Origin of the sequence: Nocardia sp. AB354 (assembly GCF_049538315.1) — a bacterium.
Lineage (GTDB): Bacteria > Actinomycetota > Actinomycetes > Mycobacteriales > Mycobacteriaceae > Nocardia > Nocardia nova.
In genome coordinates, this window is sequence record NZ_JBMVFU010000011.1 from 55,124 (window position 1) to 112,794 (window position 57,671).

55 protein-coding genes (2 of these 55 running past the window's edge) are annotated in these 57,671 nt (G+C 68.7%); 25 read left to right on the forward strand and 30 right to left on the reverse strand.

Annotated features, from left to right (window positions below; all coding sequences use genetic code 11):
* The 5 genes from ACPCUW_RS17700 to ACPCUW_RS17720 all read right to left on the reverse strand — a co-directional run.
* Positions 1-264: the 5' portion of a hypothetical protein gene (locus ACPCUW_RS17700; protein WP_423425982.1), read on the reverse strand. The gene continues 225 nt to the left of window position 1, outside the view; only the first 264 of its 489 coding nucleotides appear in the window; its start codon is at positions 262-264; its stop codon lies off the left edge, out of view.
* Entirely contained in the window at positions 261-1,016 is a 756-nt protein-coding gene (dapB, locus tag ACPCUW_RS17705) for a 4-hydroxy-tetrahydrodipicolinate reductase (RefSeq protein ID WP_423425984.1), read from the reverse strand. Before dapB ends, ACPCUW_RS17700 begins: the two co-directional genes overlap by 4 nt.
* 147 nt (positions 1,017-1,163) lie before the next feature.
* Entirely contained in the window at positions 1,164-2,279 is a 1,116-nt protein-coding gene (locus ACPCUW_RS17710; RefSeq protein WP_063019226.1) for an alcohol dehydrogenase catalytic domain-containing protein, read from the reverse strand.
* A gap of 50 nt (positions 2,280-2,329) precedes the next feature.
* On the reverse strand, positions 2,330-3,646 hold the full coding sequence (locus ACPCUW_RS17715) for a pentapeptide repeat-containing protein (RefSeq protein ID WP_423425985.1): 1,317 nt from the start codon (positions 3,644-3,646) through the stop codon (positions 2,330-2,332).
* 130 nt (positions 3,647-3,776) lie between these two features.
* The gene (locus ACPCUW_RS17720; RefSeq protein WP_423425987.1) at positions 3,777-4,982 is read right to left on the reverse strand and encodes an MFS transporter; all 1,206 of its coding nucleotides are present in this window, start codon (positions 4,980-4,982) and stop codon (positions 3,777-3,779) included.
* 96 nt (positions 4,983-5,078) lie between these two features.
* On the opposite strand from ACPCUW_RS17720, the gene ACPCUW_RS17725 reads away from it, so the two are divergent.
* Positions 5,079-5,423 carry an ArsR/SmtB family transcription factor gene (locus ACPCUW_RS17725; protein WP_063019229.1) on the forward strand — a complete coding sequence of 115 codons (345 nt, stop codon included), beginning with the start codon at positions 5,079-5,081 and terminating at the stop codon, positions 5,421-5,423.
* 1 nt (position 5,424) lies between these two features.
* On the opposite strand, the gene ACPCUW_RS17730 is transcribed toward ACPCUW_RS17725, so the two are convergent.
* The 4 genes from ACPCUW_RS17730 to ACPCUW_RS17745 form a co-directional block, all read right to left on the reverse strand.
* Entirely contained in the window at positions 5,425-6,741 is a 1,317-nt protein-coding gene (locus tag ACPCUW_RS17730) for a M16 family metallopeptidase (RefSeq protein WP_423426130.1), read from the reverse strand.
* Positions 6,742-6,919: 178 nt separating this feature from the next.
* Positions 6,920-9,205: a polyribonucleotide nucleotidyltransferase gene (locus tag ACPCUW_RS17735; protein ID WP_063019231.1), complete on the reverse strand. Its 2,286-nt coding sequence runs from the start codon at positions 9,203-9,205 to the stop codon at positions 6,920-6,922.
* A gap of 404 nt (positions 9,206-9,609) precedes the next feature.
* Entirely contained in the window at positions 9,610-9,879 is a 270-nt protein-coding gene (rpsO, locus tag ACPCUW_RS17740) for a 30S ribosomal protein S15 (RefSeq protein WP_040720363.1), read from the reverse strand.
* 177 nt (positions 9,880-10,056) lie between these two features.
* Complete coding sequence (locus ACPCUW_RS17745; protein WP_030513180.1) at positions 10,057-11,040, reverse strand: bifunctional riboflavin kinase/FAD synthetase; 984 nt, start codon at positions 11,038-11,040, stop codon at positions 10,057-10,059.
* A gap of 506 nt (positions 11,041-11,546) precedes the next feature.
* Here ACPCUW_RS17745 and ACPCUW_RS17750 point away from each other — a divergent pair.
* A complete protein-coding gene (locus ACPCUW_RS17750) occupies positions 11,547-12,209 on the forward strand; it encodes a metal-dependent transcriptional regulator (RefSeq protein ID WP_051755147.1) in 663 nt (220 codons plus the stop codon).
* Positions 12,210-12,258: 49 nt separating this feature from the next.
* Here the strand turns inward: ACPCUW_RS17750 and ACPCUW_RS17755 are convergent, their stop codons facing one another.
* Entirely contained in the window at positions 12,259-13,320 is a 1,062-nt protein-coding gene (locus ACPCUW_RS17755) for a tartrate dehydrogenase (protein WP_423425990.1), read from the reverse strand.
* Entirely contained in the window at positions 13,320-14,795 is a 1,476-nt protein-coding gene (locus ACPCUW_RS17760; protein ID WP_423425992.1) for an NAD-dependent succinate-semialdehyde dehydrogenase, read from the reverse strand. Before ACPCUW_RS17760 ends, ACPCUW_RS17755 begins: the two co-directional genes overlap by 1 nt.
* Before the next feature lie 150 nt (positions 14,796-14,945).
* On the opposite strand from ACPCUW_RS17760, the gene ACPCUW_RS17765 reads away from it, so the two are divergent.
* Both ACPCUW_RS17765 and ACPCUW_RS17770 read left to right on the forward strand, forming a co-directional pair.
* The gene (locus ACPCUW_RS17765; RefSeq protein WP_064904181.1) at positions 14,946-16,187 is read left to right on the forward strand and encodes an aspartate aminotransferase family protein; all 1,242 of its coding nucleotides are present in this window, start codon (positions 14,946-14,948) and stop codon (positions 16,185-16,187) included.
* Between the two features lie 35 nt (positions 16,188-16,222).
* Positions 16,223-16,723: a DUF3830 family protein gene (locus ACPCUW_RS17770; protein WP_423425993.1), complete on the forward strand. Its 501-nt coding sequence runs from the start codon at positions 16,223-16,225 to the stop codon at positions 16,721-16,723.
* A gap of 60 nt (positions 16,724-16,783) precedes the next feature.
* Here ACPCUW_RS17770 and ACPCUW_RS17775 read toward each other — a convergent pair whose 3' ends face one another.
* Together ACPCUW_RS17775 and ACPCUW_RS17780 are read right to left on the reverse strand one after the other, a co-directional pair.
* Positions 16,784-18,175 (reverse strand): amidase, encoded by a 1,392-nt coding sequence (locus tag ACPCUW_RS17775; RefSeq protein ID WP_227463065.1) that lies wholly within the window; start codon positions 18,173-18,175, stop codon positions 16,784-16,786.
* 11 nt (positions 18,176-18,186) lie between these two features.
* The gene (locus ACPCUW_RS17780) at positions 18,187-19,152 is read right to left on the reverse strand and encodes a D-2-hydroxyacid dehydrogenase (RefSeq protein ID WP_104391427.1); all 966 of its coding nucleotides are present in this window, start codon (positions 19,150-19,152) and stop codon (positions 18,187-18,189) included.
* A gap of 85 nt (positions 19,153-19,237) precedes the next feature.
* Here ACPCUW_RS17780 and ACPCUW_RS17785 point away from each other — a divergent pair, with 85 nt between their 5' ends.
* From ACPCUW_RS17785 to ACPCUW_RS17795, 3 genes are read left to right on the forward strand one after another with little or no spacing between them, the layout of a single operon-like run.
* On the forward strand, positions 19,238-19,978 hold the full coding sequence (locus ACPCUW_RS17785) for a maleate cis-trans isomerase family protein (RefSeq protein WP_063019077.1): 741 nt from the start codon (positions 19,238-19,240) through the stop codon (positions 19,976-19,978).
* Between the two features lie 8 nt (positions 19,979-19,986).
* Complete coding sequence (locus tag ACPCUW_RS17790; RefSeq protein WP_030513171.1) at positions 19,987-20,733, forward strand: maleate cis-trans isomerase family protein; 747 nt, start codon at positions 19,987-19,989, stop codon at positions 20,731-20,733.
* Positions 20,720-21,388, forward strand: a complete 669-nt coding sequence (locus tag ACPCUW_RS17795) for a GntR family transcriptional regulator (RefSeq protein WP_030513170.1) — start codon at positions 20,720-20,722, stop codon at positions 21,386-21,388. The genes ACPCUW_RS17790 and ACPCUW_RS17795 overlap by 14 nt, the downstream gene beginning before the upstream one ends.
* Positions 21,389-21,396: 8 nt before the next feature.
* Here ACPCUW_RS17795 and truB read toward each other — a convergent pair whose 3' ends face one another.
* Positions 21,397-22,320 (reverse strand): tRNA pseudouridine(55) synthase TruB, encoded by a 924-nt coding sequence (gene truB, locus ACPCUW_RS17800; protein ID WP_423425996.1) that lies wholly within the window; start codon positions 22,318-22,320, stop codon positions 21,397-21,399.
* Positions 22,320-22,958 carry a 4'-phosphopantetheinyl transferase Npt gene (gene npt / locus ACPCUW_RS17805; RefSeq protein WP_281210275.1) on the reverse strand — a complete coding sequence of 213 codons (639 nt, stop codon included), beginning with the start codon at positions 22,956-22,958 and terminating at the stop codon, positions 22,320-22,322. Before npt ends, truB begins: the two co-directional genes overlap by 1 nt.
* A 203-nt stretch (positions 22,959-23,161) precedes the next feature.
* Here npt and ACPCUW_RS17810 point away from each other — a divergent pair, with 203 nt between their 5' ends.
* The 10 genes from ACPCUW_RS17810 (at position 23,162) to ACPCUW_RS17855 (ending at position 32,319) form a co-directional block, all read left to right on the forward strand.
* Entirely contained in the window at positions 23,162-23,659 is a 498-nt protein-coding gene (locus ACPCUW_RS17810) for a GNAT family N-acetyltransferase (RefSeq protein WP_423425997.1), read from the forward strand.
* Between the two features lie 292 nt (positions 23,660-23,951).
* Positions 23,952-24,227, forward strand: a complete 276-nt coding sequence (locus ACPCUW_RS17815) for an acyl carrier protein (protein WP_197516554.1) — start codon at positions 23,952-23,954, stop codon at positions 24,225-24,227.
* Positions 24,224-25,729 (forward strand): AMP-binding protein, encoded by a 1,506-nt coding sequence (locus ACPCUW_RS17820; RefSeq protein WP_423425998.1) that lies wholly within the window; start codon positions 24,224-24,226, stop codon positions 25,727-25,729. Before ACPCUW_RS17815 ends, ACPCUW_RS17820 begins: the two co-directional genes overlap by 4 nt.
* Positions 25,729-26,874 (forward strand): beta-ketoacyl-[acyl-carrier-protein] synthase family protein, encoded by a 1,146-nt coding sequence (locus tag ACPCUW_RS17825; RefSeq protein ID WP_423426000.1) that lies wholly within the window; start codon positions 25,729-25,731, stop codon positions 26,872-26,874. The genes ACPCUW_RS17820 and ACPCUW_RS17825 overlap by 1 nt, the downstream gene beginning before the upstream one ends.
* On the forward strand, positions 26,871-27,863 hold the full coding sequence (locus tag ACPCUW_RS17830) for a beta-ketoacyl synthase N-terminal-like domain-containing protein (protein WP_423426001.1): 993 nt from the start codon (positions 26,871-26,873) through the stop codon (positions 27,861-27,863). The genes ACPCUW_RS17825 and ACPCUW_RS17830 overlap by 4 nt, the downstream gene beginning before the upstream one ends.
* Entirely contained in the window at positions 27,860-28,129 is a 270-nt protein-coding gene (locus ACPCUW_RS17835; protein WP_423426003.1) for an acyl carrier protein, read from the forward strand. Before ACPCUW_RS17830 ends, ACPCUW_RS17835 begins: the two co-directional genes overlap by 4 nt.
* 14 nt (positions 28,130-28,143) lie before the next feature.
* A complete protein-coding gene (locus ACPCUW_RS17840) occupies positions 28,144-29,529 on the forward strand; it encodes a salicylate synthase (protein WP_423426004.1) in 1,386 nt (461 codons plus the stop codon).
* A 206-nt stretch (positions 29,530-29,735) separates the two neighbouring features.
* Positions 29,736-31,238, forward strand: a complete 1,503-nt coding sequence (locus ACPCUW_RS17845) for a PLP-dependent aminotransferase family protein (RefSeq protein WP_423426005.1) — start codon at positions 29,736-29,738, stop codon at positions 31,236-31,238.
* Positions 31,239-31,393: 155 nt separating this feature from the next.
* Positions 31,394-31,933: a hypothetical protein gene (locus tag ACPCUW_RS17850; protein ID WP_064904159.1), complete on the forward strand. Its 540-nt coding sequence runs from the start codon at positions 31,394-31,396 to the stop codon at positions 31,931-31,933.
* The gene (locus ACPCUW_RS17855) at positions 31,933-32,319 is read left to right on the forward strand and encodes an S-adenosylmethionine decarboxylase family protein (RefSeq protein WP_104363039.1); all 387 of its coding nucleotides are present in this window, start codon (positions 31,933-31,935) and stop codon (positions 32,317-32,319) included. Before ACPCUW_RS17850 ends, ACPCUW_RS17855 begins: the two co-directional genes overlap by 1 nt.
* A 171-nt stretch (positions 32,320-32,490) precedes the next feature.
* Here ACPCUW_RS17855 and ACPCUW_RS17860 read toward each other — a convergent pair whose 3' ends face one another.
* From ACPCUW_RS17860 to rimP, 9 genes are all read right to left on the reverse strand, one after another.
* Positions 32,491-33,450, reverse strand: coding sequence for a metallophosphoesterase family protein (locus ACPCUW_RS17860; RefSeq protein ID WP_104363038.1), 960 nt, complete (start codon positions 33,448-33,450; stop codon positions 32,491-32,493).
* Between the two features lie 151 nt (positions 33,451-33,601).
* Positions 33,602-34,975, reverse strand: coding sequence for an MATE family efflux transporter (locus tag ACPCUW_RS17865; protein ID WP_423426007.1), 1,374 nt, complete (start codon positions 34,973-34,975; stop codon positions 33,602-33,604).
* Positions 34,976-35,050: 75 nt separating this feature from the next.
* Complete coding sequence (locus ACPCUW_RS17870) at positions 35,051-36,067, reverse strand: DHH family phosphoesterase (protein WP_423426009.1); 1,017 nt, start codon at positions 36,065-36,067, stop codon at positions 35,051-35,053.
* Positions 36,068-36,163: 96 nt separating this feature from the next.
* A complete protein-coding gene (gene rbfA, locus ACPCUW_RS17875) occupies positions 36,164-36,607 on the reverse strand; it encodes a 30S ribosome-binding factor RbfA (protein WP_030513162.1) in 444 nt (147 codons plus the stop codon).
* A 23-nt stretch (positions 36,608-36,630) separates the two neighbouring features.
* On the reverse strand, positions 36,631-36,921 hold the full coding sequence (locus ACPCUW_RS17880; RefSeq protein WP_039779566.1) for a DUF503 domain-containing protein: 291 nt from the start codon (positions 36,919-36,921) through the stop codon (positions 36,631-36,633).
* Between the two features lie 101 nt (positions 36,922-37,022).
* On the reverse strand, positions 37,023-39,986 hold the full coding sequence (infB, locus tag ACPCUW_RS17885; protein WP_064904151.1) for a translation initiation factor IF-2: 2,964 nt from the start codon (positions 39,984-39,986) through the stop codon (positions 37,023-37,025).
* Between the two features lie 120 nt (positions 39,987-40,106).
* Positions 40,107-40,487: a YlxR family protein gene (locus ACPCUW_RS17890; RefSeq protein ID WP_423426011.1), complete on the reverse strand. Its 381-nt coding sequence runs from the start codon at positions 40,485-40,487 to the stop codon at positions 40,107-40,109.
* Positions 40,488-40,550: 63 nt separating this feature from the next.
* On the reverse strand, positions 40,551-41,579 hold the full coding sequence (gene nusA / locus ACPCUW_RS17895; protein WP_063014867.1) for a transcription termination factor NusA: 1,029 nt from the start codon (positions 41,577-41,579) through the stop codon (positions 40,551-40,553).
* Positions 41,576-42,229, reverse strand: a complete 654-nt coding sequence (gene rimP, locus ACPCUW_RS17900; protein WP_305778846.1) for a ribosome maturation factor RimP — start codon at positions 42,227-42,229, stop codon at positions 41,576-41,578. Before rimP ends, nusA begins: the two co-directional genes overlap by 4 nt.
* Positions 42,230-42,633: 404 nt before the next feature.
* Here rimP and ACPCUW_RS17905 point away from each other — a divergent pair, with 404 nt between their 5' ends.
* Together ACPCUW_RS17905 and ACPCUW_RS17910 are read left to right on the forward strand one after the other, a co-directional pair.
* On the forward strand, positions 42,634-43,173 hold the full coding sequence (locus tag ACPCUW_RS17905; protein ID WP_227463062.1) for a hypothetical protein: 540 nt from the start codon (positions 42,634-42,636) through the stop codon (positions 43,171-43,173).
* Positions 43,174-43,243: 70 nt separating this feature from the next.
* A complete protein-coding gene (locus ACPCUW_RS17910; protein ID WP_064903989.1) occupies positions 43,244-43,675 on the forward strand; it encodes a ferritin-like domain-containing protein in 432 nt (143 codons plus the stop codon).
* Positions 43,676-43,779: 104 nt separating this feature from the next.
* Here ACPCUW_RS17910 and ACPCUW_RS17915 read toward each other — a convergent pair whose 3' ends face one another.
* Positions 43,780-45,537, reverse strand: coding sequence for a proline--tRNA ligase (locus tag ACPCUW_RS17915; RefSeq protein ID WP_063014876.1), 1,758 nt, complete (start codon positions 45,535-45,537; stop codon positions 43,780-43,782).
* A gap of 58 nt (positions 45,538-45,595) precedes the next feature.
* On the opposite strand from ACPCUW_RS17915, the gene yaaA reads away from it, so the two are divergent.
* The 3 genes from yaaA to ACPCUW_RS17930 all read left to right on the forward strand — a co-directional run bounded on the left by yaaA (position 45,596) and on the right by ACPCUW_RS17930 (position 49,110).
* Positions 45,596-46,360 (forward strand): peroxide stress protein YaaA, encoded by a 765-nt coding sequence (gene yaaA / locus ACPCUW_RS17920; protein WP_305778849.1) that lies wholly within the window; start codon positions 45,596-45,598, stop codon positions 46,358-46,360.
* Positions 46,361-46,573: 213 nt separating this feature from the next.
* A complete protein-coding gene (locus ACPCUW_RS17925; RefSeq protein WP_423426014.1) occupies positions 46,574-48,634 on the forward strand; it encodes a three-helix bundle dimerization domain-containing protein in 2,061 nt (686 codons plus the stop codon).
* Positions 48,635-48,714: 80 nt separating this feature from the next.
* The gene (locus ACPCUW_RS17930; RefSeq protein ID WP_063014881.1) at positions 48,715-49,110 is read left to right on the forward strand and encodes an ankyrin repeat domain-containing protein; all 396 of its coding nucleotides are present in this window, start codon (positions 48,715-48,717) and stop codon (positions 49,108-49,110) included.
* 25 nt (positions 49,111-49,135) lie between these two features.
* On the opposite strand, the gene ACPCUW_RS17935 is transcribed toward ACPCUW_RS17930, so the two are convergent.
* The 4 genes from ACPCUW_RS17935 to ACPCUW_RS17950 all read right to left on the reverse strand — a co-directional run bounded on the left by ACPCUW_RS17935 (position 49,136) and on the right by ACPCUW_RS17950 (position 53,215).
* Entirely contained in the window at positions 49,136-50,596 is a 1,461-nt protein-coding gene (locus tag ACPCUW_RS17935; protein WP_423426133.1) for an MFS transporter, read from the reverse strand.
* A gap of 132 nt (positions 50,597-50,728) precedes the next feature.
* The gene (gene cobA / locus ACPCUW_RS17940; protein ID WP_063014885.1) at positions 50,729-51,988 is read right to left on the reverse strand and encodes a uroporphyrinogen-III C-methyltransferase; all 1,260 of its coding nucleotides are present in this window, start codon (positions 51,986-51,988) and stop codon (positions 50,729-50,731) included.
* Between the two features lie 70 nt (positions 51,989-52,058).
* Positions 52,059-52,613, reverse strand: coding sequence for an LGFP repeat-containing protein (locus ACPCUW_RS17945; RefSeq protein WP_030513149.1), 555 nt, complete (start codon positions 52,611-52,613; stop codon positions 52,059-52,061).
* A 194-nt stretch (positions 52,614-52,807) separates the two neighbouring features.
* Positions 52,808-53,215 (reverse strand): PPOX class F420-dependent oxidoreductase, encoded by a 408-nt coding sequence (locus ACPCUW_RS17950; protein ID WP_063014887.1) that lies wholly within the window; start codon positions 53,213-53,215, stop codon positions 52,808-52,810.
* Between the two features lie 88 nt (positions 53,216-53,303).
* On the opposite strand from ACPCUW_RS17950, the gene ACPCUW_RS17955 reads away from it, so the two are divergent.
* Positions 53,304-54,272, forward strand: coding sequence for a hypothetical protein (locus ACPCUW_RS17955; protein ID WP_423426017.1), 969 nt, complete (start codon positions 53,304-53,306; stop codon positions 54,270-54,272).
* Positions 54,273-54,274: 2 nt separating this feature from the next.
* Here the strand turns inward: ACPCUW_RS17955 and ACPCUW_RS17960 are convergent, their stop codons facing one another.
* Positions 54,275-55,615: a DoxX family protein gene (locus ACPCUW_RS17960; RefSeq protein ID WP_423426135.1), complete on the reverse strand. Its 1,341-nt coding sequence runs from the start codon at positions 55,613-55,615 to the stop codon at positions 54,275-54,277.
* 391 nt (positions 55,616-56,006) lie between these two features.
* On the opposite strand from ACPCUW_RS17960, the gene ACPCUW_RS17965 reads away from it, so the two are divergent.
* On the forward strand, positions 56,007-57,155 hold the full coding sequence (locus ACPCUW_RS17965; RefSeq protein WP_423426018.1) for a phosphotransferase family protein: 1,149 nt from the start codon (positions 56,007-56,009) through the stop codon (positions 57,153-57,155).
* On the forward strand, positions 57,152-57,671 hold the beginning of the coding sequence (locus tag ACPCUW_RS17970; RefSeq protein ID WP_423426020.1) for a hypothetical protein. The gene runs 611 nt beyond the window's last position; only the first 520 of its 1,131 coding nucleotides appear in the window; the start codon lies at positions 57,152-57,154; its stop codon lies beyond the right edge, outside the window. Before ACPCUW_RS17965 ends, ACPCUW_RS17970 begins: the two co-directional genes overlap by 4 nt.

Genomic DNA, 57,671 nt, shown 5'->3' on the forward strand with positions numbered 1-57,671 from the left:
GAGTTCGAGGCCCTCGTCGTGGATGCGCCGGGCCAGATGCTGGTGGGCGAGGGCGGCGCGAATGCTGGTGGCCACCACCCACACTCCGAGGATCGGCAGGATCAGCACGCCCACGCCCATCGCGACGGCGGCGGGTTTGCCCGAGGTCATCAGTTCGATCGCGATGCGACCCAGCAGCAGGAAGTAGAAGGCCAGCGCGACGACCAGGAAGGCAATGAAGGCGACGATGCGCAGCACCTGTCGCCCGCTGTCGCGCTCGTTCACAGGTCCAGCAGCGGATCGAGCCCGACGGTGAGGCCCGGGCGGGTGCCGATCCGGCGCACACCCAGCAGTACACCAGGCGCGAAGGAGGTGCGGTCGATCGAATCGTGGCGGATCGTGAGCGTTTCGCCCTGGGTGCCGAACAGCACCTCCTGATGCGCGACCAGCCCGGCCAGCCGCACCGAATGCACCCGCACCCCGTCGACGCTCGCCCCACGCGCGCCGTCGAGTTCGGTGGTGGTGGCATCGGGGCTCGGGCCCACGCCGGACTGCTTGCGGGCCTCGGCGATGATGCCGGCGGTGCGATAGGCGGTGCCGGAGGGTGCGTCGGCCTTGTTCGGGTGGTGCAGTTCGATGACCTCGACCGAATCGAACCACCGGGCGGCCTGTTCGGCGAACCGCATCGACAGCACCGCGCCGATGGCGAAATTGGGGGCGATCAGCACGCCCACCTCGGAATTGTCCGCCAGCCAGGAGCGCACCTGCGCGAGCCGGGATTCGTCGAAACCGGTGGTGCCGACCACGGCGTGAATACCGTGTTCCACCAACCACTTCAGATTCGGCATCACCACGTCGGGGTGGGTGAAGTCGACCACGACCTGGGCGCCGGCCTCGGTGAAGGCCTCGAGCGCGTCGTCCTTGTCGACCCCGGCGACCAGCTCCAGGTCGTCGGCGGCCTCGACCGCCGCGCAGATCGCCTGCCCGACCTTGCCCTGCGCGCCGAGTACGCCCACCCGGATCCGGTTCGTCGCCACCGTGAACTCCTCACATACCGTTCGATGCCCGTTGCGGTCAGAGCCTATCGGCAGGGGTGCCGGGCGCCACCACACCGGTCACCCGGAAGTCGCGTGCGTCACCCGGTGCGACCACCGAGAGCCGACGGCAGAGGCGAAGCCGACGCCTCAGTCGAAGACGATCACCTGACGCAAGGCGTGCCCGGCGGCCAGCTCGTCCATGGCGTGGTTGATCTCGTCCAGCCGGATACGCGAGGAGACCAGTCGTTCGACGGGCAGCCGGCCCTCCCGCCACATCCGCACGTACTCCGGGATGTCGCGCGCCGGAACCGCCGAGCCGAGGTAGCTGCCTACGATGGAACGTCCCTGCGCGACCAGACCGAGCGGTGAAATACTCGCGCGCGCTTCGGGATGGGGTAGCCCGACGGTCACCGTGGTGCCGCCGGGCGCGGTGGCCGTCACCGCGGTTTCGAAGGCCCGCACATTCCCCGCGGCCTCCACCACGACCTCCGCCGCGATGCCGCGCTCGGCCACCTCCACCGGCGTATAAACCTGCGTGGCGCCCAATTCCTTTGCCAGCGTGAGCTTTTCGGGCACGGTGTCGACGGCGATGACCTCGGCGCCGAGGCTGTCCCGCAGCGAGGCGGCCGCCAGCACGGCGGCCATACCCACGCCGCCGAGACCGACGACCATGATGCGGTCCCCCGCGCCGGGGCGGGCCGAATTCAGCAAGGCCCCGCCGCCGGTGAGGACCGCGCAGCCGAGTACGGCGGCGACCTCCGGCGGGACATCGTCGTCGACCGGTACCACCGACCGCCGATCGACCACGGCGTGGGTGGCGAATCCGGAGACGCCGAGATGGTGGTGGACGGGTCCGTTCGCGCGGCGCAGTCGGCGACCGCCGCCCAGCAACTCGCCCTCGTTGTTGGCGACGCTGCCCGGCACACACGGGGTGCGGCCGTCGGTGGCGCAGCCCTCGCACTGTCCGCAGCGCGGCAGGAAGGTCATCACGACCCGCTGGCCGACCCGCAGATCGCTGTCGCCGGGACCCACCTGCTCGACCCGTCCGGCCGCCTCGTGGCCGAGCAGCATCGGCACCGGCCGCACCCGGTTTCCGTCCACCACCGACAGGTCCGAATGACACAGTCCGGCCGCCTCGATCCGGACCAGCAGCTCCCCCGGTCCCGGCTCCGCCAACTCCAGATCCTCGATCACGATCGGGGTCGAATCGGCATAGGGAGTCGGGTCGCCGATCCGCTCCAGCACAGCACCACGAATCTTCATGGCACCGACGGTACCGGGCGAGCGCCGCGCCGAGTATCGGCGCCGACTACTCAGTCTTCCGGCGGTCCGGCGACCGAAGCGGTGCCGGCGGGAAGACCCGCCTCCTCCGCGTCCGACTCCACCGGCGCCCGGTCCGGTGCGCTCGGGCCGCACGGCCACCCCGGGATGAGGGCGTGCTCCGCCGACACCGTGCCACGACAGGTGACTCCCCGGAGATCGACATCGGGCACATCCCGTTCGACGCCGATGCGAGCGTTGTCGAACACCGTGTCGCCGGAGTCGAAACGTGTGTCGGCACAGGTGATTCGCGAGCTGCCGACCACGATGCCGTCGAAACGCGCACTGTCCCCCGCCACCTCGACGCCGTCGAAGAAGGTGCTGTCGGCGGTGAAACGTGCCCGGGTGAACGACGTCGTCGGGCCGGTGAACCGGGCGCCGGTGAATCGTGTTCGGGGCCCGCCGAATTCGGCCTCGGTGAAGTCGGCCTTCCCGCGGAAGACCGCATCCACGAAGCTGGTGCCGGCGCGCCCGGTGTAGACGTCACCCGAGGTCGGGGTGAATTTCGTGCCCCGGAACAGCGCGTCGCTCTCGAAGTGCGCGCTGTGGAACGTCACGTGCGTGCCGACGAATTCCACGTTCTCGAAGTTGGCGGACCGCTCACCGATGAAGCGGGTACCGCGCAGATGCGTATGCCCGCCGGCGAAGACCGCCCAGCGGAAGTCGACATCCTCGAGCACCGCGTCGTCGAAGTTGAAATCGCAGTGCGACCACGATGTTTCGGCCTGCGGGCGCAGATGGGTCACGATCACCGCGATGATGGTGCGCCGCACCTCGCGATCGTTCTGCCGCAGCTGGTAGGCGCGCTCCACCTGCGGCCCGCCCGCTCCGTCGGTGATCTTGCGAGAGCTCAGGTGGGTGGCCCCTTCGTCGGGGTCGTAGGGCAGTCGCAGATAGCCGCACAGCACGTCGATGCACTGCTGGCGCATGCCGCGCGCGGCGAATTCGTCGGCCACCCCCGCCATCGCGTAGACGCCCGCCATGCGCACCGCGACATCGGCATTACCCAGTTGCGCCGCGGCGGCCCCGAACAGCTGCGCGAAGCGGCCGCGTTCGTTGTCGCGCTGTTTGCGATAGGCCACGACCAGCGCCACCGCACCGCCCACACCGGCCGAGACCGACAACGCGATCTTCGTCAGATCCAGCTGGTTCGGCGTATCGGCCTTCGCGCCGAGCGCGAGCCACAGCACCCACCAGGCGATACCCGCGATCGCCAAACCGCCGAGCACCACCGAGACGACCGATACCAGCAATGCCGAACGCTGTATCCGCTGAGCCTGCCGCTGCGCAAATGTCCCCCGCCGAGCCATGGGCGCATAGTAACGACAATTCCGGATCCGCCACAGCCGGTGGAGGATTCGGCCCGGCCGAGCGACGACGCGGCGCCCGCCTTTCGGGCGGACGCCGCATCATCTTGTCCGGCAGACTGTTTCGCGCCGATCAGTTCGCCGCGCGACTCCCGCGCACCCCGATTGCGGCCGCGGTCAGGCAGGCCGCGGCGACCACCACCACGAACCACGGGAAGATCGTGCCCATCCCCCACTGCGTGGCCGCCCAACCGGCCAGCACGGTCGGCAGGGCCATCGCCGTATAGGCCAGAAGGTAGTAGGCGGACATGGTCTCGCCGCGCTTGTGCTGCGGCACCACATTCGACAGATGCCGCAGCGATCCGCCGAAGCCCAGGCCGAAGGTCGCGCCGAGCAGAACACCGGCCAGCAGCACCACGACCCAGTTGTGGGTCGCCAGCGCCGGAATGGTCAGCAGCAGCGCGATCGCCATCCCGGTATCACCGCCGACGGCCGCGCGACGCGCCGGAATCGCGGTCGCGAAGAGCTGAGCCAGCGCCCCGGCCGTCGCGGTCGAGGCGACCACGGCACCGCCGAAGACCAGATTGTGCACGCCGGTCTTCTCGGCGGCCAGCGAGGGATACAGCGACAGCAGCACACCCAGTACCGACCACGCCGCCATGACGCCCAGCGCCGAGAACCAGAAATCGGCCCGGATCTCCTGCGGTACCGCCGGTTTCGCGATCCGGATGGGACCCGACATCCGCGCGGTGTGCGTTTCGGTCATCACCACCACGCCCACGCCGATCAGCAGGCAGAACACCGTGATCACTACATACGGCGTGCGCAGCGGATGCGGAACGTACTGGGCGAGCAGTGCCGACCCCAGAATGGCCACGGCCATACCGACATTGAAGGCCACACCCGTCAGCTGCCCCGACCGCGCGCCGTGCTCGGGACGCAGATCCAGCAGCGCCGCCGCCCCGGCGACGACGGTGGCACCGACGGCCACGCCGTGCAGCGCCCGCGCCACCAGCAGCATCGCGACATTGTCGGCGAACAGGAAGACGACCAGTCCGATCACCATCGTGGCGAGTGCGCCCAGCAGCACCGGCTTGCGGCCGACCACATCGGAAATCTTGCCCGACACCAGAACCGCGGCCAGCGCGGCGATGGCGTAGACGGCGAAAACGATGGTGGTGGTCAGCGGCGAGAAATGCCATTCCTTCTGGTACAGGCCGTAGAGCGGGGCGGGAACACCGGATACTCCGAGCGCGACTCCGCTGGCGACCAGAATCAGTGCATAGGCCCAGGACTGTGTGGTCCGCGGAGCCGGTGCAACCGTGACAGTTGCGGCCATCGATTCTCTCCATCAGGTAAGTTTGATTGCGATCGAACTCAACCACCGTAGCGATGGTTTGATTCCCATCAAACCGAATTTCCCGTGAGAAAGATCATGAGCGATAGCAACAAGACCGTGGAAGCTCATCCGGTCGCCACCGTGCAGGAGGTGCTCGGCGCCCTGCACGACCCGGTCCGGCTCGAGATGGTGCGCAGGCTCAGCAATGCCGGCGGCCCGGTGCGCTGCGGCATGCTCTACGACACCATCAACAAATCCACCGCGACCCACCACCTGAAGATTCTGCGCGAGGCCGGGGTCACCGAACGCATCGTCGCCGACGGCCAGACCTACGCGCGGCTGCGCACCGAGGAAGTCGAGCACGCCCTGCCGGGACTGCTCGCGGCGGTGGTGGGCGCCGCCAATCGCGCGGGCGAATCCGGCGCCGCACCGCGCGACTGACTCACTCCGCCAAGCGTTTCACCGCACCGGGCAGGTCGCGCATTCTCCGATACGGTCCCGCCACCGAGGCCGCGTACGGCCGCGCCAGCAGGGTGCGGGCGATCGCGGACACCTCCGCGGTGGTGACGGCGTCGATGCGCGCCAGCGTCTCCGAGACGCTGCGGTGATTGCCGTAGCTGAGTTCACTGCGGCCGATGCGGTTCATCCGGGAGCCGGAATCCTCGAGGCCCAGCACCAGTCCACCGCGCAGCGATCCCTTGGCCCGGGCACATTCGGCGTCGGTGATCCCGTTGGCGGCAACATCTTCCAGGATCTCGCGCGCCAATGTCGTGACCTCGCCGAGATTTTCGGGCTGACATCCCAGATAGACCGAGAAGGCGCCGGTGTCGGCGAAGGTGTCGACGCTGGAATACACCGAGTACGCCAGGCCGCGTTCCTCCCGGATCCGTTGGAAGAGACGGGAACTGAGCCCGCCGCCGAGCACGGTGTTCAGCACCGACAGCGGCCAGCGCTTATGCCCTTCGTGTCGGCCGAACGCGCGCACCCCGAACACCAGATGCGCCTGTTCGCTGTCGCGGTAGGTCCAGTGCAGCTGCGGTGACGTGCGCTTGCGGAAATGCCCTTCGCGGCGCGGCGCCGGTTCCCGCAACGGATCGAGCCGGTCGCCGAACGCGCGATGCACCAGCTCCACGGTGTGTTCGTGCTCGATATTGCCGGCCACCGCCACCACCATCCGGTCCGGACGGTAGCGGCGCAGATGGAACCCGCGCAGCTGCGCGGCGGTCATCTGCTCGACTGAGTCGACGGTGCCGATCACCGGCCGCCCGATCGGATGATCGCCGAACAGCGCGGTCAAGAACGAGTCGCCGACCAGGTCCTCGGGATCGTCGTCGCGCATCGAGATCTCCTCGAGCACCACCTGACGTTCCACGTCGACATCGATCGGACGGCACAACCCGTTCAGCACCACGTCGGAGACGACATCGACCGCGAGCGGCAGATCGTCGTCCAGCACATGGGCGTAGTAACAGGTCTGCTCCTTGGCGGTGAACGCGTTGAGTTCCCCGCCGACCGCGTCCACGGCCTCGGCGATGTCCAGCGCGGTACGAGTCGGGGTCGCCTTGAACAGCAGGTGTTCCAGGAAGTGCGCGGCGCCGGCCACCGAGGGCCCCTCGTCGCGTGAGCCAACGCCGACCCAGACACCGATCGACGCCGATCGCACCCCGGGCACATGTTCGGTGACCACCCGCAGTCCACCCGGCAGTACCGTACGCCGCACCCCGCTGTCGGAGAACGACCCGTCCTCGGCGAGGACCAGCGAAGAGCCCCCCTGCTCGAGAGCGAGCAAGGGGGCGTCGGCGCCGGCTTTCGCCGGAGTTCCCGCGCGCGAGGCTTGCTTCGTCTTCGGCGCGCGAGCTGTGCTGCCCGGCGCGCGCGTCGAAACCGAGGGCTTCGGGGCGCGCGCCGAGGACTTCTTCTTCGTCACATCCAACTATTTACTCGGCCGCGGCCTCGGCTGCAGCCGGAGCCTCGTCGGCGGCCGGAGCAGCGGTCTCCGCGCTCTCCTCCTCCGACACCGGGACCAGCGAGATCTTGCCGCGGTTGTCGATATCGGCGATCTCGACGCGGATCTTGTCGCCGACGTTCACCACGTCCTCGACCTTGCCGACCCGCTTGCCGTTGCCCAGCTTCGAGATGTGCACCAGACCGTCGCGGCCCGGCAGCAGCGAGACGAACGCGCCGAAGGCGGTGGTCTTGACGACCGTGCCCAGGAAGCGCTCGCCGACCTTCGGCAGCTGCGGGTTGGCGATGGCGTTGATCGCGTCGATCGCGGCCTGCGCCGACGGGCCGTCGGTCGCGCCGACGAACACGGTGCCGTCGTCCTCGATGGAGATGTTGGCGCCGGTGTCCTCGGTGATCTGGTTGATGACCTTGCCCTTGGGCCCGATCACCTCGCCGATCTTGTCGACCGGGATCTTGATCGCGGTGACGCGCGGCGCATAGGGGCTCATCTCGTCCGGGGTGGCGATGGCCTCGGCCATCACGTCCAGGATGGTCAGGCGCGCGTCGCGAGCCTGGTTGAGCGCACCGGCCAGCACCTTCGACGGAATGCCGTCGAGCTTGGTGTCGAGCTGCAGCGCGGTGACGAAGTCGCGGGTACCGGCGACCTTGAAGTCCATGTCGCCGAAGGCGTCCTCGGCGCCGAGAATGTCGGTCAGCGCGACGTAGCGGGTCTCCGACTCACCGTTGTCGCCGGTGACCTCGTCGGACACCAGACCCATGGCGATACCGGCGACCGGGGACTTCAGCGGCACACCCGCGTTCAGCAGCGACAGCGTGGAGGCACACACCGAACCCATCGAGGTGGATCCGTTGGAGCTCAGCGCTTCCGACACCTGGCGGATCGCGTAGGGAAACTCCTCCTGGCTCGGCAGCACCGGCACCAGCGCCCGCTCGGCGAGCGCGCCGTGGCCGATCTCGCGCCGCTTGGGCGAGCCGACGCGGCCCGTCTCACCGGTGGAGAACGGCGGGAAGTTGTAGTGGTGCATGTAGCGCTTGCTGGTCTCCGGGCCGAGCGAGTCGACCTGCTGGGCCATCTTCACCATGTCGAGGGTGGTGACGCCCAGGATCTGGGTCTCACCGCGCTCGAACAGCGCCGAACCGTGCGCCCGCGGCACCACGGCGACCTCGGCGGACAGCGCCCGGATGTCGGCCAGGCCACGACCGTCGATGCGGAAGCCGTCGGACAGGATGCGCTGGCGCACAAGCTTCTTGGTGACCGAGCGGAACGCCGCGCCGATCTCCTTCTCGCGGCCCTCGAAGTCCTCGGTCAGCGCCGAGAGCACCTCGAGCTTGATCTCGTCGATGCGCTCCTCGCGCTCCTGCTTGCCGGCGATCGACAGCGCCTCACCCAGCGGGTTCTTCGCGGTGCCCTCGACGGCGGTGTAGACGTCGGCCTCGTACGGCGGGAAGAGCGGGAACTCCTCGGTGGGCTTGGAGGCCAGCGCCGCCAGGTCGGCCTGCGCCTTGCACAGCCGCGCGATGAACGGCTTGGCGGCCTCGAGACCTTCGGCCACAACGGTTTCCGTCGGCGCCTGGGCGCCGTCTTCGACCAGCGCGATGACCTTGTCGGTCGCCTCGGCCTCGACCATCATGATCGCGACGTCACCGGATTCGACCACGCGGCCGGCGACGACCATGTCGAACACGGCCTCTTCCAGCTGCTCGACGGTCGGGAACGCGACCCACTGGCCCTGGATGAGCGCCACGCGCACGCCACCGACCGGACCCGAGAACGGAAGTCCCGCAATCTGAGTCGAGGCCGACGCCGCGTTGATCGCGACCACGTCGTAGAGATCGTTGGGATCCAGGCTCATCACCGTGACTACGACCTGGATCTCGTTGCGCAGGCCGTCGACGAACGACGGGCGCAGCGGACGGTCGATCAGGCGGCAAGTCAGGATCGCGTCGGTGGAGGGGCGGCCCTCGCGGCGGAAGAACGAGCCGGGGATGCGGCCCGCGGCGTACATCCGCTCCTCGACGTCGACCGTCAGCGGGAAGAAGTCGAACTGGTCCTTGGGGTGCTTACCGGCCGTGGTGGCCGACAGCAGCATGGTCTCGTCGTCCAGGTAGGCGACGACGGAGCCGGCGGCCTGCTTGGCCAGGCGCCCGGTCTCGAACCGGACGGTGCGGGTGCCGTAGCTCCCGTTGTCGATCAGGGCCACCGATTCGAACACACCGGGTTCGACCTCGATGGCGGAGCTCGTCTGGGATTCGGTCATATTTCTGTCTCAACCTCTCGTCTCGCCGGATCGAACGCCGTCGAGGCGCGATCCGGCTGGGTGTCCCCGCGCAGTTTCATCCCTGCCCGGAGGCAGCGGCTTGTCTGCGCGAGGCAGCCGTACCCGGGCTCGGGCGCGCGACAGCCCTCCTGGCTGTGGCGCGACACCCGGCCGATCCCCCATGGAACCGGCGACGCGGAGGCGGTCATCGATCGAAGCCCGCCGGCAACTCTCGCCGAAAGGCCACTACCGAAGACCGACGCCACGCGTGCGGGTGCATACGGCTGGTGCGGTGCCGATATACGACTAGCCGACGGGGAGATTCTATGCCTCCCCGTCGGCTGCGCGTTAACTACCTGTGATTGTCAGCGCGTCTGTCTCGCGTCCGTGCGGGCGCGAACAGATCAACGCCGCAGTCCGAGCCGCTCGATCAGCGAACGGTAGCGCTCGATGTCCTTGTCCTGCAGGTACTTCGACAGCCGCCGACGGCGACCGATCAGGCCCAGCAGGCCGTGGCGGGTGTGGTGATCGTGCTTGTGCACCTTCAGGTGCTCGGTCAGGTCGGAGATCCGCTTGGACAGCAGCGCGATCTGGGCCTCCGGCGAACCGGTGTCCTTCTCGTGCAGGCCGTACTCCTTGAGGATGGCCGCCTTCTGCTCGGTGGTCAGAGCCACGAATTCACTCCTTGTTTTCTCAGTCCGCGCTCGAGGAAACCGGGAAACCCCGGGCGGGCGCCACCGCGGACCGCAGCAGACCCGACGAGCCAGCCTACCGGATCACCGCACGTCGGACCGAATCGGCCCGATCCGGCCGGCCCCCACACCGGGAATCTGTCCGGCCGGCGGATTCGCTCAGCGCTGGGCGTCGCTCGCCTCGGCGGCGGCCAGCACCTGTCGCGTCTGCTCGACGTCGTCGCCCATGGCCCGGACCAGATCGTCGATCGAGTCGAAGCGGCGCATACCGCGCAGATGCTGCACGAAGTCCACGGCGACGTGCTGGCCGTACAGATCCGCCTCGGTGTCGAGGACGAAGGCCTCGACCGTGCGGGTGCGGCCGGAGAAGGTCGGGTTGGTGCCCACCGAGATCGCGGCCATGGCCCGCTTGCCCGGCCGGGTGACGCCGACCGTCTCTCCGGCGGCCAGCACAGTGAACCAGCCCGCGTATACGCCGTCGGCCGGGATCGCCGCATGCATCGGCGGAGCCACGTTGGCGGTCGGAAAACCGAGTTCGCGACCGCGGCCGTCGCCGTGGACGACGACACCCTCCACCCGGTGCGGGCGGCCGAGCGCGTCGGCGGCCGCGGCCATGTCACCGGCGTCGACACAGGCCCGGATGTAGGTGGAGGAGAACGTGACCGCGTGTTCGCCGACCAGCTTCACACCGTCGACCTCGAAGCCGAACCGGCCGCCCAGCTCGCGCATGGTCTCGACGGTGCCCGCCGCCTTCTTGCCGAAGGTGAAGTTGTCGCCGACCACGACCTCGGCGACATGCAGCTTCTCGACCAGCAGGTCGTGCACGTAGCGGCCGGGAGTGAGCTTCATGAAGTCCTGGGTGAACGGCATCACCAGGAACACATCGATACCGAGTTCCTCGACCAGCTCCGCGCGCCGGGTCAACGTGGTGAGCTGTGCCGGATGCGATCCGGGACGCACCACTTCCATCGGATGCGGGTCGAAGGTCATGAGAACCGAGGGAACACCGCGCACCGCAGCGGATTTCACCGCACGGCTGATCAATTGGGCGTGACCGCGGTGCACACCGTCGAACACGCCGATGGTGAGCACACACCGACCCCAGTCCGGTGGCATTTCCTCGAGACTTCGCCATCTCTGCACACACCGAAGCCTACGCAAGCGCGGTCACGAACCGGGATTCGGCGGGGCGGTTGTTCACCCGACCGTCACCCGCCCGCGTCGAGCGCGAGGTTGTGCGGGCTTGCGGGCTGCGGCCGCAATGGTCCCGCTGTACCTGATGGCAGGTCCGCGCCGGCCCGGCCCCCGCTGTGCTCGATCGCGGGGTCCGCGGCGGCCTCCGTGGTTACGCAGGCTGCCTCCTCCGGCCGCAACGCTGCCCCCGCTGTGCTCGATCGCGGGGTCCGCGGCGGCCTCCGTGGTTACGCAGGCTGCCTCCTCCGGCCGCAACGCTGCCCCCCGCTGTGCTCGATCACGGGGTCCGCGGCGGCCTCCGTGGTTACGCAGGCTGCCTCCTCCGGCCGCAACGCTGCCCCCGCTAAGCTCGATACGTGCCCGGAAAACGTGATGTCGCCACCCGGCGTGAGCTGGCAGATTCCGCTGCGTCACAAGCGTCTCCCGATGCGGGGGCGGCCGGGCGCGCGGCGAATGTGGCCCCCTCGCTGTCGTCGGTCGCCCAGGATTATCTGAAGGTCATCTGGAGTGCGCAGGAGTGGTCGCAGGAGAAGGTGTCGACCAAACTGCTCGCCGAGCGGATCGGTGTGTCGGCGTCGACGGTGTCGGAGGCGGTGCGCAAACTCGCCGATCAGGGGCTGGTCGAACACGCCCGCTACGGCGCCATCACGCTGACCGACAACGGCCGCCGGGCCGCAGTCGCCATGGTGCGCCGCCATCGGCTGATCGAAACGTTCCTGGTCAGCGAGCTCGGCTACGGCTGGGACGAGGTGCACGACGAGGCCGAGGTGCTCGAGCACGCGGTGTCGGAGACCCTGGTGGAACGTATCGACGCCAAACTCGGCCATCCCGATCGCGATCCGCACGGCGACCCGATCCCCTCCGTCGACGGTGCGGTCCCCACACCGCCCGCCCATCAGCTCAGCGACTTCCAGGCCGGACAATCCGGCCGGGTGGCGCGCATCTCCGATTTCGATCCCGCCATGCTGCGGTATTTCGATTCCGTCGGCATCGCGCTCGACACCGTGATCACCGTGGTGGAGCGGCGCGATTTCGCCGGCACCATCGCGGTGCGGATCGGCGAGCACACCATCGACCTGGGAAGCCCTGCGGCAGAAGCGATCTGGCTGACCTCCTGACCGGCCACCGCAGCGCCTCGGCACCGGGAGTCGCGGCGTATCGCCGCCCCTACTGTGTGACCAGCGCCGCGGCGCGCTCGGCGATCGCGGTGCCGAGTTCGGCGGTGGTCGCCGTACCGCCCAGATCGGGGGTGAGCACCTCCCCCGCGGCCAGCACATCGCAGACCGCGCGGTCGACGGCCGCGGCCGCCGCGGATTCGCCCAGGTGGTCGAGCATCATCGCACCGGCGAGGATCTGCGCCACCGGATCGGCGATGCCCATACCCGCGATATCGGGCGCACTGCCGTGCACCGCCTCGAACATCGAGGGCGCCTCGCGCGCGGGATTGATATTCCCCGAGGGCGCGAGCCCGAGCCCGCCGGTCACCGCGGCGGCGAGGTCGGACAGGATGTCGCCGAACAGATTCGAGCCGACGATCACGTCCAGCCGATCCGGATGCAGCACGATCTCCGCGGCCAGCGCATCGACATGCATCTGCCGCGTCTCGACGTCCGGATAGTCGGCGGCGATCCGCTCGAAAACGCTGTCCCAGTACGGCATCGAATGAATGAGGCCGTTGGACTTGGTGGCCGAACACAGTCTGCGGTCGCGCCGGCGCGCCTGCTCGAACGCGTATCGGATGATGCGTTCACATCCGGTGCGGGTGAATATCGATTCCTGAACCACGAATTCGTCCGGCCGCCCGGGATTGTGCATTCCCCCGATCGCGGAATATTCGCCCTCGGAATTCTCCCGCACGATGAGGATGTCGAGATCGTCGGCGCCGCGTCCGCGGAGCGCGGATTCGGTGCCGGGCAGCAGCCGGACCGGGCGCAGATTCACATACTGCCCGAAGGCGCGCCGCAGCGGGATCAGCAGACCCCACAGCGAAATATGGTCGGCCACCCCGGGAAATCCCACGGCACCGAGCAGAATCGCGTCGAAATCCGCCAGCTGCTGCGGACCATCCTCGGGCATCATCGCGCCGGTGCGCAGATATTGCTCACAGGACCAGTCGAATTCGGTCCAGGCGACGCCGGGCAGCACCGCGTCGAGAACCTTGACCGCCTCGGCCGTGACGTCCACGCCGATACCGTCGCCGGGAATGGTGGCAATGCGATACACCGGCATCACAGTGCCACACCGATGTATTTGGTCTCCAGGAATTCGTCGATGCCGGTGAAACCCCCCTCGCGTCCGAGACCCGATTCCTTCACTCCGCCGAACGGCGCCGCCGGATTGGACACCACGCCCTGGTTGAGTCCCACCATGCCGGTGTCGAGTGCCTCGCTCACCCGCAATCCGCGCCGCAGATTCTCGGTGAACACGTACGCCACCAAACCGTAGGGCGTGTCGTCGGCGCGTTCGATCACCTCGTCCTCGGTGTCGAAGACGGCCAAACCCGCGACGGGGCCGAAGATTTCGGTGCCGAACATCGCGGCGTCGTCCGGGACACCGGTCAGCACCGTGGGTGGATAGAAGTATCCGGATCCTTCGGCGGCGGTTCCGCCGAGCAGGACGGTGGCGCCGCGCCGGCGCGCATCGGCGACCAGTTCCGACACCTTCGCGACCGCCGCGGCGTCGATCAGCGGTCCGACCACCACGCCGGGATCGGCGCCGCGGCCCATCGGCAGGGCCGCCATGCGTTCGGTGAAGCGGCGGGTGAATTCGTCGGCTATGCCGCGTTGCAGGTAGATCCGGTTGGCCGCGGTGCAGGCCTGGCCGATATTGCGCATCTTCGCCGCGAGCGCGCCCTCCACCGCGGTATCGAGATCGGCGTCGTCGAACACGATCAGCGGGGCGTTGCCGCCCAATTCCATCGACGTGCGCATCACGGATCTCGCGCACTGTTCCAGCAGCAACTTCCCGACGGCGGTCGATCCCGTGAACGACAGTTTGCGCGAGCGCGGATCCGCGATCATCGCACCGGTCACCGCCGCCGGATCGGAGGTGGTCACGACATTGACCACGCCGTCGGGAACTCCTGCGGCGGACAGTATTTCGGCGATCGCCAGCGTGCACAGCGGGGTCTGCTCGGCGGGTTTGACCACACAGGTGCAGCCCGCGGCCAAGGCTGGGCCGATCTTGCGGGTCGCCATCGCCATGGGGAAGTTCCACGGGGTGATCAGGATGCTCGGTCCCACGGGCCGGCGCGCCACCACGAAGCGGGATCCACCGGCCGGCGCGGGCATATAGCCGCCGTCCAGCCGCACCGCCTCCTCGGCGAACCAGCGGAAGAACTCCGCCGCGTACACGACCTCGCCGCGCGCCTCGGCCAGCGGTTTGCCCATTTCGGCGGTGGCGATGCGGGCGAGCCGGTCGGTGTCGTCGAGCATGGCCCGATGGGCGCGCATCAGGATCTCCGACCGGGTCCGCGCGGGCACCTCGGCCCACGCGTCCTGGGCCGCCGCGGCCGCGGCCAGCGCGGCGACGCCGTCCTCGGGGCCGGCATCGGCGACGGCGGTCAGGATCTGCCCGGTGGCCGGGTCCTCCACGTCCAGCAGGGTGGCCGCCTCGCGCCGGCGCCCGCCGATGAACAGGCCGGTCGGGACGCTGTCGATCGCCGCGCGCGTCGCGGCATCCGGATCCGCAACGGTATACGTCATCGCTCGCTCCTCTTCTCGGAACAGCAGGTCGGTTCGGCGCAGTCGTTGCCGTCACCGTCGCGGCCATGTTATACACATTGTCAACAATCCGACAATAAGAATCCGGCCGTCACCGGCGCGGATTTCCCGTCGCCCGGGAGGCGGATCACCATGACTGCACTTTCCCCCGTTCTCCGGCAGGCCACGCCGGTCACCGTCGATCACGGCGAGGGCTGCTACCTGTACGGCACCGACGGTCGCCGGTACCTCGACTTCACCGCCGGGATCGGCGTCACCAGCACCGGGCACTGTCATCCGCGGGTGGTCGAGGCCGCGCGTGAACAGGTCGGCAGCCTCATCCACGGCCAGTACACGACGGTCATGCACCGGCCGCTGCTGCGGCTGACCGAACGGCTCGCCGATGTGCTTCCCGCCCACCTGGATTCGGTGTTCTTCGCCAACTCCGGCAGCGAGGCCGTGGAGGCCGCGCTGCGGCTGGCCCGGCAGGCCACCGGCCGCCCCAATGTGGTGGTGTTCCACGGCGGCTTCCACGGCCGCACGGTCGCCGCCGCGACCATGACCACCTCCGGAACCCGCTTCTCGGCCGGTTTCAGCCCGCTCATGGGTGGTGTGCACGTGGCGCCGTTCCCCACCGCCTACCGCTACGGCTGGTCGGAGGAGGAGGCGACCGATTTCGCCTTGCGCGAGCTCGACTACATCCTCACCACGCTCACCGCCCCGGCCGAGACGGCCGCCTTCATCGTCGAACCCGTGCTCGGCGAGGGCGGCTACATCCCGGGCAACACCCGGTTCTTCCAGGGCCTGCGCGAGCGCGCCGACCGGCACGGCATCCTGTTGATCTTCGACGAGATCCAGACCGGGTTCGGCCGCACCGGAAAGTTCTTCGGGCACCAGCATTTCGACGTACAGCCCGACGTCATCACCATAGCCAAGGGGTTGGCCAGCGGTTTTCCGCTGTCGGGAATCGCCGCGCCACAGGAGCTGATGGCCAAGGCCTGGCCGGGATCTCAAGGCGGCACCTACGGCGCCAATGCCGTGGCCTGCGCGGCCGCGGTCGCCACCATCGACGTCATCGAATCCGAGGGGCTGGTGGACAACGCCGCCGCCCGCGGGGACCAATTGCTGGCCGGCACCCGGGCCTGCGCCACCAAGGCGATCGGCGATGTGCGCGGCCTGGGCCTGCTCGTGGGCAGCGAATTCACCACGGCGGCAGGCGAACCCGACACCGCCACGGCCGCGACGGCCCAGCGGCTGGCCGCCGAGCGCGGCCTGCTCCTGCTGACCTGCGGGGCCTACAGCAACGTCGTGCGAATGATCCCGCCCCTGATCGTGACCGCGGAACAGGTCGACGAGGCGCTGGCGCTGTGGACCGGCGTCCTGGACGAGCTGTAGCGATACCCACGCCCCGAGCGGAACAGGAGATCTCGATGGCCCGGTACCTCACCATCACCCTCACCAAGGCCGGCGTGCGGGCTCGCGCGCGATTGCTGGACGAGCTGGCCCCGCACACCTGCGCGGCGGTGTGGGACGCACTGCCGCAGGAGGGCGACGCGTTCCACGCCAAATACGCCCGCAACGAGGTGTACACCCTCGTGCCGCGCATCACCGCCGCGCCGCATCGCGAAAACCCCACCGTCACACCGATTCCCGGTGACGTCTGCCTGTTCGACTTCGAACCGTGGGAGATCGGCAATCCCGCCTACGGCTACGAACCGGGCTCGGCCGCGCACGACGCGCAGGGCGCCACCGATCTGGCACTGTTCTACGACCGCAACAACCTGCTGATCAACGGCGATATGGGCTGGGTCCCGGGCAATGTGTTCGCGACCATCGAGGAAGGACTGCCGGAGCTGGCCGCCGCGTGCAACGCGCTGTGGCTGCGCGGCGTGGAAGGCGAAACACTGTCCTTCACACGGTCTTCGGAGTAACGACACGTCGCAGGCGCGACCACGCGGCCCGGTCCGGACAGGACCGGGCCGCGATGCGCGTCAGCTCAGCACCGCCTCGGCGAAGCGCGCCACCGCGAGCACGAAATCGTCGGAGTGGCGCGGCCCGACGATCTGCAGCCCCACCGGCATTCCCGCCGCGGTCCGCCCGGCGGGAATGGTGATCGCCGGCTGCTGGGTGAGATTGAACGGATAGGTGAACGGGGTCCACTGCGGCCAGCTGTCCATCGAACTACCCGGCGGCACATCGTATCCCGCGTCGAAGGCGGTGATCGGCATGGTCGGAGTGACGAGGACGTCGTAAGCGGTATGGAAGGCCCCCATCACGATGCCGATCTCCGCCGCCACCGCACGCGCCTCGATGTAGTCGACCGCGCTCAGCGTGCGGCCGCGGTCCCACATGGCGCCCAGGCCGGGGTCGACCCGCTCCCGGGTGCCCTCGGGGAAGGTCGAGAGCATGGCCGCCGCCCCGGCCGCCCACATCGTTTCGAACGCCGGGCGCGGATCGGCGAATCCGGGATCGGCCTCGACCACCCGTAGGCCGGCCTCGTCGAGCGCCCGCACCGCCGCCGCGACGACCGCCGCGACCTCCGGATCGACCTGCGCGAAACCGAGATTCGCCGAAAAGCCGACCGTCGCACCGCGCACCTCGCGCTGCAGTTCGCCGCGGAAGGTCAGCAGCGGCGGCGCACCCGCGGTCGGATCGCGGTGATCGGGCAGCGACAGGATGTCCATCAGCAGCGCCACGTCCTCGACGGTGCGGGCGATGGGCCCGGCGTGTGCCAGCGGCCCGAACGGGCTGGCCGGGTACAGCGGGACGCGGCCGTGCGTGGGCTTGAATCCCACCACCCCGCAGAACGAGGCCGGAATCCGGATGCTGCCACCGCCGTCGGTCCCGATCGACACGGGTCCCATGCCGGCCGCGACCGCCACCGCCGAACCGCCGGAGGAACCGCCGGACGTCTTGTCCGGGTCGACCGGATTACGGGTGATTCCCGTCAGCGCGCTGTCGGTGGTGGCCTTCCACGCCAGCTCCGGCGTGGTGGTCTTACCCAGGAACACGAGTCCGTCCTCACGCAGCCGGGCGGTGGCCGGGCTGTCGACCGGCCACGGCACATCCGGCCGGATCGAGGTCGAGCCGCGCAGCGTCGGCCACCCCTCGGTGAGGAAGATGTCCTTGATCGAGATCGGCACGCCGTCGAGCAGGCCCTGCGCACGACCACCCTGCCAGCGCGCCTCGGACTCCTTGGCCTGCACCATCGCCCGCTCCGGGTCGACCAAGCAGAACGCGTCGAGGACGTCGTCGCGGGCCGCGATCGCGTCCAGCGCGGCCTGGGTGGCCTCGACGGGAGACAAGGCCCCGGCCGAATAGGCGGCGGCCAACTCGGCCGCGGTCATCGCCGCGGGGTCGGTCCCTGTATCGGGGTGGGCCATCGTGACTCCCTTCAGCTGGGCACGTAACCCAGCTTCTTGTCGACCACATTGTGTAAGGGCTGACCGCTTGCCCACCGCTCGAAATTCTCGGTGAACGCGGCGACGATCTCCGCCCGCCAGCCGATGAAGTCGCCGCTGTTGTGCGGGGTGACAACGACATTCGGCAGATCCCACAGCGGGTGGCCGGCCGGCAGCGGTTCCGGATCGACCACGTCCAGCGCCGCACCGGCGAGCACACCGCCGCGCAGCGCCGCGACCAGATCGTCGGTGACCACGGATTCCCCACGCCCGACATTGATGAAACGCGCATGCGGCTTCATCGCCGCGAAGGCGCTCGCGTCGAACATGTGCCGGGTCTGCGGAGTGAGCGGCGTCACGCAGACCACGTAATCAGCCCCGGGCAGTTCGGCGTGCAAATCGGTTGCCACCGTGCCGAAATCGGGATCGCCGATGCGCGCGGTCCGCCCCAGCCCGCGCACCCGCATCCCGGCCGCGCGCAGCAGGCGGGCGATCGCGCGTCCGATCGAGCCGGTGCCGACCACCAGCACCGCGGCTCCCGCCACCCGCTCGGATTCGCGGTGGCGCCACTGGTGACGCTGCTGCAGCCGCAGCGATTCGGGCAGATCCTTGGCGAAGGCGAGCACCTGGGCGAGAACGTATTCCGCGATGGGCTCATCGAACAGTCCGCGGGTGTTGGTGACCTGTACGTCGCTGTCGATCAGTGCGTCGAACATCACGGCGTCGACACCCGTGCCCCCCACATGCACCCACCGCATCCGATCGGCGCGATCCCAGGCGCCGGGCAGGGCGGTGCTGCGGAAGTCGTAGACGAACAGCGCCTCGGCGCCGGGCAGCGCGTCCGCGAGCGATGCCCCGTCGGCGAAGCGGACGGTCGCCTGCTCCAACACCGGACGCATGAATTCCGCGTCGGGCTCGACGCCGTCGTGCAGGACGGTGACAACTGGGCCCGCGTTCATATTGACAGGCTAAAAACCCATCGTATGCTTGTCAACAATCCGATTGTGCGCGGAGGATTGTCGCCCGGACGCGAGAGGGGCCCTCGTGGAACTGAATTTTCCCGAGCTGGACGGGCCTGTCGCGCAACGGGGCATCGGGATCATCGCGCCGTTCGATCTGGCGCTCGAGCGCGAACTGTGGCGGTGGGCTCCCCTGGAAGTGAGCCTGCATCTGGCGCGCACGCCGTACGAGCCGGTGCCGGTCTCGCTCGAGATGGCCGAATTGGTCTCCGACGCAGCACATCTCACCGCGGCGACGCGCAACGTGCTGCACGTGGAACCCGAGGTGATCGCCTATCTGTGCACCTCGGGCAGCTTCATCAAGGGGCTGGCCTACGAGCGAGCGCTGCGCGACACCATCTGCCGGGCCGGCGCCCGCGACGCGATCACCACCTCCGGCGCACTGATCGAGGCCGTGCACAAACTGCAGTTGTCCAAGATGTCGGTCATCACGCCCTACGACGAGATTCTGACCACGAAGCTGCACGAGTTCCTGCACGAGGCCGGTTGCGAGGTCCTGCGATCGGATCATCTGGGACTCGGCGGCGGCATCTGGAAGGTCAGCTATCGCACGATCGCCGAACGCATCATGGCCGCCGATGATCCCGCCGCGCAGGCCATCTTCGTCAGCTGCACCAACCTTCCTACCTACGACCTGGTCGAACCGCTGGAACAGCTGCTCGGCAAACCGGTCCTGACCGCCAACCAACTGACCATGTGGGCCTGTCTCGGACGGATGAAACTGCCGATGATGGGCCCTGGCAAGTGGCTGCAGAACGTTTTCTAGGAGGCGCTGTGGAACGGACACCGACCGTCGGATTCATCTATCCCGATCACGCCGCCGAGGACGAATATCCCTGGGCAGCAGCACATCTCGGCGTCGATCTTCGTGTCGCGCACATCTACGGCACCGACCTGCACGCGGTGCCCGAACTGCTCGAGCTGGGCAGTCCGGACAAGTTGCGCCGGGGCGCGGATCTGCTGGCGCCCTTCGATCCCCTGGCCGTGGTGTGGGCCTGCACCTCGGGCAGCTTCGTCTACGGACCGCAGGGTGCGCGCGAACAGGCGGAGGAGCTCTCCCGGATCTGCGGCGTCCCCGCGTCGAGCACCAGTTTCGCGTTCGTGGAGGCGGTGCGGGCGATAGCCGCCGGCCGCGTCGCCGTGTGCGCGAGCTATCCGGACGAGGTCGCCGCCCTCTTCGTGGACTTCCTCGACGCCGCCGGCATCCGGGTGGTCTCGATGTCGAGCGCCGGAATCGACACGGCCGCCGAAGTGGGGACGCTGACACCGTCGCAGGTGCTGGACCTGGCGGCGGCGAACGACCATCCCGACGCCGAGGCGCTGCTGATTCCCGATACCGCGATGCATACGATACAACTGCTTCCGGAGCTGGAATCAGCGCTCGGCAAGCCGGTACTCACCGCGAACCAGGTCACCGTCTGGCACGGGCTGCGACTGGCGGGGCTGCCCGCCCACACGCCTGCGTCCGGACCGGGGCTCGGAACGCTCTTCTCGGAAAGGCCGATTCATGTCGGTGATTGAGTTCGAACCCGTGAATCGGCAGTCCACGGCGGAGATGATCGCCGACCGGCTGCGCGCGGCGATCGTGCGCGGCACGCTGGCGCCGGGGACCCAGCTGGTGGAGGCCGAACTGGCCGCGCAGTTCGACGTCTCGCGAGGTCCCGTCCGGGAGGCCATGCAGCGCTTGGTTTCCGAAGGGCTGCTGCACAGCGTGCGGCATCGCGGCATCTTCGTCATCGAACTCAGCCTGGCCGACGTCGTCGACATCTACCGCGCCCGCACCGCGATCGAGGGCGGTGCGCTGGACCTGATCCTGGACGGCCGCCGCGAGATCGCCTACGAGGCCTTGCAATCCAGCGTCGCCGATATGCAGGCCTGTGCCGAACGCGGCGATGCCACCGGCGTCACCGATGCCGACCACGAATTCCATCAGGCGCTGGTCACCAGCGCCGACAGCCCGCGGCTGGTGCGGGCCGCGCGGACACTGCTGATCGAGACCCGGATGTGCCTGGGCGCCCTGCAGACGACCTACACCGACCTCGGTGAGCAGGTCCGCGAACATGTGGCGCTGCGCGAGGCCATCGCCGCCGGCCCGCCGCGCGATGTGCACGAACTGCTCGTCGGGCATATGCGCGACGCGGTCGATCGGCTCCGGGAGCAGATCGGCGAAGGGTAGGTCCGCGCTCAGTCGATGAGCCCGCGCGGGCGCACCACGAAGACCGGCGAGGAGCGCTTGCCCTTCTCCTCGAGCAGGGCGATGGTCCGGCCGTCGGTGGTCGTGGCCGCGTGCACCCCGCGCAGGCCCACCGGGTCCAGCCAGCGCCCGTCGCGCAGCGATTCGGCCTGTTCGGCGTCGATCTCCCGATGCGGAAAGGCAAGGCGCACAGCGGCATCGACGTCGAGATTCAGGCTCGGATCGTCGGCGAGCTGCTCCAGGGTGCGAGCGTGTTCGAGGGTGAAAGGGCCGACCCGGGTGCGCCGCAACGCGGTCAGATGTCCGCCGACCCCCAGCGCGGCGCCGAGATCGCGGGCCAGCGCCCGGATGTAGGTGCCCGAGGAACAGTCGACCTCGACGTCCAGATCGACGAATGTCGTTGCGCCGGTGTCGATATCACGCCGGCCCAGAATGTCGAACCGGGAGACCGTGACCGGCCGGGCCGCCAGTTCCACCTGTTCGCCCGCCCGGGCGCGCGCGTACGCCCGCTCACCGTTGACCTTGATCGCGCTCACCGTCGAGGGCACCTGCTGGATATCGCCGGTGAGCGCGGCGACGGCCGCGGCGATATCGGCGTCGGCGAGATGGCCGGCGGGGATGGTGGCCAGCACCTCACCCTCGGCATCGTCGGTGACGGTGGCCTGGCCGAGGCGAATCGTCGCGGCATAGGACTTGGTGGTCAGGCTCAGCAGGCCCAGCAGTTTGGTGGCGCGCTCGACGCCGAGCACCAGCACGCCGGTGGCCATCGGGTCGAGCGTGCCGGCGTGGCCGATCTTCCTGGTACGCAGGATCTTCCGGCAGCGCGCGACCACGTCGTGGCTGGTCTGCCCACCGTCCTTGTCGATGATCAGCAGACCGCCGAGCGGATCGACGATCGCCTCACGTTCGGCCATCAGCCGGCCACGATCGCGGTCAGGATCAGCCCCTCGGCGACCGTCCAGCGGCCGTCGAACGCGGTCAGCGGCGCACCGCCGTCGAGAGTCTGCCCGGGAACCAGCAGCGCACTGTGGAAGGTGCCCGCGGTGCCGGTGTCGTCGACGGTGAAGGTGATGTGGGCGTCCTCGAAGCCGAGCCAGCGCTGGGTGAGCGGGAACCACGCCTTGTAGGTGGCTTCCTTCGCGCAGAACAGCAGCCGGTCCATATGCAGTCCGGTCGCGGGGATCGCGCCGCGCAGCCAGTCCCGTTCGGCGGGCAGGCTCACCGAGTCCAGCACCCCCTCGGGCAGCGTGTCGTGCGGTTCGGCGTCGATGCCCACCGACCGCCAGCGCAGCCGATGCGCCAGCACCGCCGCTCGGTACCCGTCACAGTGGGTGAGGCTGCCGACGACCCCGCGCGGAAACAGCGGCATCCCGCGCTCGCCCTTGCCGATCGCCGCCGGCGGCTCACCGAGCTGGGCCAGCGCCAGCCGCGCACAGTGCCGGGCGCCGATGAAATCGCGCCGCCGCTTCTCGACCGATTGCGCGATCAGATGTTCCTCACCGGGATGCGGTTTCAGATCCTCCGGATACCGCAACAGCTCCGCCGCGGCCACTCCCGCGGGCAGAATGCTGCCGATGACGCGCGCCTGTTCCTCGATGACCGCCTCCTGAGTCGACCCTGTCTGCGCTACGAGCCTAGCGGTGCGGGCGCTACCCGGACTCGGCCAGCTCCGGGGAAGCCGCAGCGGCCCACCGCAGCAGGCGCACCGGAAAATGGGAGGATCCGTCGGGGTCGAAGGCCGTAGAGTCGCGCGGCATGCCCCATTCGGTCGCTACCGCCACACCTGCCGACGAGCCCCTGCTGTGGGCGATGCTGTTCGAAGCCTCTCACGCGGCCGAACAGAACATGACTTCGGACGAACTGCGCTCGGTGCCCGAACTCGCGCGCTACGTCGAGGGCTGGGGCCGCGCGGGGGATCTCGGGTTCGTCGGCGGGCCGACCGGCGGCGCGGGTGCCGCCTGGCTGCGACTGTTTCCCGCCGACAACCCCGGCTACGGATACGTCGACGACGCGACACCCGAACTCGCGATCGGAGTGGCGCCACAGTTGCGCGGCAGCGGGCTCGGCACCACTCTGCTGCGCCGTCTGCTGACGGATGCCCGGCAGCGCTACGACGCGGTGAGCCTCAGTGTGCGGCAATCCAATCCGGCGCTGCGGCTGTACGAGCGACTCGGTTTCGACATCGTCCCGGGCTCGCATGTGGTCAACCGGGCCGGTACGACGAGCGTGACCATGGTGCATCGCTTCCGCTGAACCGCCGAGCGTCCGCACCGCACACCGACGCCGGGAACAAAGGTGGGTCCATACAGCGGCCGGTCGAGCCCCCCGCTCATTCTGCCCGCAACCGGACCACTGCGGTTCGTTGATATTGGCACTTTTCCTCAGAGGTTCGGAAATATATGGTGCAACCGTACGAGGAAAGAAATAGCGGATCGGGTGGACGGAATCTTATCCAACGCCGCCGAAGCAATTTCGTTCGACCCGGTGCGCGACCGCATTTCGGGTGCCTCGTCAATGGCGGAAAGAGCAGTGTCAGGATATGAATATGGCCGGATCCGAAGAACGGCACGGCGGCAGTGGCAGCAATTGTGACCGGCTTCGCGCCATTACCGCCGAAGTGCTCGAGATGGACGTAGACGGTGTCGATATACGGGCGCATTTCTACGAGGATCTGGGCGCGTCTTCGCTGGAAAAGACCGAAATACTAGCCCGAATCGAACGCGAATTCTCGGTGACGCTTTCGGATGGTTCGATCGCACGGCTCGATTCGCTCGGCGACGCATTGGCGGTCGTCGACAGCTCGGGTGGGGTGCATCGGTGAATCTCGTCGAATTCTTCGTCGGACGACACCTCGACTCGCCCAGAAAAGACGCGCCCGCCTATATCGATTCCGAGCTCGGCGAGATCGGCTACACCGAATTGTACCGCGCTGCAGGCGCATTCGCGGATCTGCTCTCCGGCAACGGAGTCGCGCCGGGCAGCCGGGCCATGGTGTTGGCGGACGACTCGGTCGCCACGGTGGTGGCTGTGCTCGGGCTGTGGTGGCACGGCTGCGCGGCGGTGCCGGTGAATCCGGCGCTGTCGGACAAGGAGATCGGGTTTATCGCGGCCGACAGCGGGGTGAAGTTCGGATACGTCGATGTATCCGGGACGCGCCTGAGCAGACTTGCCGCGGCGCTCCCGGACATCGGCCAGTTCCGGAACCACGTCCGCGAGTTGATACTGCGGCAACGGCGTTCCGGTAAGGCGGCCACGCCGCAGCAGCAGCAGTGGCTGCCCGATCAAGAAGCCTTGGTGCAGTACACCTCCGGCAGCACCGGCGTGCCGAAGGGCGTGGCGCATCGGGCGAGCGCGCTGCAGTGGGTGCCGTCCGGGTTCGGGCGGATAGCCGCGCTGGCACCCGGCGATATTGTGCTCTCGACGGCCAAACTCTCGTTCGCGTACGGGTTCGGCAATTCCCTGTTGCTGCCGCTGCACGCGGGTGCGACGACCGTGCTGCTCAACGGCGGGGTGGACGCCCAGTTCGTCGCCGCGGCGCTGCGGCGCCACCGTCCGACCGTGTTGTTCTCGGTGCCGCGCCTCTACGCGGCTCTGGCCGAATCATTCGACGACCGTGGCAGCAGGCTGCGTTTGGCGGTTTCCGCGGGGGAAGCGCTGCCGGCAGACCTGAGCGAACGGGTGATGCGGCGCCTTGGGGTTCCGCTGGTGAATAGTCTCGGGACGACCGAAGCGCTGTACATCCTGCTGGCAACGAATCCCGCCGAACCGGGTCCCGGCACCATCGGCAGGCCCGTGCCCGGGGTACGGGCCACGGTGCGCGACCAGGACGGCAGGATTCTCGACGGTGACGAGGTGCAGGGCCGCCTGCACGTCGCGGGTCCGTCCGTCGCGGCCGGCTATCTCGACCGACCGGAAGCGACTCGGGAAACCTTCGCCGACGGCGGCGCGTACACCGGCGACATTGTCCGGCGCACCCGCGGCGGCCCGATCTACTACGTCGGCCGCGCCGACGACTTTCTGAATCTCGGCGGCTACAAGGTGGCGCCTGCCGAGATCGAGGGTGTCGTCCGTGCTGTCGTAGGGGTGCGCGATTGCGCCGTGGTAGGGGTGGCGGACGACCACGGGCTGCAGCAGGCAGTGCTTTTCGTCGTCGTTGAGGATGACCGGGAGTCCAGTGCCGTTCGTCGCGCTGTCATCGCCTGTCTGCGTGCCGAGCTCGCGTCGTTGAAGCGCCCCAGCCGCATCGAGCTGGTCGATGCCCTGCCGACGACTTGGACCGGCAAGCTCGCGCGAAACCAGCTTCGGGCGATCGGAGCGCACTGATGTCGTGGGATGTCACCGGGATGGCAGCTGTCGCGTCCATCGGGGAGACGCCCGATGCGATCTTCGAGTCACTGTGCGCACAGCGGAGCGGAATCTCGAAGCTACGCGCGTTCGACGCGGCGAAATACCGGACGTGCCACGCGTATGAGGTCGACGATCGGACTGCAGACGGCGACCGGCCGTTTCGCGCCACCGAGTGGCTGCGCACCGTGATCGAGGCGGCGCTGACCGATGCGGGCCTGGAGGGAACTACCGAGCGGTATCCGGTGGTGGTCGGAACCACCCTGCGGGAACAGCGGTCCGCCGAACTCTGGTGGCGAGAAATCGGCGGAAAGACCGGGGAGGGACTCGATCCCGATCGCCTCGACTTCTCGGCTGCGTTGCGGGACCTTCCCCAGGTCGGGCGGGTGCACACCGTCGCCTGTGCCTGTGCTGCGTCGCTGTATGCGCTGGGCATGGCGACCGACATGATCGAACTGGGCCTCGCCGAGACCGTGGTGGTCGCGGGCACCGACTCGATCACCGAGAGCGCATTCGGGACCATCGATCGCGTTCAGACCAGGACACCGCAGGCGCTGCGTCCGTTCGACGTCGCGCGCGCGGGCATGATCATGGGCGAAGGCGCCGTGGCCGTCGTCGTGAGCCGGGCCGGGGCCGCCACCGCACGACACGTGAGCCTGCTCGGTGTCGGCATGAACTGCGACGCCCGCCATGCCACGGCGCCGGACCGGGAGAGTATCCGCGAGGTCATCGCCGACGCGCACGAACGGGCCGGCATCGACGCCGCCGACGTCGACCTGGTGATGTTGCACGGAAGCGGAACGCAACTCAACGACGCCGTCGAGGCGTCTGTTTTGACCGACGTGTTCGGGGATTCGGCCGCGCCACCGGTGATGACGGCGATCAAGTCGATGACCGGCCATACGCTCGGCGGGTCCGGGTTGTTGAGTCTGATCGTCGCGGCTGTCGCCATGCGCCGCGGATCGGTGCCGCCGATTCTGGGTCTCACCGATCCGATCGCCGAGGCGGGCGGGCTGCACCTGGCTCGCGACGTCGTGCGGGCGGACCTGGCCGTGGCGCAGATCGACGCGTTCGGTTTCGGTGGCATCAATGCGGTCGCCGTCATCGGGAAGGGGACACGGTGACGGGCCGGGCGACGGTGGTCACCGGCGTCGGCCTAGCCGGCCCGGGCCTGCGGGCCGCTGCCGATCTGCTGTCGACAGATCCGGTCGAGCCGGGAGTCGGGCCGTCACCCGATCTCACGGGACGGCACATGCGACACAAGGACCGTGCGTCGCGACTGGCACTGTGCGCGGTCGAGCAGGCGCTCGCCGACGCCGGCCTGGCCGCCGACTCGACCGGTGGCGAGCAGTCGACGACAGCCACCGTCGTCAGCTCCAACTTCGGCAATCTCGACAGCGTCTGCGAGTTCACCGATCGGATCGCCGAGCAATCCACGGCCGCGCTCAGTCCGCTGGGTCTGCCGCACGTGTCGTCCAACGCCATCGCCGGGTGGATCGCGATCCGGCACGGGCTGCGCGGACCGAACATCACCCTGTGCAGCGGGCGGACCAGCGGGTTGGACGCGCTGTTGTGGGCCGCCACGCTCATCGGGGCCGGCCGGGCCGACGCTGCGATCGTCGTCGGTGTCGAACCGGACACCGGACCGGTGCGCAGCTTGCTCGGACCCGGTCGGCGGGTGTTCGACGGAGCCGCGGCGGTGATCCTGGAGTCGGATGCGCACGCGGCGAATCGACAGGCAATCGTCCGGGCACTGATCGGCGCTGATTGCCACAGCGACAGTGTCGACCAGGTGATCGACGCGATCCGCACGGTGGCCCGACCGCCGCGATTGTGGCTCACACCGGCGGATGTCTCGGCGGAGTTCGGCTCGTCGATCCGCATCCTGGATCTGACCCGACGGCTCGGAGAGTGCTCGGGTGCGCTCGGAGTGCTCCAGTGCGTGGCGGCGGTGGCGCAGTTGGACGGCGGCGACCGGAACCCGGTGTACGCCACCTGTGGCGGTCAGCACGGCGGCGAGGCCGTGACCGTACACCTGCGCGCACCGCACGCCGCATCCGCCTCGGTCGGGCGCAGCGTCGGAAACAGCGAACTCGACCCGGAGGAACGATGACAAGGAATATTCCCGAGCGGGTGGACCCGGAGGACCTACGGCAATTGGTGGCGCGCGTGCTGGAAGTGCCTGCGGCCGAAATCAGTGACCACACAAACTTCATCGACGAATGGAACGTCGACTCGCTGCTCGAACTCGAGCTCGCGACCCGTATCGAGCAGCGCTACCGGATAACAATTCCAGACACCGAGGTCGCTTCGCTGACATCGCTGGCGAATGTCCGCGAACTCGTCGACCGCATGCTCGGCGCGGACCCGAATACCTGATCTTGGAGGACCACGTGACCACCCCGGAATCCGTCCGACTGACAAGCGCCGTCGATCCCGCGACCGCGGTCTCGCGGCTGGCCTGCTCCGGCCATTTCAGTGACTACATCGTCTATGAGCGGCCCGGCCGATGGGTGTTCGCAGCCGCCCCGCTCGGTCGGGTCGAACTGGACACCGACGAGCTGCGGGTGAGCACCTCGGCAGGGTCTGCTCGCGAACGCTGGACCGGCAGACCTGTGGACGCGCTGGAGCGGGCGCTCGACTCGCTGCGGGTGACCTGCGGCCCGGGAGCCTCGGGTACCGCCTATGGCTGGATCGCCTTCGAGTTCTGTGCCGATGCGCTCGGCGCGCAACGGCACCTCACCGAGAGAGCCGCTTTGGCGCACGTGATCATTCCGCGAATCGAGGTGACAGTCACCGAATCGGGGGTCGGCGTCGATGGCGCGACCGCTGCCGAAGTCGAGGTGATCGAGCAACTGCTCCTGTCACCGGCCGAGCCACTGCCGACACCGCATCCGGTCGACGTGCGCGCCGATACCTGCGGCTACCGTGCACGTGTGGCGGCGGCCGTCGCGGAGATCGCTGCGGGTGACTATCAGAAGGTGATCCTGTCTCGCCGGGTCGAGCTGCCCTTCCGGGTCGACCTGCCTGCCAGTTACCGCCTGGGCCGGGCACACAACACACCGGCCCGGTCGTTCCTGCTGCGGCTCGGTGGTCTGGCCGCAGCGGGATTCAGCCCGGAGCTGGTGGTGTCGGTCGACGACGAGGGTGTCGTCACCACCGAACCGCTGGCGGGCACCCGGGCGCTGGGGCAGGGCGTCGCGGCAGATCTGGCCGCCCGCAATGACCTGGAATCGGACCCGAAGGAGATCGTGGAACACGCCGTCTCGGTGAAGACATCGTTCGCCGAGATCGCTTCCATCGCCGAACCGGGTACCACGACGGTGGCCGACTTCATGGCGGTTCGCGAGCGCGGCAGCGTCCAGCATCTGGCCTCCACGGTGCGCGGCAGGCTCGCCCGGCACCGGACCCGGTGGGATGCGCTGGACGCGTTGTTCCCGGCGGTCACCGCGTCCGGCATCCCCAAACGGGCGGCTGTCGACGCCGTGTTCCGCCATGACGCCGCCCGCGGACTGTATTCCGGTGCGGTGGTGACACTTTCGGAAAGCGGCTCACTGGAGGCGGCCCTGGTGTTGCGGGCGGTGTACCAGGACGCGGACGCGGCGTGGGTGCGAGCAGGCGCCGGCATCGTTGCTCAGTCGCGGCCGGACCGGGAATTCGAGGAAACCTGTGAGAAGTTGGGCAGCGTCGCCCCGTATCTGGTACCCGCGATCTCCCATGGACCTGGGTCGACTCCGCGATCACCGATGGTGACGGGCAGGCGATCGCACCGCTCCTAGCGTCAGGAATCATCGATTTCGCATTGGCACTGCCGGGTATAGCGGCGAAGTTGCGTCGCCCACGCATGCCTGATTAGTCTCAGGCATGCTCGGCTGGATTCACCCGTGATCGCGCCTTCCTCGATGCCACCACGCGACGCCGAGCGGCTTCGGCGGGCTACCGGCCCTGCTCGTTTTCGGTCGCTGCCCCGCTGTCGAGGCTGACCGTGGATGTGCACGTAACCCTCACCGGCCGAGGAGATCTCGGCGGGCAGATATACCGGCAGATCAAAGCCGCCGTGCTGGACGGGCGGCTGATCCCGGGTCGGCGGTTGCCGCCTTCCCGGGAACTGGCGCGGAGGCTGGCGGTGTCGCGCAATACCGTGACCGGTGCCTACGACCGACTGGTCGCCGAGGGGCTCGCCGAGAGCCGGGTCGGCGCAGGCATTTTCGTACGCGCGACGGTCGCGCGGCAGCGGCATCACCCGGCGGACGCGACATCGGCTGCGGTGGTCCACCCGCAGCCGTTGTGGGCGGATATCAGGGTGCCCGCGCCCGGCTTCTTCACCGACACACCGCCGTACGACCTACGGCCGGGCATTCCGGACGTGCGGTTGTTTCCGTACGAGGCATGGCGGAGGTTGACCTCGCAGGCGTTCCGGACGTCGTCGATCGGCACCGGAATGCCCATCGACCCGGCGGGTCTCCCCGCGCTACGGGCGGCCATCGCCCGCCACATCGGGGTCTCGCGGGCAGTTCAGGTGACTGCGGACGAGATCATCATCACGCAGGGCATCCAGCAGGCGCTGGACCTGGTGGGACGGGTGCTGCTACGGCCGGGCGACCGTGTGGTCATCGAAAACCCGTGCTATCCACTTGTGCGGGAACTGTTTCGCAGCCTCGGGGCAGACGTCGTGGGAGTCGACGTGGACTCGGAGGGCTTGCGGGTCGATCTGCTTCCCGATCGCACGCGGATCGTGTGTGTCACCCCATCGCATCAGTTCCCGCTCGGCGTGCCGATGTCGAGCCGGCGCAGGCGGGCGCTGCTGGACTGGGCGAGTAGTCGCGACGTAGTGGTGATCGAGGACGATTACGACACCGAGTTCCGCTATGGTGGTCGTCCGCTCGAGACGCTGCACAGCATCGACACCGCAGGCCGGGTTATCTACGTGGGAACGTTCTCCAAGGTCATGCTTCCGGTGCTCCGGATCGGTTTCGTCGCCGCTCCCGCGCCGCTGTTCGCGGCACTGCGCGCCGCGAAGTACGTGACCGACTGGCATTCGCCGCAGCCTGCTCAGGTCGCTCTTCTCGGCTTCATCGAAGAAGGCATGCTGGCCAAACACATCCGGCGGATGCGCCGGGAGTACCAGGCCCGCCATGAGCGGATAGTCGAACTGTTGAGCACACGCTTCGCCGACTTGCTGACCGTTATTCCGTCGGCGGTGGGCCTACACGTATCGGCGTGGACCCAGCCCGGCGTCGACGCGGCTGCCGTCGCCGCCCGCGCGCGGACGGACGGCGTCGGCATCTTTCCGATATCCCGGTATCGCATGAGCGACGGTCCCGACGGCCTTATCGTCGGATACGGGGCCATCGCCACAACCGACGTCGACCACGCGCTCGACTTGCTGCGCACCGCGCTGGAGAGGAACAGGCAACCGCGCAGCGAAACCGGGACTGCCACGTGTAGCGGCGATTTCACAGTGGGCTGCGGCCGCGCGGGCAACTGATGTGCAGAGCGCGGGGGTATCCACACGCCGCAGGTTGGCCCAGCGCAGTTCGACGATATTGGCTCTTTGTCGCGGAGCCGGCCGCCGATAGCGTTCAACCCCAAACCTCAACGGGCAGAAGGCACTTCTGTCCAAGCTCTCGGCGGAAGCAGACTGTGAAGATCATCGAGGCGCCTGAAATAGGTCCGACGCCCGCCCTCGACGAGGCGTGGACCTTCTATCGTGAAACGTTCACCGAGATCAATGCAATGGCGGCGCAGCGCCATCTCATGCGCCGTGACGAGTTCATCGACGTCATGGGTGATGAGCGGATCGTCAAGTACCTACTGACCGACGATGACAACACCATCGTCGGGCTCGGTGTGTCGACGAACGACTTGGAAGCGTGGCCGCTGATCTCGCCCGCCTATTTCCGACGGATCTATCCGGCCCACTTTGCGGCCCGCACGCTGTGGTACATCGGTTTCATCGGTGTCCGGCCCGACCTGCGCGGCGGCTTCGCAGCCATGCTGGAGGCCATGTCCGCCCCGCAGCGCGACGCCGGTGGCATCGCGCTCATGGACTACTGCGCGTTCAATGTCGACGAGAAGGCCGTGCTCGCGTCCTCGCTGCGAATTCTGGGGCGCTACAGCGAGCCGAGGTTGCGGACACTCGACACACAGACATTCGTCGCTTATGAATTCGGGGAGCGTTGATGGCGCGCCGATGGCGGCACGACAGCGCCGGCCCGATGACCTTCGGGATGGAACTGATCCTGGACCTGGGTGGCTGCGCCCCGGAGGGGATCAGCGACGCCGAGGCCATCAGGGGATACGCTCGAGAATTGGTCAAGCTGATCGAGATGAAGCCCTTCGGCGAGCCGATAATCGAGCACTTCGGCCACGACGATCCGGTCACCTCCGGCTACACCTTGGTGCAGTTGATCGAGACCTCCAGCATCGTAGGGCATTTCAGCGAGAAACTCGGGCGCGCCTATCTGAACATCTTCTCCTGCCGCCGCTTCGACTCCGAACTCGCGCTGCGGTTCAGCGCGGACTGGTTCGGCTCGGACGAGATTCGGCAAACTCTCATCATCCGGTAGTGCGGGGCGGAAGACGCACGTCAATTGTTGTACCGGCCGGCGAATACGTCTCCGGGAATGCTGGTCGCATGTGCAACGAGGTGCCGAGAATCCACTGTGTGACGTGGTGACGCGCCGTCCCGCGCACGCCGCTGCGGCTCGTCACCGCAGGTCGGCGCGCACGCCGCGCGGTCAGCGCACGCCGCGGCGGCGGTCGGCGAGGCGGCGCATCTCCTCGGCGGCCGCCCGCATCTCGGGGGTGATCTTGAAGTGGCCGCCCCATTCGTTCAGGTCGTCCGGCCCGTATTCGGGGGCGGGCAGGATCTGGCGCAGGAGCTTGTCCGGCAGGCCGCGACGCTGCCATTCGCGCGGATAGCCGAGCGAGACCTCTTCGAACCGGACACCGTCGTAGAAGGTGGTGCGCGGGATGTGCAGGTGGCCGTAGACCGAGCACACCACGTTGTAGCGGGTGTGCCAGTCGGCGGTGTCCTCGGTCCCGCACCACAGCGAGAACTCCGGATAGAACAGCATCCGGGTGGGTTCGCGCAGCATCGGGAAATGGTTGATCAGCACCACCGCGGTATCGGGTTCCAGCGCGTCGAGCCGGCGCCTGCTGTACTGGACGCGAGCCCGGCACCAGGCGTCGCGCGTCAGGTAGGGGTCGCTGGCCAGCAGGAATTCGTCGGTGGCGACCACATTGCGGTCCCGGGCGATGGCCAGCGCCTCGGCCTTGGTGTACGCCCCCTCGGGCATCCACGAATAGTCGTAGAGGATGAACAGCGGCGCGATCGTCACCCGCCCGCCGTACTGTTCGGCGCCCGCGCCCTCCCAGACCGGGAATTCGTCCTCCGGGGTCACCACATCGAGGTCGCGGCACAGCGCGACCAGGTAGTCGTAGCGGGGGGCGCCCTTGATCTGCACGGGATCCTTGGTCGTGGTCCACAATTCGTGATTGCCCGGGACCCAGATCACCTTGGCGAAGCGTTCCCGCAGGGTGCGCAGCGCCCAGCGGATGTCGTCGGTCTTCTCCCCCACGTCGCCGGCGACGATCAGCCAGTCCTCGGGCGAATCCGCGCGGATCTGCTCGACCACCGGTTTGTTCCCCTGATGACCGACATGGATATCGCTCACCGCCATCAACTTAGGAATCACCGTTCCACCATCCCATGATCATCGTGATGCGAGCACACCCGACCCTCGCGTGCGGACATACCCGGCGCCGCGTATTTCGCACACCGTCCGCGGTGCGCACGTCGGCGGCCGGGTACCGATACGCTTCCGGATACGACGTCGTGGTGTTCGGTCATACCGACCGCGGGATCTCACTGCCGACTCGAGCCCAGCGCCCCGACAGCGCCCGCCAGCTCACCGCGATCAGGCGCAGCAGGATGAAGGCACTCAGCCCGGACCAGATCCCGGCGATACCCCAGTCGAAGCTCAGCGACAGCCAGATCGCGGGCAGGAATCCCAGCAGCGCCGCGGCCATCGTGGTGGTGCGCAGATACGAGGCGTCGCCCGCGCCCAGCAGCACGCCGTCGAGGGCGAAGACCACCCCGGCGGCGGGAATGAGGGGCACGAAGAACCACCAGATCACATGCACGCGGTCCAGGACCGCCGGATCGTCGGTGAAAACCTGGGGGACGACGGCGTATCCGGCGGCGAAGATCACGGCGAGCACCACCGCGAACAGGGTGGACCACACCGTGATCCGGCGGGCCAGCACGCGCGCGCCGGATGCGTCGCCGGAGCCCAGCGCCGCACCGGTGAGAGTCTGCGCCGCGATGGCCAGCGAATCGAGGGTCAGGGCAAGGAAATTCCACAGCTGCAGCACGAGTTGGTGTGCCGCCACCGAAGCGGCGCCGAACCGGGCGGCGACCGCACCGGCACAGACGAAACAGGCTTGGAACGCCAGACTCCGGACGATCAGATCCCGGCCGAGCACCAACTGCGCCCGCATGACTCGCGGATGGGGCCGCAGCGGCACCCGCCGGCGCACCAGCGCGGCCACGAACAGCCCGGCCGAGACGACCTGCCCGGCCACATTGGCCACGGCCGATCCGGCCAGTTCCATCCGGGGCGCCCCCAGCAGGCCGTGCACCAGCAGCGGGCACAGCAGTGCCGAAACAACCAGTCCCGCAATCACATACACCAGCGGACGCCGCGTCTGCTGCACCCCGCGCAACCAGCCGTTACCGGCCATGGTGAGCAGGATCAACGGGACTCCGAACAGCGCGATCCGCAACCAGCGCAACGCCTCGTCCGCGATATCGGCGCCGCCCGCGATCACATCCACGACGGGTCGTGCGAACACCTGCAGCACAACGACGATCGCCAATCCGACGGCCACCGCGAGCCAACTCGCCTGCACCCCTTCGGCAACCGCGCCTCGTTCATCACCGGCGCCGTGGCGGCGCGCGGAGCGAGCGGTGGTCCCGTAACTCAGGAACGTCAGCTGCGTGCTGACCTGACCGAGTATCAGGCCACCCACGGCGAGTCCCGCGAGCGCCAGCGCTCCCAGCCGGCCCACCACCGCCATATCGAAGAGAAGGTAGATCGGTTCGGCGACAAGCACTCCCAGCGTGGGGATCGCGATGCCGAGGATGCGCCGCGGACCCGCATCGTGGCGCGCGGCGCCGGCAACGGCCGTGACACCGTCTTCGGGATGTGTCTCGACCATGCCGTCAGGCCCGGCCCCGGCGACCGCGGCGAACGTCCGCGGAGACCGCTACCGGCCACCCGCCGCGTCTCATGCTCAGCTCTCACGGCCGGGGGCCAATTCCGCGAGCAGATCAGCAACCACGTCTTCGGACGTCCCGTATGTCGTATAGCCGGCGGCGTAGCGGTGGCCACCACCGCCCAGACCGGTCGCGACTCGGGCGACGTCGACGGCATCGCCGGTGCCTACACCGCTGTCGCGCGAGCGCAGCGATACCGTCCAGCAGCCGGCGTCGGTGCGGGACTGTTTGAATACCGCCGCCACATCCGCCTCGGCGGTGGTGCGGACGACGTCGATGACGCTTTCCACCTCTTCCGACCGCAATCCGTAGGAGTCGTCGCTGCGGACGAAGGCGTAGACCAGTCCGGCGCCGCCGGCCGCCCGCGGTTCCAGTCGCGCCGATCCGAGCACCCGCGACAACATCGGCAACCAGCCGAAGGGATGGGTGTCCATCAGTGTGCGAGTGATTCCCGCGCCGTCGATTCCGGTGGACAGCAAACGATCGGCTAGCAAATGGGTGCCCGGACCGCCCCAGCGGAAGCACCCGGTATCGGTGACCAGACCGGCGAACAGGCAGTGCGCGATGTCCCGGTCGATCTCCTCACCCCAGGCGTCGAACAGCCGCGCCAGCACACTGGTGGTGGACTCCGCGGTCTCGTCGATCAGGTTCACATCACCGAAGCGGGTGTTGGAGCGATGGTGGTCGATCACCACAGTGGTTGCGGCGCCGTCGATTCGGTCCGCGAGCGCACCCAGGCGCCCGACGCTGCCGCAGTCGACGGTGACCAGCAGGTCCACTCGCTCCGCCACCTGTGCGGGGGGCACCAGAAACTCCACGCCGGGCAGCGAGCGCATCGATGCCGGGAGTTCGGCCGGCTCGGCGAAGGACACCTGCACCGGCACACCGCGCCGATGCAGCACCTGCGCCAGTGCCAGTCCGCTGCCGACGGTATCGGCGTCCGGCTGCACATGACACAGCACGGTCACCGATCGCGCGGCCGCCAATACCTCGACGGCCGCGGCCGGATCCGCCGACGACGTCACAGCTGTCATTTCAAGCTCGATTCTCCGGCGCTCGACTCACCGGCGACAGAACCGGGGAACCGCCTCGCGAGCCCCGCCCGTCCACCGCGTCGACCGCCGTCGCGGTCAGTCTTCCTCGTCGGGGTCGGGTTTGTAGGGATCGGCGTCGCCGGCATGGGTGGCGTTGGCCGCGACCTGTGCCACCTTCTCGTCGGCCGCACGGGCCTTCGCCAGCAGCTGTTCCATCTCGCGCGCCGCATCCGGCACCGTGTCGAGGACGAAACTCAGCGACGGCGTGAACTTGATCCCGGTGGCCGCGCCCACCTTGGACCGCAGCACACCCTTGGCCTTTTCCAGTCCGGCCGCGGCGCCCGCGAAATCCGGTTCGGCGGCGAGGGTTTCACCCATCACCGTGTAATAGACGGTCGCCTCCCGCAGATCACCGGTCACCTTGGCATCGGTGACGGTGACGAAACGCAGCCGCGGATCCTTGATCTCGTATTCGATCGCCGTCCCGACGATCGAGACGATCCGCTTCGCGAGTCGGCGTGCCCTGGCCTGATCCACCATGGCGGGCCCTCCTCACTTGTCATTCAGTCTTCGGGTCCGAAGATGCGGCGGCGTACTGCCAGCAACTGTAACTCCGGACGGGCCGCCACGTGGCGTTCACACTTGTCCAGCACCGCTGTGAGATGTCCCATCTCGGAGCTGACCAGTGCGACGCCCAACTGTGAACGGCGGTATTGATCGTGATCTCCGCCCTCGACCGCGCTGACGCCGAAGCGCTGCAGTTCGGCCAGTATCGGGCGGATCACCGACCGCTTTTCCTTCAACGAGTGCACATCGCCGAGCAGGATGTCGAACTCCAGCGCACCGACGAACAACGGCTCACCTCTTCACGTGTCGCGACACAGCGCCCGGCGAAGAGAACGTCACGTCCGGTCAATGCCTGCACCGAACGTGACGTTCGTTCACTGTGGGCGACTCAGTCGCGCGGCTTCTCCCGAAGCTCGTAGGCCTCGATGATGTCGCCTTCCTTGATGTCGTTGTAGCCCAACGTCATACCGCATTCGAAGCCCTCGCGGACCTCGGTGGCGTCGTCCTTCTCCCGGCGCAGCGATTGGATCGTCGTATCGGCGATCACCACACTGTCGCGCAGCAGACGGGCCTTGGCGTTGCGCTTGACCGTCCCGGAGGTGATCATGCAGCCCGCGATGTTGCCGAACTTCGAGGAGCGGAACACCGCGCGGATCTCGGCGCGACCCAGTTCGGCCTCTTCGTAGATCGGCTTGAGCATGCCCTTGAGGGCCTTCTCGATCTCGTCGATGGCCTGGTAGATCACCGAGTAGTAGCGGATGTCCACACCCTCGCGGTTGGCGAGTTCGGTGGCCTTGCCCTCGGCCCGGACGTTGAACCCGATAATGATCGCGTTCGACGCCGAGGCCAGGTTGACGTTGGTCTCGGTGACACCACCGACACCGCGGTCGATGACCCGCAGCCGGACCTCGTCGCTGATCTCGATGCCGAGCAGCGCCTCTTCCAGGGCCTCGACCGTACCGGAGTTGTCGCCCTTGAGGATCAGGTTGAGCTCCGAGGTCTCCTTCAGAGCGGCATCCAGATCTTCCAGGCTGATCCGCTTGCGGCTGCGCGCGGCCAGAGCGTTGCGCTTGCGCGCATTGCGCCGGTCGGCGATCTGGCGGGCGATGCGGTCCTCCTCGACGACGAGCAGGTTGTCGCCCGCGCCCGGCACCGAGGTGAAACCGATGACCTGCACCGGACGCGACGGCAGCGCCGCGTCCACGTCCTCGCCGTGTTCGTCGACCATGCGGCGGACGCGGCCGTAGGCGTCACCCGCCACGATCGAGTCGCCGACGCGCAAGGTACCGCGCTGCACCAGCACGGTGGCCACCGGACCACGGCCGCGGTCCAGATGCGCCTCGATGGCGACACCCTGGGCGTCCATATCCGGGTTGGCCCGCAGGTCCAGTGCGGCGTCCGCGGTCAGCACCACGGCCTCGAGCAGGGCTTCGATATTGGTGCCCTGACGCGCCGAGATGTTGACGAACATGGTGTCGCCGCCGTACTCCTCGGCCACCAGGTTGTATTCGGTGAGCTGCTGGCGGACCTTCTCCGGGTTCGCGCCTTCCTTGTCGATCTTGTTGACCGCCACCACGATCGGCACATCCGCGGCCTGCGCGTGGTTGATGGCCTCCACCGTCTGCGGCATGACGCCGTCGTCGGCGGCGACCACCAGGATCGCGATGTCGGTGGCCTTGGCACCACGGGCACGCATGGCGGTGAACGCCTCGTGACCCGGGGTGTCGATGAAGGTGATCAGGCGCTCTTCGTCGTTGACGTTGGTGAGGACCTGGTAGGCGCCGATGTGCTGGGTGATACCGCCGGCCTCGCCCTCGCGGACGTTGGTCTTGCGGATCGTATCCAGCAGTCGGGTCTTACCGTGGTCGACGTGACCCATGACGGTCACGACCGGCGGGCGGACCTGCAGGTCGCCCTCGTCGCCCTCGTCCTCGCCGTAGCTGAGGTCGAAGCTCTCCAGCAGCTCGCGGTCCTCGTCCTCGGGCGAGACCACGTGCACGACGTAGTTCATCTCGCCGCCGAGCAGCTCGAAGATCTCGTCGTTGACCGACTGGGTCGCGGTGACCATCTCACCGAGGTTGAACAGCACCTGCACCAGCGAGGCCGGGTTGGCGTTGATCTTCTCGGCGAAGTCCGACAGCGACGCGCCGCGGGCGAGACGGATGATCTCGCCGTTGCCGCGCGGCAGCCGCACGCCACCGACCGACGGTGCCTGCATGTTCTCGTATTCGGCGCGTTTCGCCCGCTTCGACTTGCGGCCCTTGCGGGGGGCGCCACCGGGACGGCCGAAGGCACCCGCGGCACCGCCGCGACCGCCGCCACCACCCGGACGGCCACCGCCGCCACCGGGACGACCGCGGAAACCACCGGCCACGGGCGCACCCGCGCCACCGCCGCCACCGGCACCGCCGCCACCGCGGTAGTTACCGCCGCCGCCACCGCCGGGACGACCGCCACCGCCACCCGGCGCACCGCCGGGACGACCCGGACGACCCGCCGACGGGCCCGGACGGGCCGCACGAGCGGGCATCGCACCCGGATTCGGCCGGGGCGGCATCGAGCCGGGAGACGGACGCGGGCCACCGGGACGGGGACCGCCCTGGCCTGCGGCCGGACGCGGCGCACCCTGACCCGGGCCCGGACGCGGGCCACCCTGGCCGGGGCGCGGACCGCCCTGACCCGGACGCGGCGCACCCTGACCGGGCCCCGGACGCGGGCCGGGAGCTGGACGCGGCGCCGGGCGCTCGGGCGCCGAGGAGAACGGATTGTTGCCCACCCGCGGGGTCTTCGGACCGGGCTTGGGACCGGGCGTCGCCGGACGCGGCGCACCCTGCTGTCCACCCGGTGTGCGCGGCTGACCGGGACGCGGCGCGCCCTGGGCCGGACGGGCACCGGGCTGCTGCGCCGGAGCCGACGGGGCGGACGCCGACGGCGCCGCACCGGCGGAGGCCGCGGGAGCGGCCGGCTTCGGACCGGGCCTGACGGCCGGACCGGGCTTCACCGCATCGGGACGCGCTGCCGCCGCGGGGGTTTCGGCCACGGGGGCCGAATCAGCCTGCGCCGCAGCCGGAGCCGGACGCGGGCCGGGACGCGGACCCGGGGTCGCGCCACCGGCCGGCTTGGCGGCCGGACGTGCCTGGGCGGGACCGGGTTTCGCGGAGGATTTCGCGGAGCCGTTGGACGGGGCGGACTTCGCCGCGAACGACTCCCGCAGCCGACGCGCGACGGGTGCCTCCACCGTCGACGACGCCGACTTCACGAACTCGCCCTGCTCCTTGAGCGTTGCGAGTAGTTCTTTGCTCGTGACACCGAGTTCTTTAGCCAACTCGTGCACGCGGGCCTTGCCTGCCACTGCTCTCCTCACTGAGAGGTCGAGCGCGACAGTCTCTTGCTCCCCGTTCAGGGGTCAGGACGCCCGCACGACCTCGGGTTATCTTCGATGGCCGTTCATCGTTGGTACTTCACGGTGTGCTCATGAGTGCTCGTGCCTGTTCTCGACGTAGTGCTCCAGGGCTGAGATATCCAGTTTTCCGGACACTCGTAGCGCTCTGCCGAACGCTCGGCGCCGCTCTGCCATGCTCAGACAAGCCGAAACGGGGTGCAACCAGGCACCCCTCCCGGGAAGTCTGCGCCGCGGATCGGGAACGATCGCGACGACGGCGTCCCTGTCGGGAGCGCTGCCGGGCGATTGCGCCACGACCCGCAACAGATCGGCGGCCAGCTCGCGTTTCCGGCATCCGACACAGGTCCGGACCGGGCCGGGAATTCGGGTTTTCACCCGAGCACCGACCTGGGCGGAAAGTGCGGATACCGAAGACTCGCGCTGAGCCTGTGTCCACTGTACCGCTGCCATGTCCCGATCTCCGCATCCAGCCCCTCGTTGACCCCCGCACTCGCACTGCCGTCTCGCTGCGGCCTACCCGTGCTGGGCGTGCGGCCGCTGCGATCCGGCCACGTCGGGGGCGGCGTCGGAGCGGATATCGATGCGCCAACCGGTCAATCGCGCGGCCAACCGGGCGTTCTGACCTTCCTTGCCGATCGCCAGCGACAGCTGGAAATCGGGGACCACGACCCGGGCGGCACGAGCCTCCGGATCGACGATCGTGACCGAGACAACCTTCGACGGGCTCAGTGCATTCCCGACGAAGGCGGCCGGATCCTCGGCCCAGTCGATGATGTCGATCTTCTCGCCCGCCAGCTCGCTCATCACGTTGCGCACCCGCTGGCCCATCGGGCCGATGCACGCGCCCTTGGCGTTCACCCCGGGCACCGTGGAGCGCACCGCGATCTTGGAGCGGTGGCCGGCCTCGCGGGCTACGGCGACGATCTCCACCGAACCGTCGGCGATCTCGGGCACCTCGAGCGCGAACAGCCGGCGCACCAGATTCGGGTGGGTGCGCGAGAGCGTGATCTGCGGGCCGCGCGCGCCCCGGGAGACGCCGTAGACGTAGCACTTGATGCGATCGCCGTGCTCGTAGGTCTCGCCGGGTACCTGCTCGGCCGGGGGGATCAGGCCCTCGGCGCCGCTGGCCTCGCTGCCGATGCGCACCACGACCGTGCCGCGGGCGTTCATCCGGGCATCGCGCTGGACGACGCCGCCGACGATATCGCCCTCGTGGGTCGAGAACTCACCGAAGGATTTCTCGTTCTCGGCGTCGCGCAGACGCTGCAGCACCACCTGGCGGGCGGTGGTGGCGGCGATGCGGCCGAAGCCCTCCGGGGTGTCGTCCCATTCGGAGACGACATTGCCGTCGGCATCGGTCTCGGTGGCCATCACCCGCACCACGCCGGTCTTCTGATTGATGTCGATGCGTGCGTTGGGCTCGTGGCCCTCGGTGTGCCGATAGGCGGTCAGCAGAGCCGACTCGATCGCGGAGAGCACTGTCTCCATCGAGATTCCCTTATCGGCGACGATCGCACGCAGGGCTTCGATTTCGATGTTCATTCCACGATCCCTTCGGTCGGCGCAACTTCTGTGTGTTCTCCCCGGGCGGCGTGTTCTCCCCCGGCGGCGGATGCGGCCGGATCGACGGCCTGATCGGTGGCGCCCGGTTCCGGGCGGCCCGCGGCCACACCCCCGGCCAGTTCCATTTCCGCCGCACCGGGTGGGGAGAACTCCACCTGGACGACCGCGGATTCGATATCCGCCAGCGTCACGCTCACCCGGCGGGGCGCGCGCTTACCGCCCAGCACCAGGGCCACGTCGGTGTCGGTGCTCGCGCCGACGCGGGCGTCGAAGGTGGACGCGCCCTCGGGGGCCTGCGCGCCCGGCCGCATCCGCACCCGCACCTTGCGGCCGCGAGCCCGTCGCCAGTGGCGCGGGGCGGTCAGCGGGCGGTCGACACCCGGAGTGGTGACTTCCAGCAGATAGGGGGTTTCGCCGAGATCGGCGGCGTCGTCGAGCACTTCCGAGATCTCGGAACTGACTTCCGCGATCGTGTCCAGATCGACGGTCTCGTCGCCGTCGACAGTCACCGTCACCCGCGCCTGCGGCCCGCCCGCGGCCGTGATGTGCACGCCCTCGAGGTCGAGCCCTCGGCGTTCGACGAGCCCAGCAACGAGCTGGCTCACCCTTTCCTCGGTCGGCATCGGCATATGGGGCGGCTCCTGGTTCAGTTGTGACGCGGTATTGGTCCTGGTACGGCATGGTCGGCGCGCATGTCCCGCGGATTGTTCCGCCGGAGGTCTAGCGTAACGCGCTGCAAGAGTGTAAAGGACCAGCCAACCCGGTCGAGTCGGCCCGGGTGGGGTTCTGCTGCGCGCCCACGGTCCGCCGGAGGGTCTCGGGTGCGCCGGAACGGAGCGGCCGCCCCGCCCCAGCGCGTCCGTCCGGAAGCATCCCTCGGCGGGTCCGCCGGCGACGCGCGGGCGTGCACCGCCGGTGTCACCCGGGCTCAGCAGGGCGGACGGACGACCGGCCCGGCCGCGAACGAGCGCGAGCGAGGCATGTCGGCGGGCTGGGCGCGAGGGCGCGTGATGATCACTGGCACGATGTAGGCGTGCCCAGCCGTCTCGATGTGATTCCGGTGCCGCCGGATCGGACCGTTCCCCCACGCCTCGACCGCCGCTCGCTGTTGCGCTCGGCCGGAGGTGGCGTGGTCGCGCTCGTCGCCGTGAGTGCGGTCGCGGCCTGTTCGGACGACAAGCCGTCGGTACCGGATGTGCTTGTGTCGCAGGAGGAATCGGCGCGTACGGACGCCGTGTGGGCGAAGGCGGCCATCGCCGCCGCACCGGAGCACACCGCCGCGCTGACCGTCGTCGCCGCCCAGCGCGCCCAGCACGCCGACGCGCTGCGCACCGAAATCGACCGCGCGGTAGGCGTATACGGCGACGGCACCAAGCCGAAGTCCGCGACTCCCCCCGTCGCCGAACCGCCCGCCCCCACCCCACCGCCGAGCGTCGCCGCGCTGCGGGCCCGGCTGACGGACTCCCAGCACTCCGCGGCCGAGCTGGCCGCGACCCTGTCCGGATATCGCGCCGGCCTGCTCGCCTCGATCAGTGCCTGCTGCGGCGCCCACGTGGCGGTGGTGCCGGCGTGAGCGGTCAGGCGCGCAGGCAGCAGCGCAGCGTCACCACGCAGCGCCCCGCACACGCCGGAAAGGACACAGCGTGAGTACCGATCAGCAGGCACTGCTCGATGCGCTGAACGCCGAATACACCGCGGTCTACGCCTACGGCCTCATCGCGGCCTACGCGTCTCCGGAGCGCGCGAAGGTCGTCGCCGAGTTCACCGCGGCCCACCGTGCCCGCCGCGACGCCACCGTCGACGCACTGAAGGCGGCCGGTGCGAGTGTTCCGGCGCCCGCCGCCGCCTACACCCCGCCGTTTCCGGTCGACGATCCCATCCCGGCGGCCAAACTCGCCGTCACCGTGGAGACCGACGCGGCGGTGGCCTGGCGCGCGGTTGTGGAACACTCCACCACCCCGGATCGCCGCCGCATCGGCATCGAGGCCCTCACCGAATGCGCCGTCCGCCTGGCCACCTGGCAGTCGATTCTGGGCGTGAATCCCGCGACCACACCGTTCCCGGGCCAGCCCTGAGCCCGAGCAGCGGCCTGAACACCGGTAGGTCCTGCCTTCCGTTGCCGTAGCGCGGGTCGCCGGCCGGATGCACCCGGTCGCAGCGACCGGGTGCACTCGGGCGATCAGCCGCGAATCTTCGCGAGCACGGTATCGACGGCCGCGTCCGCCGGGATGTCCTCGGATTCGCCGGTGAAGCGGTTACGCAGCTCCACCTTGCCGTCCGCCCAGCCCCGGCCGATGACGAGAACCCAAGGCATGCCGAGCAATTCGGCATCCTTGAACTTGACGCCGGGTGAGGCGGTGCGGTCGTCGAACAGGACGTCCACGCCCTGGGCGTCCAGACCGGCGACGACCTCTTCGGCGCCGGTGCGGGCCGCCTCGTCCTTGTTGGCGATGACGACGTGCACATCGAAGGGGGCGACCTCGGCCGGCCAGCGCAGCCCCTTCTCGTCGTGCATCTGCTCCGCGATCACCGCGACCATCCGGGAGACGCCGACCCCGTAGGAACCCTGGACGAGCCGGACCGGTTTGCCGTTCTCACCGAGCACATCCACCTCGAAGGCGTCGGTGTACTTGTAGCCGAGCTGGAAGATGTGCGCGATCTCGATACCGCGCGCCGAGTGCAGCACACCGCGGCCGTCGGGCGAGGGGTCGCCGTCGCGCACCTCGGCGGCCTCGATCGTGCCGTCGGGGGTGAAATCGCGGCCCGCCACGAGTCCCACGACATGTTTGCCGGAGGCATCGGCGCCGGTGATCCACGACGTGCCGGTCACCACGCGCGGGTCGACGAGATAGCGAACACCGTTGTCCAGCAGCGCCTTCGGGCCGATGTATCCCTTCACCAGGAACGGATTGGCGGCGAAGTCCTCGTCGGTGAGCAATTCCACCTCGGCGGGCTCGAGACTCGCGCCCAGCCGCTTGGCGTCGACCTCGCGGTCACCGGGCACGCCGATGCCGACGATCTCGGATTTGCCGTCGGGGTGGCGCAGCTTCACCATGACGTTCTTGAGCGTGTCGGCGGCGGTCACCGGGCGGCCGTACCGTTCGGCGATACCGGCGTCGTTGGCCCAGTCGACCAGGGACGCGATGGTCGGCGTGCCCGGCGTGTCGTGCACGACGGCGGCCGGCTGCCCCTCGATCGGGATCTCCGGCGGCGCGGGCGTCACCACGGCCTCCACATTGGCCGCGTATCCCGATTCGCGGCAGGTCACGTAGGTGTCCTCGCCGATCGGGCTGCTGGCCAGGAATTCTTCCGAGGCGCTGCCGCCCATCGCGCCGGAGGTGGCGGCGACGATCACGTATTCGATCCCGAGCCGGGCGAACATCCGCTGATATGCCTGGCGGTGTGCGGCATAGCTGGCCTTCAGGCCGTCCTCGTCCAGATCGAAGGAGTACGAGTCCTTCATGACGAATTCGCGTCCGCGCAGAATTCCGGCGCGCGGCCGTTCCTCGTCGCGGTATTTGGTCTGAATCTGGTAGAGCGTGACCGGCAGATCCTTGTAGGAGTTGTATTCACCCTTGACCGTCAGGGCGAACAATTCCTCGTGGGTGGGTCCGAGCAGCATGTCGGCTCCCTTGCGGTCCTGCAGGCGGAAAAGGCTGTCGCCGTATTCGGTCCAGCGGTTGGTGGTTTCGTACGGCTCGCGTGGCAGCAGCGCGGGCAGCGAAATCTCCTGGCCGCCGATCGCGTCCATCTCCTGGCGCACCACGTCCTCGATCTTGCGCAGCACCTTCAAACCCAGCGGCAACCACGAATAGACGCCCGGCGCGATCCGGCGCACATATCCGGCGCGGACCAGAAGTTTGTGGCTGGGCACCTCGGCGTCGGCGGGATCGTCGCGCAGGGTGCGCAGGAACAGGTGCGAGAGACGGGTGATCACGGATGCACAGACTAGCCGCTGCTGCGTGGATGCCTGCAGGGCATTACCGTATCGGCTCGTGCTGGTGATTCTGCCTCCTTCCGAAACCAAGTCCGACGGCGGAAATCTCGGTCCGCTCGATCTGGATTCCCTATGGTTACCGCAGCTCACCGCGATGCGGGACAAGCTGATCACCGAGCTGATCGAATTGTCCGCGAACCCGGAGGCGGCACGGGTGGCATTGGGTCTGGGAAAGGCGACCGGCGCGGGCGCGGAAGGTTTGCAGACCGCGCTCGCCCGCAACGCGACGCTGCGGACCGCCGCGACCGCACCGGCGCTGCGGCGCTACACCGGCGTGCTCTACGACGCGCTCGACGCCGGTTCGCTGACCAAGACGCAGCGCGCTCGCGCCGAGGCGCGGCTGGCGATCGGCTCGGCGCTGTTCGGGATCGTGCACGCGGGGGATGCGATTCCGGGGTATCGGCTGTCGGGCGGTTCGAAACTGCCGGGCCTGCCGACGCTGGCCTCGTTGTGGAAACCGGTGCTGGCCCCGGCATTGCGGGAGGCGACGGCCGGTCAGCTGGTCGTCGACCTCCGTTCGGGGACCTATCAGCAATTGGGGCGGCTGCCCGGCGCGGTGACCGCGACCGTACTGACCGAACGCCCGGACGGCAGCCGCACGGTGGTGAGTCATTTCAACAAGCATCACAAGGGGCTGCTGGCACGGGCCCTGGTGTCGACTCGCGCCGAGCCCGGCGATATCCGCGCACTGGCGCGGATCGCCGAAAAGGCCGGGCTGCGTGTGGAAATCGCGTCGTCGAGCGAACTGCTGGTCCTCACGTGAGTGAATTCTCGGTGACCGCCGACGTAATTCGAGCCGAATAGCGCCTGCCCAGCCACGGGAACAATCGCCGGAAAATACCCCTCCACCAGCGCATTTCATCGTCATCGGGCCGAAACACGGTGGCACGGAACGGGCATTCTGGCTCGCTATCGTAATTTCCGGCGCGGCCGGCCGACCGCTGCCGTTGGGATGCGATTGGGCGAGGAGTTCGGCGTGGGTGACGCCACCGACCGTGAAGAAAAGGCACTGCGTCAGTTGACCGATCGGCTGGTCGGCCATTACGGCAGCAGCCATTCCCCGGAATTGGTAGAGGAAATGGTCGGCCAGGTGCGCCGTCGCTTCGACGGCCACGCCGTCCGCGATTTCGTGCCGATTCTGGTGGAACGCATCGTGCGCCGCGAATTGCAGCACACCCCACCGCAGCCCAAGGCCGACGACCGTTCGCACGAACTCGACTACGCGGATGCGCCGGTTGTTCCGGAGCGGGTGTCGGCGCCCTCGATCGAGGGGGACGCCACCGACGCCGCGCCCACCGAAGTCGCGCCTACCGACACCGCGCCTGCGCCTACCGACACCGCGCCTGCGCCTACCGACACCGCGCCTGCGCCTACCGAAGTCGCGCCTGCGCCCGCCGATGACGCGCCCGCGCCCGCCGACGCGACCTCCGCGCCCGCCGACGCCGCGTCTGCCGATGACATGCCCGCGCCCGTCGATCACGTCCCGAGCGCCGTCGCGGAATCGGCGACCCAAACCGTCGCGGAAGACGCCGGTGCCTCGGAACCCGCACCCGGCGCGGCAGATTCGCCGCGCCCCGGCGACATCGCACACAGCGGCGACCCCGCCGCCGAATCCCGCGCCGAGTCCTCGGTCGCCGACGCGACCGGCTCCCAGCAGCCCGCGCCGGGTACCGATCGCCCCGCATCCGCCGACAGCGGAGACGCAGACGCCGACCTGCCAGACGCCGACGTCATCGAAGGCAGTACAGGCCAACGCGATTCGCTTCCCGCCGCAGCCGCTGAGGCTGCCGTCGCACCCGGCTACTCCCCCGTCGAACCGACGAAACCTGAGATCGTGGCCGCCACACCGTCCGCGAGTGACGCTGCAGCAGAACCGGAACCGGAGCGCGCGGCCGCGACGAGCCCAGCCTCCAGGGGAGCGGCCACAGCGGGCCTGGTAACCGCATTGCGACAGCCACGGGTCCTGGCCGTAGCCGCCGCGGTGGTCGTCGTAGTCGTCGCGCTCGTTGTGGCCTTCGGCTTTCGCGGCGGCGACAGCGGCTCCCCCACCCCGGCTCCCGCGCTGATCACCGCGCACGGCGTGGTCGGGTCGGAGAAGATGGGCTTCTTCACCGATCCCCGCGTGGTGGACGCACTGGCGCACAGAGGAATTCGGCTGGAGGTGGACCCGGCCGGATCGCGGCAGATCGCGACGTCGGTGAAGCTGGACGGTGACGACTTCGCCTTTCCGTCGAGCAGCCTGGCCGCCGAACGAATTCAGCGCGAACGCGGGATCACCGCGAAATACACGCCGTTCTCCTCGCCGATGGTGGTCGCCAGTTTCCGGCCGATCGTGGACCTGCTCGCCCGCGCGGGAATCGCCCGTCCGGGGACTGTGCCCGCCTTCGATATGCGGCGGTATCTCGATCTCACGCAGCAGGGCACCCAGTGGGATCAGCTGGAGGCCAATACCTCCTATCCGGTGCGCAAGAACGTGTTGATCTCGACCACCGATCCGCGGACCTCCAATTCGGCGGCGATGTATCTGGCGGTGGCCGCCTACGTCGCCAACGACGACGCGATCGTGCAGGGTCCGGCCGCCGAGAATTTCGTGCTGTCGAAGGTGTCGCGGCTGTTCACCAAACAGGGGTACACCGAGAATTCCAGCGCGGGTCCGTTCGGCGAATACCTCACTGCGGGAATGGGTCCCACGCCCATGGTGTGGGGCTACGAATCGCAATTCGTGGAGGCCGCCGTCGCCGGCAAGCTGCCCGCCGACGCGGTGATGCTGTACCCGTCTCCGACGGTCCTGTCCCGGCACACGCTGGTCCCGCTGACCACTACCGGCGACCGGGTCGGACAGCTGCTGAGCACCGATCCCGAACTGCAGCGCCTGGCCGCCGAGCACGGCTTCCGCACCGCCGATCCGTCCCAGTTCAGCGCCGTCACCGCCGAACACCACATTCCGGTCGCCCCGGATGTGGTCGACGTCGTCGACACTCCGACCTACGACACCCTGGAACACCTTCTCGACGGGGTCGCGCGCTCCTACAACTGATCGCGCACCGCGCGCCGGGCCGATCGAAAGGCAGGTCGCCGCTTCGCCGGACCGTCGCCCCGCCGTGGTAGTAATGGCCCGTGGCTACCGATGGCGTGGATCCCGACCTGGTCGAACTCGCGACCAAGCTCTTCGAGCTGGCCCGCACGGGCGAAGCCGCGACGCTCGCGGCGTATATCGACGCGGGCGTCCCGGTGAATCTGTGCAACGACAAGGGCGACACCTTGCTGATGCTGGCCGCCTACCACGGGCAGCAGGCGGCCGTGACAGCACTGCTCGAACGCGGCGCGGACCCCGATCGCGCCAACGACCGCGGCCAGACCCCGGCCGCGGGAGCGGTGTTCAAAGGCGAGGACGACATCCTGAAGGCCCTGCTGGCGGCCGGAGCCGATCCGGACGCGGGCACACCGTCGGCTCGGGAATCGGCGACCGTCTTCGGCAGGACCGAATTACTGGAACTGTTCGATCGCCGCTGAGACGCGCGCGCCGCCGCCGAGACGGCTACACCTGCTGCGCTTCCTCCTGCGCGTGCTGGGCTTGGGCGAGTTGTTGCGGCGTGTAGCGCAGAGTCAGCACCAGCAGCCCGATGATCACGGCACCGATAGCGCAGATGAGCAACACGAAGGTGTAACCGCTGGACAGCGCCGCCACCTCGGTGGGCGTCAGATTCGAGGTCCGATCGGTCCGGCCGCCGAGTGAGAGCGTGCGCGAGGCCGCCAGCGGTGTCAGCAGGCCGACCGCGAACGGGGTGCCGAGGGTGAGGATCATCTGGCCGATCGCCGACAGCGGGCCGACCTCGTTCACCGGTACGCCCACCAGCAGGCACAGCGGCCCGACCACGATCACGAAACCGATCGCCATACCGACCACCGCCAGCAGCACCAGCAGCGTCGGCAGATATTCGACGTAGCGATCCAGGGTGGAGCCGAAGAACAGGGCCCCGGCCAGCACCGCCGCCGCACCGGCGAGCAGCCACCGCGGCCGGATCATCAACGCGGCCTTGGACGCCACGCCGGTGCCGATGCCGGCGCCGATCGTGAACGGGATCGAGGCCAGACCGGCGACGAGCGGGCTGTAGCCGACGACGTTCTGCAGGAACTGCGCGACGAAATAGGTCATCGCGCCGAGGACGCCGGAGCCCAGCAGCAGGGCGATGAACGTGATCGAGCGGTCACGATCGCGGAAGAGGGTGAGCGGCAGCAGCGGATTGACGGCGGACCGTTCGGCCAGCACGAACGCCACCAGCAGCAGCAATCCGGCGATCAGCGCGCCGACGACATACAGGCTGGTCCAGCCGAGATCGGGGCCCTCGGTCGCGCCGAACACCACACCGACGCAGCCCAGGGTGCCGAGGAAGGCACCGCGCACGTCCAGGGGCAGTCGATGGTGGGCCGAATCGTGCAGCTGGAACGCCGCGCCCAGGATGATCAACAGTCCGATCGGCACGTTGATCAGGAAGATCAGCCGCCAGTTCCATTCGGCGAGGGCGCCACCGACGACGAGACCGCCGACCGAACCCACGCCCATCATCGACCCGAAGATGGCGATCGCCTGATTGCGCGGCGGTCCGGGCGCGAAGGTACTGACCACCAGCGCCATCGCCACGGGTGCGGCGATCGCGGCGCCGGTGCCCTGCAGGGCCCGCGCGCCGATCAACATGGCCTCGTTCTGCGCCAGCCCACACAGCAGTGAGGCGAGGGTGAAGAACGAAACACCGAGCAGCAGCATCTTTTTGCGACCGAACGAGTCGCCGAGGCGCCCACCGAGCAGCATCAGCCCGCCGTAGGTGAGGCCGTAGGCGGTCACCGTCCACGCACTGCCGGAACTGGTCAGGCCAAGATGGCGTTGCAGGGCCGGCAGCGCCAGGATTACGACCGTGCCGTCCAGCACGACCATCAACTGCAGGCCGGACAGGACCAGGATCGGCAGCCCGAAGGCCCGCTTCGTCACCGGATATTGCATCGTCGCAGCGGGGTTATCGAGCACAGTGACTCACTGTAACGGATATCGGCACCGGCCAGCCCAACGCGTACTTGCGCTTTCCGCGGGTCGCTCGAGCGGGCTGTGCCCCTGTCCCGGGCACGCACCGCGGGCCTAACCGGCCTGCTCGACGGCATCCGGCGCGCCCGCGGTGAAGCCCGCGGTCGGGCCGACGACGATGATCGCCGGCGGCCGGATGCCCTCGGCGCGGACGCGTTCGGCGACCGTGGACAGATCCGCGCGCACGATCCGCTGCGTGCGCAGGCTGCCCTCCTGCACGACGGTGACGGGCGTATCGGCGGCGCGGCCACCGTCGACGAGTGCGGCGGCGAACTTCTCGATGCGTTCCACCCCCATCAGCAGCACGAGGGTGCCGCGCAACCGGGCCAGGGCCGGCCAGTCCACCAGCGAATCCGGGTGATCGGGCGGAATGTGCCCACTCACCACCACGAATTCGTGGGTGACACCGCGGTGGGTCACCGGAATGCCGGCCAGCGCCGGCACCGAGATCGCGGAGGTGACACCGGGAACCACGGTCACCGGGACCCCGGCGTCCACGCACGCCTCGAGTTCCTCGTAGCCGCGGCCGAATACGTACGGGTCGCCGCCCTTGAGCCGGACCACGAATTTGCCGGCCTTGGCGCCCTCGACGAGGGCGGTGTTGATCGCCTCCTGCGCCATCGCCCGGCCGTACGGGATCTTCGCCGCGTCGACGACCTCCACATGCGGTCCGAGTTCGGCCAGCAGTTCCGGCGGCGCCAGCCGGTCGGCGACGACCAGATCGGCGCGGGCCAGCAGCCGGCGGCCACGCACGGTGATCAGATCGGGGTCGCCCGGCCCGCCGCCGACCAGCGCGACACCCGGCGCCACGGGCTCGGAGTCGTCGATGACCACGCCCGATTGCAGGGCTTCCAGCAGCGCGGTCCGCACCGCGGCCGAACGACGGTGCCGTCCACTGGCCAGCACCGCGAGCGTCAGCCCGTCGTAACGGGCGCTGGCCGGAGTCACCGCGGTGCCGAGCCGGGCATTGTCGGCGCGCACGCAGAAGATGCGGCGGCGGGTGGCCTCCTCGACCACGGCAGCATTGGTCTCGGGCTCGTCGGTGCAGGCGATCGCGTACCACGCGCCGTCGAGATCACCGTCGGCGTAGGCCCGCTGGGAGATGCGCAATTGACCGGAGGTGGCCATCGCCTCCACCGCGGGAGTGACCGTCCGGCTGATTACCTCGATATCGGCTCCGCTCGCGATGAGCAGTCCGAGCCGGCGCTGGGCTACCGAGCCGCCGCCCACGACGACGACGCGGCGGCCGGCCAGATCGAGCCCGACGACATAGTTCGGGTCACCGGATTGCTGGTCGTCTGTCGTATTCGGCACAAGGTTTCAGCCTACGGCGTGGCCGGGTGAACTCCGCAATCACCCGTCGCGACGTCGCAGGCCCGGAAGATCAGGGCTTCCAGGTGATCCGGCCGCCCTGGAAATCCTGGGCCTTGCCGCCGTTGTAGTCGTACTCGTCGCTGGTGGGCAGGCCGTAACGGCCGCGGTCGGCGTTGTTGCCGTTCCAGATGCCGAGGATCGAACCCCAGACCGGGTGCGCGCCGGTACTCGCCGACCAGAAGATCACGCCGCCGGGGAATTGGTTGAAGCGGGCCTTGCCGTCCTTGCCGGCCTGGGCCTCGTCGGTGAGCGGGAAGCCGAGGGCGCTGTTCTCCCAGCCCATCGAACCCCATTTGTCGCGGATCAGGCCGCAGATCGCATGGGCGTCGGTACCCACGGACCAGTAGATCGAGCAGCCGCGGTCGAACACCTGGAATTTGCCGCCGTTGGCGTCGGATTCCGGTCCGGTCGGGTTGCCGAAGAAGGCGCCGCCGCCGGCGCGGTCGTATTCCTTCTCGATAGCCCCGCCGACATCGAACGCGCCGACCGGACGGGCGGCGGCGACACCGGCACCCGTGCCGGTGAGCAACGCCAGTGCGGCGGCACCCGCGGCTGCCGCGCGCATCCCGGACCGGCGAGTTGTGCGTCTACTCTGTCTGCGACCTGACGAAGCCAAGAGAAACTCCCTCTACCTGCGAAGTTGGTGCGACGGAAGCTGCCGCTCCCGCCATCCTGCAGGGGTTACACCGGCTCTGCAACGCTCGCCGTATCACAGTCGAGACTCATCTCACAAAATCACACGAGGTGAATTCGGTCGCATCAGAGCCGGCCGTTGATCCGTTCCGGGGTCACCCGCACGACCACTCGCTCGGCGTCGTCGACGGAGGCGGGATTGAATTCGATATAGGGCAGGCCGGTGTATTTCACCGACAGCCGATCGGGCAGAGCCTTCTCCGGATCGGGGACGACGGTGGCGGTGCCGCGGATCTCGGCGTAGACGTACGGATTGTCCGGCGGGTTGATCATGATCGTCACCCGCGGGTCGCGCACCACGTTCTTGTACTGCTGACGCGACACGGTGGTGGAGTACACCAACTCCTCCCCCTCCCGCAGCAGCCAGGTGACGGTCAGATGCGGCTGCCCGTCGCGGCCGATCGTCGCGAGCGTGGCGAAAACCTTTGTGTCGTCGAGGATCTTCTTCAGGTCGTCGGAGAGTTCTACACCCATGCCACGGCACAACCCGCTGCCACGCACACTCATTCCCACCGGCCGTCGTTCCGTCACGGTGTGTTCGGCACGGTTCTATGCTGCGAACATGCGACGAGCGGTGCTGCAGGTTCTGACGGTGCTGGTGACGGTCGCGGTCGCCGCCGCGGTGGCCGCCACCGCGTACGCGGCCGACCCCTACCGCGCGAGCGGCCCGACCGAGGCCCGCTACCTGGAACCCGGCCCGTGGCAGGTCACCGAGCACTACGAATTCGGCTGCTGCGACAGCACCGGCGCCGCCTACGACATCTGGTATCCGACCGATGTGGCCGCACGTGGCCCCCGTCATCCGATCATCACCTGGGGTAACGGCACGGCCGCCCAACCTCGCCAGTACGCCCGTCTGCTGCGGCATCTGGCCTCGTGGGGGTTCGTGGTGATCGCGACCGAGAATCGCAGTACCGGCACGGGGGTCGATATCGCCGGGGCGGCGCGATACCTCGTCGAGCGGGCCGCCGATCCGGCGAGCGTGTTCCACGATCGGCTCGACACCTCGGCGATCGGCGCCGTCGGTCATTCCCAAGGTGCCACCGGGGTGCTCAACGCGATGATCGATTCCGGCGGGCTGATTCGCACCGCCGTGCCGATCGAGTTGCCCGCCCAGTCGTTCTGCTCGAACAGATTGAGCTGCACCGACACTCGCCGCCTCGGCGGCGGTTCGGTGTTCTTCGTCAACGGCTCCGACGACGCGCTGATCTCCCCCTCGCAGAAGCTGTGGGCACTTCCGGGCCTGCAGTCCAACCAGGACTACTACGAGGCCACCCCCGGATCGGTGACGAAGGTGTGGGGCACCTTGGTCGGCCCCAATCACAACGATGTCCAAGGGCAACCGGACTGCGCCCGGGCCTCGTCGCCGTGTACCGACGGCGTATACGGCTATCTCGGCTATCCGACCGCGTGGCTGGTGGCCCGGCTGTGGGGATGCGCCGGGGCGGCGGCCGCCTTCGCCCCCGGCACCGGGGAGTTCTACGCCCCGAATCCGCACTGGGCCAACCAGATCGGCGCCGCGGCCGGCTGACCTCACTCCCCGGGCGCGTCCTGGATCCAGTGGAAGCCGCGGCTGCGCTGCGGGAAGGCGTCCGGGTCCTGACGCCGGAAGGTCACCGTCACCGGATGTCCGTCCAGTTCTCCGGTGAAACGCAGCCGGTCCGGGCCCTGCTGGTCGTACGCGAAGCCGCCGGCGGTCACGGAGTGCCCCGCGGTAGCGGGCACGGCATGCAGGTCCAGGCGATGTGCGCCGGTGTCGACCCGCACCTGCATGGGCACCAGCGTCCCGTCCATCCGCTGATACTGCATGACGCCGGCGAGGTCGAATACCGCGCGCTGCCACCGGTCCGGGTCCGTGAGCAGCGGCGGAACCGGCTGCCCGTCGCGACTGAATTCGTCGACCTGCCAGATGCCGTACAGCGGCGGTTTCGTCCGGCCCGGACCCTCGTCCCACAACTGCAGGCTCACGTGGGTCAGGGCCACCGCCACCCAGACCCCGACGCCGACCTGCACCAGCGCCGCGATCCATCGTGCCCGGCGGGTGCGGAACGGGTACGGCGCCGTCGAGCTCGCGACCGGGCGATCGAGTACCAGCACATCCAGTAGCCGCCGCGCCTGCGGCGCGAGCAACACCATCGACATCAGCATCAGATGTCCGGACAGGATCTTGACCGGCACGTCGAAGGTCATGTTGAGCACGAAGACCTGCGCCATGCTCACCAGCGTCAGCATCGCGCCCACCGTCGCCGTGCGCGGAACGAACAGCAATATCCCGGCCAGCAATTCCGCGGAACCGAGCAGGATCTCGTAGGCCGGGCTCATCCCGACCTGATTCCACAGCACCCCCATCGGAGTCAGATTGCCGTACGGCTCGAGCAACGTCGACAGCATCGGTTCGGGCATCTGGGTGGGGATGACCTTGGCGAACCCGTAGTTGAGCATCTGACCGGCCACACACAACCGGAGGAACAGCAGGAACCAGCCGGCCAGGCGCCGGTAATCGGTGCGACGGCGGTCCAGCAACGTCCAGATCAGCGTGCCCGCGAGGGCGACGACCAGGATGCAGAACACCAGCACCCACAGAATCGTCTGATCACCGCTGCCGTTGGGACTCAGCACCGGATGCACTCCGAAGACCGTGCGCCCCACCCACTCCAGCACCGGGCGCAGCAAGCGTGGTTGCCACAGCACCGCGTCGGCGTCGAGCCAGCGGCCGAACCAGCCGGTGAAGGCGAAGACGATCTGCGGATAGATCAGGCAGAACAACCCGAAGTACAGGAACGTGAACCGAAAGGCCAGCCGGGTGAGCGGTTTCCAGCTCGCCGCCGTCTCGGATTCGTGCTCCAGCTGCGGCGGTTCGGCCTGCGCCACCATGACACTCACTACCCACTCCTCTCCCCGGATGCTCCGGCGCACAGGCAGTGCCGCCGGCGCCGAAGCGACCGGGGTGCGCGGATCGGTGTCCGACGTTACGAGGGCCTGCGGCGAAAGTCCTCAGGGCCGGACCCCGATTCGGCGGTACTCCGCGCGGCGTACGTGGCAGCACTGAGGTCAGGGTTGGTGGTCCCCGCACCGTTCGCGCGCACTGCGGGCAAACCGGGTCCCGGTCAGCGGAACGGCGAAAAATTCGCCGCCGATTTCGCGCCACCGCGCATTAGAACGCGTTACATTTCATCCACACGCCTCCCGCACCGGGCCGGATATTGCCGTGCCGGTGCGTAAAGAGTTGGCGCACAGACATTTTCATCCCGTCAGGAGGTCCGCAATGTCGGGCGAATCCGATACCGACCCCGGGCAGCGGCGGCAGCTGACCACCAGCGCTCGCGATCTCGACGACCTCGCCGAGCGACTCACCCGGTGGCTGGCCGGCAAGCTCACCGGCACCACCGCGCCGGTGGTCACGGGGCTGTCGCGGCCGCAGGCGGGCGGCATGTCCAGCTCCTCGGTGATGTTCGAGGCTAGCTGGGAGCGCGACGGCCGCACGGAGACCGGCTCCTACGTCGCACGGATGCCACCCGAGGAGGGCTCGTTCCCGGTCTTCGAGACCTACGACCTCGACACCCAGTACGCGGTGATGGCCGGCGTCGGCGCGCACAGCGATGTGCCGGTGCCGCGACTGTGCTGGTTCGAGCCGGACGAATCCGTGCTCGGCACACCGTTTTTCGTGATGGAGCGGATCAACGGGCGGATTCCGGAGGACAATCCGCCGTACGTGTTCGTCGGCTGGGTCTTCGACGCCACGCCACAGCAGCGGATGCGGATCACCCACGCCACGGTCGACATCATCGCGAGGGTCCACGCCATCGCCGACCCGGCCGCGACATTCCCCGCCCTGGCCGGCGCGGGCTCGTCGCTGCGCCGGCATTTCGACGCCCAGCGCCACTGGTACCGGTGGGCGCTCGCCGACGACGGCTATCGAATCCCGTTGCTGGAGCGCGGTTTCGACTGGCTCGAACAGCACTGGCCCGCCGATCCGGGGCCCGACGTACTGAACTGGGGCGACGCCCGGCCGGGCAACATCATCTTCAACGAATTCGACCCGGTCGCGGTCCTGGACTGGGAGATGGCCACGCTCGGCCCGCGGGAACTCGACGTGGCGTGGCTGATCTTCATCCATCGCTTCTTCCAGGACATCGCCACCCGCTTCGACCAGCCCGGACTGCCCGACTATCTGCGCCGCGACGACGTGGTCGCGCGCTACGAGGAGCTCACCGGCCACCGTCTGCGGGATCTGGAGTGGTACCTGGTCTACGCCGCGCTGCGGCACGGCATCGTGATGGCGCGCATCAAACGGCGGATGATCCACTTCGGCGAGGACACCGACACCGACGACCGGGACGATTACGTGATGCACCGAGCGGCCCTCGAGGCCCTGCTCGACGGCACCTACCAGTGGGATCGAGGAGACCGATGACAGGCATCGACGGACATCCGGCTCAGCAGGCGCCGGTTCCGCTGGACGAATATCCGGTGCACCAGACACCGCTGTCGCTGGCCCGCGCGGCCACCACCGACCGTAACTTCTACGACCGCAGCTACTTCAACGCTCACGACCGCAGCGGCGGCACGATGCTGGTCACCGGCTTCGGCGTCTATCCGAATCTCGGCGTGATCGACGCCTACGCCGCGGTGCGCCGTGGCGATGTCCTGCGGACGGTCCGGTTCTCGGACGCGCTGCCGCCGCGGGACCTGAACATGAGCGTCGGCGGCTATCGCATCGAGGTGATCGAACCGCTGCGGCGCGTCCGGGTGATCTGCGAGCACGAGGACCTGTCCTTCGACCTCACCTGGGACGGTTCGTTCCCCGCCGTCCAGGAGCAGCCGCATCTCATCCACACCGGCAGCCGGCCGATCATCGACGCCTCCCGGTTCGCCCAGGTCGGCTCCTGGTCGGGGACCTTGCAGGTCGACGGCGACGACATCGCCGCGG

Coding starts and splice junctions, on each gene's coding strand:
- ACPCUW_RS17710 (WP_063019226.1), bottom strand. CDS start 2,279: ATGAAGATTCGTGGTGCTGTGCTGGAGCGGATCGGCGACCCGACTCCC.
- ACPCUW_RS17715 (WP_423425985.1), bottom strand. CDS start 3,646: ATGGCTCGGCGGGGGACATTTGCGCAGCGGCAGGCTCAGCGGATACAG.
- ACPCUW_RS17720 (WP_423425987.1), bottom strand. CDS start 4,982: ATGGCCGCAACTGTCACGGTTGCACCGGCTCCGCGGACCACACAGTCC.
- ACPCUW_RS17725 (WP_063019229.1), top strand. CDS start 5,079: ATGAGCGATAGCAACAAGACCGTGGAAGCTCATCCGGTCGCCACCGTG.
- ACPCUW_RS17735 (WP_063019231.1), bottom strand. CDS start 9,205: ATGACCGAATCCCAGACGAGCTCCGCCATCGAGGTCGAACCCGGTGTG.
- ACPCUW_RS17755 (WP_423425990.1), bottom strand. CDS start 13,320: ATGCCGGTGTATCGCATTGCCACCATTCCCGGCGACGGTATCGGCGTG.
- ACPCUW_RS17760 (WP_423425992.1), bottom strand. CDS start 14,795: ATGACGTATACCGTTGCGGATCCGGATGCCGCGACGCGCGCGGCGATC.
- ACPCUW_RS17765 (WP_064904181.1), top strand. CDS start 14,946: ATGACTGCACTTTCCCCCGTTCTCCGGCAGGCCACGCCGGTCACCGTC.
- ACPCUW_RS17770 (WP_423425993.1), top strand. CDS start 16,223: ATGGCCCGGTACCTCACCATCACCCTCACCAAGGCCGGCGTGCGGGCT.
- ACPCUW_RS17775 (WP_227463065.1), bottom strand. CDS start 18,175: ATGGCCCACCCCGATACAGGGACCGACCCCGCGGCGATGACCGCGGCC.
- ACPCUW_RS17780 (WP_104391427.1), bottom strand. CDS start 19,152: ATGAACGCGGGCCCAGTTGTCACCGTCCTGCACGACGGCGTCGAGCCC.
- ACPCUW_RS17795 (WP_030513170.1), top strand. CDS start 20,720: ATGTCGGTGATTGAGTTCGAACCCGTGAATCGGCAGTCCACGGCGGAG.
- truB (WP_423425996.1), bottom strand. CDS start 22,320: ATGGCCGAACGTGAGGCGATCGTCGATCCGCTCGGCGGTCTGCTGATC.
- ACPCUW_RS17810 (WP_423425997.1), top strand. CDS start 23,162: ATGCCCCATTCGGTCGCTACCGCCACACCTGCCGACGAGCCCCTGCTG.
- ACPCUW_RS17815 (WP_197516554.1), top strand. CDS start 23,952: ATGGCCGGATCCGAAGAACGGCACGGCGGCAGTGGCAGCAATTGTGAC.
- ACPCUW_RS17825 (WP_423426000.1), top strand. CDS start 25,729: ATGTCGTGGGATGTCACCGGGATGGCAGCTGTCGCGTCCATCGGGGAG.
- ACPCUW_RS17835 (WP_423426003.1), top strand. CDS start 27,860: ATGACAAGGAATATTCCCGAGCGGGTGGACCCGGAGGACCTACGGCAA.
- ACPCUW_RS17855 (WP_104363039.1), top strand. CDS start 31,933: ATGGCGCGCCGATGGCGGCACGACAGCGCCGGCCCGATGACCTTCGGG.
- ACPCUW_RS17865 (WP_423426007.1), bottom strand. CDS start 34,975: ATGGTCGAGACACATCCCGAAGACGGTGTCACGGCCGTTGCCGGCGCC.
- ACPCUW_RS17870 (WP_423426009.1), bottom strand. CDS start 36,067: ATGACAGCTGTGACGTCGTCGGCGGATCCGGCCGCGGCCGTCGAGGTA.
- rbfA (WP_030513162.1), bottom strand. CDS start 36,607: ATGGTGGATCAGGCCAGGGCACGCCGACTCGCGAAGCGGATCGTCTCG.
- ACPCUW_RS17890 (WP_423426011.1), bottom strand. CDS start 40,487: ATGGCAGCGGTACAGTGGACACAGGCTCAGCGCGAGTCTTCGGTATCC.
- nusA (WP_063014867.1), bottom strand. CDS start 41,579: ATGAACATCGAAATCGAAGCCCTGCGTGCGATCGTCGCCGATAAGGGA.
- rimP (WP_305778846.1), bottom strand. CDS start 42,229: ATGCCGATGCCGACCGAGGAAAGGGTGAGCCAGCTCGTTGCTGGGCTC.
- ACPCUW_RS17935 (WP_423426133.1), bottom strand. CDS start 50,596: ATGCAATATCCGGTGACGAAGCGGGCCTTCGGGCTGCCGATCCTGGTC.
- ACPCUW_RS17945 (WP_030513149.1), bottom strand. CDS start 52,613: ATGCGCGCGGCAGCCGCGGGTGCCGCCGCACTGGCGTTGCTCACCGGC.
- ACPCUW_RS17950 (WP_063014887.1), bottom strand. CDS start 53,215: ATGGGTGTAGAACTCTCCGACGACCTGAAGAAGATCCTCGACGACACA.
- ACPCUW_RS17955 (WP_423426017.1), top strand. CDS start 53,304: ATGCGACGAGCGGTGCTGCAGGTTCTGACGGTGCTGGTGACGGTCGCG.
- ACPCUW_RS17960 (WP_423426135.1), bottom strand. CDS start 55,615: ATGGTGGCGCAGGCCGAACCGCCGCAGCTGGAGCACGAATCCGAGACG.
- ACPCUW_RS17965 (WP_423426018.1), top strand. CDS start 56,007: ATGTCGGGCGAATCCGATACCGACCCCGGGCAGCGGCGGCAGCTGACC.